Source organism: Pseudomonas sp. PDM25, assembly GCF_019219045.1.
Lineage (GTDB): Bacteria > Pseudomonadota > Gammaproteobacteria > Pseudomonadales > Pseudomonadaceae > Aquipseudomonas.
Genome location: NZ_JAHUWL010000007.1, coordinates 344,604 through 402,274, shown reverse-complemented (window position 1 = coordinate 402,274; position 57,671 = coordinate 344,604). Strand labels below are relative to the sequence as shown.

General features: G+C 59.5%; 50 protein-coding genes, 4 tRNA genes and 1 pseudogene (2 of these 55 cut by a window edge). 10 read left to right on the top strand and 45 right to left on the bottom strand.

Features of this window, described 5'->3' with window-relative positions:
- From KW848_RS16130 to KW848_RS16115, 4 genes are all read right to left on the bottom strand, one after another.
- A protein-coding gene (locus KW848_RS16130) for an ABC transporter permease (protein ID WP_218537439.1) crosses the window boundary here: on the bottom strand, window positions 1-561 show its 5' portion. It extends 417 nt beyond the left edge of the window; 561 of the gene's 978 nt are visible here — the first part of the coding sequence; it begins with the start codon at window positions 559-561; its stop codon lies beyond the left edge, outside the window.
- Window positions 558-2,111, bottom strand: coding sequence for a sugar ABC transporter ATP-binding protein (locus KW848_RS16125; RefSeq protein WP_218537438.1), 1,554 nt, complete (start codon window positions 2,109-2,111; stop codon window positions 558-560). The genes KW848_RS16130 and KW848_RS16125 overlap by 4 nt, the downstream gene beginning before the upstream one ends.
- A gap of 56 nt (window positions 2,112-2,167) precedes the next feature.
- The gene (locus KW848_RS16120; RefSeq protein ID WP_218537437.1) at window positions 2,168-3,124 is read right to left on the bottom strand and encodes a sugar ABC transporter substrate-binding protein; all 957 of its coding nucleotides are present in this window, start codon (window positions 3,122-3,124) and stop codon (window positions 2,168-2,170) included.
- Between the two features lie 195 nt (window positions 3,125-3,319).
- Window positions 3,320-3,781: a hypothetical protein gene (locus KW848_RS16115; protein WP_218537436.1), complete on the bottom strand. Its 462-nt coding sequence runs from the start codon at window positions 3,779-3,781 to the stop codon at window positions 3,320-3,322.
- Between the two features lie 350 nt (window positions 3,782-4,131).
- Here KW848_RS16115 and KW848_RS16110 point away from each other — a divergent pair, with 350 nt between their 5' ends.
- The 4 genes from KW848_RS16110 (at window position 4,132) to KW848_RS16095 (ending at window position 7,296) form a co-directional block, all read left to right on the top strand.
- Entirely contained in the window at window positions 4,132-5,220 is a 1,089-nt protein-coding gene (locus tag KW848_RS16110) for an asparaginase (RefSeq protein ID WP_008145640.1), read from the top strand.
- Between the two features lie 169 nt (window positions 5,221-5,389).
- Complete coding sequence (locus KW848_RS16105) at window positions 5,390-5,680, top strand: DUF1654 domain-containing protein (protein ID WP_123365550.1); 291 nt, start codon at window positions 5,390-5,392, stop codon at window positions 5,678-5,680.
- A gap of 4 nt (window positions 5,681-5,684) precedes the next feature.
- Window positions 5,685-6,374 (top strand): endonuclease, encoded by a 690-nt coding sequence (locus KW848_RS16100; RefSeq protein WP_218537435.1) that lies wholly within the window; start codon window positions 5,685-5,687, stop codon window positions 6,372-6,374.
- Window positions 6,375-6,606: 232 nt separating this feature from the next.
- Complete coding sequence (locus tag KW848_RS16095; protein ID WP_218537434.1) at window positions 6,607-7,296, top strand: flavodoxin family protein; 690 nt, start codon at window positions 6,607-6,609, stop codon at window positions 7,294-7,296.
- A gap of 169 nt (window positions 7,297-7,465) precedes the next feature.
- On the opposite strand, the pseudogene KW848_RS31850 reads toward KW848_RS16095, so the two are convergent.
- Window positions 7,466-7,732, bottom strand: a pseudogene (locus tag KW848_RS31850) (siderophore-interacting protein); the annotation flags it as partial.
- On the bottom strand, window positions 7,699-8,064 hold the full coding sequence (locus KW848_RS16085) for an SPOR domain-containing protein (RefSeq protein WP_218537433.1): 366 nt from the start codon (window positions 8,062-8,064) through the stop codon (window positions 7,699-7,701). The pseudogene KW848_RS31850 and the gene KW848_RS16085, both read right to left, overlap by 34 nt.
- 250 nt (window positions 8,065-8,314) lie before the next feature.
- On the opposite strand from KW848_RS16085, the gene csrA reads away from it, so the two are divergent.
- Window positions 8,315-8,509, top strand: coding sequence for a carbon storage regulator CsrA (gene csrA / locus KW848_RS16080; protein WP_007938114.1), 195 nt, complete (start codon window positions 8,315-8,317; stop codon window positions 8,507-8,509).
- A 178-nt stretch (window positions 8,510-8,687) separates the two neighbouring features.
- Here the strand turns inward: csrA and KW848_RS16075 are convergent, their stop codons facing one another.
- The gene (locus KW848_RS16075) at window positions 8,688-9,143 is read right to left on the bottom strand and encodes a DUF2214 family protein (protein ID WP_218537432.1); all 456 of its coding nucleotides are present in this window, start codon (window positions 9,141-9,143) and stop codon (window positions 8,688-8,690) included.
- Window positions 9,144-9,315: 172 nt separating this feature from the next.
- Between KW848_RS16075 and KW848_RS16070 the strand changes: the two genes are divergently transcribed.
- Both KW848_RS16070 and KW848_RS16065 read left to right on the top strand, forming a co-directional pair.
- Complete coding sequence (locus KW848_RS16070; protein WP_111452633.1) at window positions 9,316-9,528, top strand: hypothetical protein; 213 nt, start codon at window positions 9,316-9,318, stop codon at window positions 9,526-9,528.
- Window positions 9,529-10,384: 856 nt separating this feature from the next.
- Entirely contained in the window at window positions 10,385-11,137 is a 753-nt protein-coding gene (locus KW848_RS16065) for a carbonic anhydrase (RefSeq protein ID WP_218537431.1), read from the top strand.
- Between the two features lie 66 nt (window positions 11,138-11,203).
- Here the strand turns inward: KW848_RS16065 and KW848_RS16060 are convergent, their stop codons facing one another.
- The 3 genes from KW848_RS16060 to KW848_RS16050 all read right to left on the bottom strand — a co-directional run bounded on the left by KW848_RS16060 (window position 11,204) and on the right by KW848_RS16050 (window position 12,202).
- Window positions 11,204-11,398 carry a hypothetical protein gene (locus KW848_RS16060; RefSeq protein WP_218537430.1) on the bottom strand — a complete coding sequence of 65 codons (195 nt, stop codon included), beginning with the start codon at window positions 11,396-11,398 and terminating at the stop codon, window positions 11,204-11,206.
- A gap of 152 nt (window positions 11,399-11,550) precedes the next feature.
- On the bottom strand, window positions 11,551-11,799 hold the full coding sequence (locus KW848_RS32455) for a hypothetical protein (RefSeq protein ID WP_375154719.1): 249 nt from the start codon (window positions 11,797-11,799) through the stop codon (window positions 11,551-11,553).
- A gap of 326 nt (window positions 11,800-12,125) precedes the next feature.
- Window positions 12,126-12,202 (bottom strand) — tRNA-Val (locus KW848_RS16050).
- Window positions 12,203-12,385: 183 nt separating this feature from the next.
- On the opposite strand from KW848_RS16050, the gene KW848_RS16045 reads away from it, so the two are divergent.
- Window positions 12,386-13,669 carry an FAD-binding oxidoreductase gene (locus tag KW848_RS16045; RefSeq protein WP_192407360.1) on the top strand — a complete coding sequence of 428 codons (1,284 nt, stop codon included), beginning with the start codon at window positions 12,386-12,388 and terminating at the stop codon, window positions 13,667-13,669.
- Between the two features lie 60 nt (window positions 13,670-13,729).
- On the opposite strand, the gene KW848_RS16040 is transcribed toward KW848_RS16045, so the two are convergent.
- The 35 genes from KW848_RS16040 to leuC form a co-directional block, all read right to left on the bottom strand.
- Window positions 13,730-14,362 carry an RraA family protein gene (locus KW848_RS16040; protein WP_218537428.1) on the bottom strand — a complete coding sequence of 211 codons (633 nt, stop codon included), beginning with the start codon at window positions 14,360-14,362 and terminating at the stop codon, window positions 13,730-13,732.
- Window positions 14,353-15,135, bottom strand: a complete 783-nt coding sequence (locus KW848_RS16035) for an IucA/IucC family C-terminal-domain containing protein (protein WP_218537427.1) — start codon at window positions 15,133-15,135, stop codon at window positions 14,353-14,355. The genes KW848_RS16040 and KW848_RS16035 overlap by 10 nt, the downstream gene beginning before the upstream one ends.
- Window positions 15,132-15,923 carry an ABC transporter ATP-binding protein gene (locus KW848_RS16030; RefSeq protein WP_218537426.1) on the bottom strand — a complete coding sequence of 264 codons (792 nt, stop codon included), beginning with the start codon at window positions 15,921-15,923 and terminating at the stop codon, window positions 15,132-15,134. Before KW848_RS16030 ends, KW848_RS16035 begins: the two co-directional genes overlap by 4 nt.
- Before the next feature lie 12 nt (window positions 15,924-15,935).
- A complete protein-coding gene (locus KW848_RS16025) occupies window positions 15,936-16,967 on the bottom strand; it encodes an iron chelate uptake ABC transporter family permease subunit (protein WP_218537425.1) in 1,032 nt (343 codons plus the stop codon).
- Window positions 16,960-17,949 carry an iron ABC transporter permease gene (locus KW848_RS16020; RefSeq protein WP_218537424.1) on the bottom strand — a complete coding sequence of 330 codons (990 nt, stop codon included), beginning with the start codon at window positions 17,947-17,949 and terminating at the stop codon, window positions 16,960-16,962. Before KW848_RS16020 ends, KW848_RS16025 begins: the two co-directional genes overlap by 8 nt.
- Window positions 17,946-18,866, bottom strand: coding sequence for an ABC transporter substrate-binding protein (locus KW848_RS16015; RefSeq protein ID WP_218537423.1), 921 nt, complete (start codon window positions 18,864-18,866; stop codon window positions 17,946-17,948). The genes KW848_RS16020 and KW848_RS16015 overlap by 4 nt, the downstream gene beginning before the upstream one ends.
- A complete protein-coding gene (locus KW848_RS16010) occupies window positions 18,859-20,706 on the bottom strand; it encodes an IucA/IucC family siderophore biosynthesis protein (protein WP_218537422.1) in 1,848 nt (615 codons plus the stop codon). Before KW848_RS16010 ends, KW848_RS16015 begins: the two co-directional genes overlap by 8 nt.
- Before the next feature lie 4 nt (window positions 20,707-20,710).
- Window positions 20,711-21,484, bottom strand: coding sequence for an HpcH/HpaI aldolase/citrate lyase family protein (locus KW848_RS16005; RefSeq protein WP_218537421.1), 774 nt, complete (start codon window positions 21,482-21,484; stop codon window positions 20,711-20,713).
- The gene (locus KW848_RS16000) at window positions 21,478-23,343 is read right to left on the bottom strand and encodes an IucA/IucC family protein (RefSeq protein ID WP_375154718.1); all 1,866 of its coding nucleotides are present in this window, start codon (window positions 23,341-23,343) and stop codon (window positions 21,478-21,480) included. Before KW848_RS16000 ends, KW848_RS16005 begins: the two co-directional genes overlap by 7 nt.
- A gap of 25 nt (window positions 23,344-23,368) precedes the next feature.
- Entirely contained in the window at window positions 23,369-24,796 is a 1,428-nt protein-coding gene (locus KW848_RS15995) for a DHA2 family efflux MFS transporter permease subunit (RefSeq protein ID WP_218537470.1), read from the bottom strand.
- Entirely contained in the window at window positions 24,793-26,004 is a 1,212-nt protein-coding gene (locus KW848_RS15990; protein ID WP_218537419.1) for a type III PLP-dependent enzyme, read from the bottom strand. Before KW848_RS15990 ends, KW848_RS15995 begins: the two co-directional genes overlap by 4 nt.
- Complete coding sequence (locus tag KW848_RS15985; protein WP_111450524.1) at window positions 25,997-27,781, bottom strand: IucA/IucC family siderophore biosynthesis protein; 1,785 nt, start codon at window positions 27,779-27,781, stop codon at window positions 25,997-25,999. Before KW848_RS15985 ends, KW848_RS15990 begins: the two co-directional genes overlap by 8 nt.
- 212 nt (window positions 27,782-27,993) lie before the next feature.
- Window positions 27,994-29,370, bottom strand: a complete 1,377-nt coding sequence (locus KW848_RS15980; RefSeq protein WP_218537469.1) for a diaminobutyrate--2-oxoglutarate transaminase — start codon at window positions 29,368-29,370, stop codon at window positions 27,994-27,996.
- A gap of 355 nt (window positions 29,371-29,725) precedes the next feature.
- The gene (locus tag KW848_RS15975) at window positions 29,726-32,149 is read right to left on the bottom strand and encodes a TonB-dependent receptor (protein WP_218537418.1); all 2,424 of its coding nucleotides are present in this window, start codon (window positions 32,147-32,149) and stop codon (window positions 29,726-29,728) included.
- Between the two features lie 67 nt (window positions 32,150-32,216).
- Window positions 32,217-33,167: a FecR domain-containing protein gene (locus tag KW848_RS15970; protein WP_218537417.1), complete on the bottom strand. Its 951-nt coding sequence runs from the start codon at window positions 33,165-33,167 to the stop codon at window positions 32,217-32,219.
- Window positions 33,164-33,673 carry a sigma-70 family RNA polymerase sigma factor gene (locus KW848_RS15965; protein WP_218537416.1) on the bottom strand — a complete coding sequence of 170 codons (510 nt, stop codon included), beginning with the start codon at window positions 33,671-33,673 and terminating at the stop codon, window positions 33,164-33,166. The genes KW848_RS15970 and KW848_RS15965 overlap by 4 nt, the downstream gene beginning before the upstream one ends.
- 392 nt (window positions 33,674-34,065) lie before the next feature.
- Window positions 34,066-34,142, bottom strand: a tRNA-Asp gene (locus KW848_RS15960).
- 93 nt (window positions 34,143-34,235) lie between these two features.
- Window positions 34,236-34,312, bottom strand: a tRNA-Asp gene (locus KW848_RS15955).
- Between the two features lie 55 nt (window positions 34,313-34,367).
- Window positions 34,368-34,443, bottom strand: a tRNA-Val gene (locus tag KW848_RS15950).
- A 159-nt stretch (window positions 34,444-34,602) separates the two neighbouring features.
- Entirely contained in the window at window positions 34,603-35,379 is a 777-nt protein-coding gene (locus tag KW848_RS15945; RefSeq protein WP_008145603.1) for an SDR family oxidoreductase, read from the bottom strand.
- On the bottom strand, window positions 35,376-36,587 hold the full coding sequence (locus tag KW848_RS15940; protein ID WP_046047729.1) for an O-succinylhomoserine sulfhydrylase: 1,212 nt from the start codon (window positions 36,585-36,587) through the stop codon (window positions 35,376-35,378). Before KW848_RS15940 ends, KW848_RS15945 begins: the two co-directional genes overlap by 4 nt.
- 132 nt (window positions 36,588-36,719) lie before the next feature.
- The gene (gene purF, locus KW848_RS15935; protein ID WP_008145601.1) at window positions 36,720-38,225 is read right to left on the bottom strand and encodes an amidophosphoribosyltransferase; all 1,506 of its coding nucleotides are present in this window, start codon (window positions 38,223-38,225) and stop codon (window positions 36,720-36,722) included.
- 41 nt (window positions 38,226-38,266) lie between these two features.
- Window positions 38,267-38,827, bottom strand: coding sequence for a CvpA family protein (locus tag KW848_RS15930; protein ID WP_008145596.1), 561 nt, complete (start codon window positions 38,825-38,827; stop codon window positions 38,267-38,269).
- 98 nt (window positions 38,828-38,925) lie between these two features.
- Window positions 38,926-39,585, bottom strand: coding sequence for an SPOR domain-containing protein (locus tag KW848_RS15925; RefSeq protein ID WP_218537415.1), 660 nt, complete (start codon window positions 39,583-39,585; stop codon window positions 38,926-38,928).
- Entirely contained in the window at window positions 39,569-40,876 is a 1,308-nt protein-coding gene (gene folC / locus KW848_RS15920; protein WP_218537414.1) for a bifunctional tetrahydrofolate synthase/dihydrofolate synthase, read from the bottom strand. The genes KW848_RS15925 and folC overlap by 17 nt, the downstream gene beginning before the upstream one ends.
- Entirely contained in the window at window positions 40,873-41,793 is a 921-nt protein-coding gene (gene accD / locus KW848_RS15915; RefSeq protein ID WP_218537413.1) for an acetyl-CoA carboxylase, carboxyltransferase subunit beta, read from the bottom strand. The genes folC and accD overlap by 4 nt, the downstream gene beginning before the upstream one ends.
- A 182-nt stretch (window positions 41,794-41,975) precedes the next feature.
- The gene (locus tag KW848_RS15910; protein ID WP_123365495.1) at window positions 41,976-42,596 is read right to left on the bottom strand and encodes a phosphoribosylanthranilate isomerase; all 621 of its coding nucleotides are present in this window, start codon (window positions 42,594-42,596) and stop codon (window positions 41,976-41,978) included.
- 63 nt (window positions 42,597-42,659) lie between these two features.
- Window positions 42,660-43,514 carry a tRNA pseudouridine(38-40) synthase TruA gene (truA, locus tag KW848_RS15905; RefSeq protein WP_111450533.1) on the bottom strand — a complete coding sequence of 285 codons (855 nt, stop codon included), beginning with the start codon at window positions 43,512-43,514 and terminating at the stop codon, window positions 42,660-42,662.
- A 278-nt stretch (window positions 43,515-43,792) separates the two neighbouring features.
- Complete coding sequence (locus tag KW848_RS15900; protein WP_218537412.1) at window positions 43,793-46,672, bottom strand: FimV/HubP family polar landmark protein; 2,880 nt, start codon at window positions 46,670-46,672, stop codon at window positions 43,793-43,795.
- A 207-nt stretch (window positions 46,673-46,879) separates the two neighbouring features.
- Window positions 46,880-47,890, bottom strand: coding sequence for an aspartate-semialdehyde dehydrogenase (locus KW848_RS15895; protein WP_134101396.1), 1,011 nt, complete (start codon window positions 47,888-47,890; stop codon window positions 46,880-46,882).
- 149 nt (window positions 47,891-48,039) lie between these two features.
- Complete coding sequence (asd, locus tag KW848_RS15890; RefSeq protein WP_218537411.1) at window positions 48,040-49,152, bottom strand: aspartate-semialdehyde dehydrogenase; 1,113 nt, start codon at window positions 49,150-49,152, stop codon at window positions 48,040-48,042.
- Between the two features lie 69 nt (window positions 49,153-49,221).
- Window positions 49,222-50,304 (bottom strand): 3-isopropylmalate dehydrogenase, encoded by a 1,083-nt coding sequence (leuB, locus tag KW848_RS15885; protein WP_218537410.1) that lies wholly within the window; start codon window positions 50,302-50,304, stop codon window positions 49,222-49,224.
- Window positions 50,305-50,366: 62 nt separating this feature from the next.
- Window positions 50,367-51,134, bottom strand: coding sequence for a class I SAM-dependent methyltransferase (locus KW848_RS15880; protein ID WP_111450538.1), 768 nt, complete (start codon window positions 51,132-51,134; stop codon window positions 50,367-50,369).
- A 138-nt stretch (window positions 51,135-51,272) separates the two neighbouring features.
- Entirely contained in the window at window positions 51,273-51,917 is a 645-nt protein-coding gene (gene leuD, locus KW848_RS15875) for a 3-isopropylmalate dehydratase small subunit (RefSeq protein WP_024164598.1), read from the bottom strand.
- A 10-nt stretch (window positions 51,918-51,927) separates the two neighbouring features.
- Window positions 51,928-53,346, bottom strand: a complete 1,419-nt coding sequence (gene leuC, locus KW848_RS15870) for a 3-isopropylmalate dehydratase large subunit (protein WP_008151269.1) — start codon at window positions 53,344-53,346, stop codon at window positions 51,928-51,930.
- Between the two features lie 146 nt (window positions 53,347-53,492).
- Between leuC and KW848_RS15865 the strand changes: the two genes are divergently transcribed.
- Entirely contained in the window at window positions 53,493-54,383 is an 891-nt protein-coding gene (locus tag KW848_RS15865) for a LysR family transcriptional regulator (protein ID WP_111450539.1), read from the top strand.
- 64 nt (window positions 54,384-54,447) lie between these two features.
- Window positions 54,448-57,671: the 5' portion of an EAL domain-containing protein gene (locus tag KW848_RS15860; protein WP_218537409.1), read on the top strand. Its footprint extends 55 nt past the window's final position; the window shows 3,224 of its 3,279 coding nt (coding positions 1-3,224); its start codon is at window positions 54,448-54,450; its stop codon lies beyond the right edge, outside the window.

The window sequence follows — 57,671 nt, the reverse complement described above, 5'->3', positions numbered from 1 at the left end:
CAGTACTGCCTGGGCAATAAAGATGATGAGCAAGGCAATGATGAACGACGGCGAGATGCCGAAGGCGATCGGGTTGGACAACCAGGCGAAGGCGTCGCCGATGTAGGCCGTGCGCGATCCGGTCATTTGATAGGCCAAACCGCGGGCCATTTCCAGCACACCGAGGGACACGATGAACGACGGGATCCGCCACGCCACAGTAATCGAACCGGTGATGGTCCCGGCCAGTGCTGCCGCCGCCATTCCGAGCAGCGCCGCAGGCAGCACGCTCCAGCCCCAGCCGAGAATCGCCACGCTGACCGTTGACGCCGCGAGCGCAAGCACCGAGCCCACCGACAGGTCGATACCGCCGATGATCAACACGAACGTCATGCCGACCGCCAGCACCATCAAGTCCGGAATCTGGTTGGCCAGGGTGCTGAAGGTGTCATAGGACAGGAAATGGCTGCTCAGAACTGAGAACAGCGCAACCATTGCCAGCAAGGCACCGGCCAGTCCCAGGTAGGTTCCGAGGCCGTAAAAGTTGCCACTACGTTTGCCGGCAGTCACTGCAGTATTCATGCGAGATCCCTAGGCGCTGCTTCGTTGAGCAACGCATCACGTTTTTGGTAGCCGGCGAACGCGGCGGCAAGCAAATCATCCTGGGTCCAGCTGTCACGCTCGAAGGTATCGATCAGACGTCCCGCCGAGAGCACACCGATGCGGTCGCAGATCAACATCAACTCACGCAGGTCGCTGGACACAACCACGAGCGCTTTGCCTTGACGGGTCAACTCACCGAGCAAGGCATAAATGTCAAACTTGGCGCCGACGTCGATGCCACGCGTTGGCTCGTCGAACAGCATCACCGAGCAATCACGCTCAAGCCACCGGCCGATCACGACTTTCTGCTGGTTACCACCGGACAGTTCCGACACCAGTTGCGTCGGGCTGGAACTGCGGATGCGCATGGCGTCGATCTGACGCTGGGCCAGCGCCATCTCGTCACCCTTGTTGACGAAGCCACTGCTGGAAATCACCGGCATATTGCCCAAGGCAATATTCGCGCTGATCGATTGGGTCAGCAGCAGGCCTTCGCCCTTGCGGTCTTCGGTGATCAGGGCGATGCCATGACCGACCGCGTCAGCCGGTGACCGGATACTGACAACCTGTGCTGGCGAACCGAGTGCAACCGTGCCGCTGTCCGCTGCATCAGCACCGAAGATCAAGCGCAGCAACTCAGTGCGCCCTGCCCCGATCAAGCCGGAAATCCCGTAGATCTCGCCGGCGCGCACTTCGAAGGACACATCGCGAACCTTGTCGGAGCGGGTCAGCCCTTTGACCGTCAAGGCTGGAGCGCCGATCTTGCGCGGGCCCATGTCGATGTGTTCGCCGAGTTCGCGACCGACCATCAGCGTCACCAGTTGCTCGCTGTTGTAATTGGCCATCGGCTCGACGCAAACCAGGTTGCCATCGCGCAGTACCGCAATACGCTGGGCGACCCGCGCCAGCTCTTCGAGACGGTGCGAGATATAGATGATCGACACGCCGCGAGCTTGCAGACGAGTGATCTGCTCGAACAGCATCTCGACTTCACGGTTCGTCAACATTGCCGTCGGTTCGTCGAGGATCAGCACGTGGCAATCGCCGATCAGGTTGCGGGCGATCTCCACCATTTGCTGGTGACCGATGCCCAATTCGCCCACCAGCGTGTCCGGGTCTATCGCGTCGAGGCCGACCTGGGCCATGGCTTCGATCGCCGCCTTGCGCAATTGCCTGCGACTGATCCAGCCGCCCTTGCTGGGCAGGTTGTCGAGAAACAGGTTTTCCGCCACCGACAGGGTCGGCAACAGATTGAGTTCCTGCATCACCATGCGGATGCCGAGGTCTTCGGCCTGAGTGCGGCTTGCGGGGCGGTAATCCTGCCCTTGGAATTGCATGTGACCGGTGGTCGGTGTGACCAGCCCGCCGATGATCTTCGACAGCGTGCTTTTTCCCGCGCCGTTTTCGCCGGTCAGCGCCAGCACTTCACCGCGCATCAGCGTCAGGTCGATGCCGGTCAGGACCGGTTGGGCGTAGGTCTTGCCGATACCGCTGACCGAGAGGACAGCGTTCGGGGCGGAAACTGACATAAAAACTCTCCATGCGCTCGCCCCGACGGGCGAGCACCGTTGTGTCGCCAGAAGGACTACTTGGTAACCAGCTCTACCGGAGTTTCGATCACGCCATTGGTGCCGCTGTCGACTTTTTCACCCTTGATGATCTTTAGCGCAGTCTCGATGCCGAACACGGCTTGCTTGGCCGCAAACTGGTCAGCGGTAGCCAGAACGCGGCCATCCTTGAGCATTGGCTTGATGGCGTTGATGTTGTCGTATCCGACCACTTGCACCTTGCCGGCCTTGCCCGCTGCGCGCACGGCGGATACTGCGCCGACGGCCATGCTGTCGTTGCCGGCCAGCAGGGCTTTGACTTGCGGGTATTCGCTGAGGATCGAGGCAGCCACCTTGTTGCCTTTGTCGATTTCCCAGTCACCGGATTGCAAAGAGACGACCTTGATCTGCGCCGCTTCCATCGCATCCTTGAAGCCTGCGGTTCTTTGCTGTGCGTTGGTGGTGGTTGAAACGCCTTCGATGATGCCGACTTCGTCTCCGGCCTTCAGTTGCTTGGCCAGGTACTCGCCCACCAGACGCGCGCCTTTGCGGTTATCCGGGCCTACGAACGGTACGGTGAGGTTTTTGCTTTTGACCACAGCCGGGTCCAGCTGGTTGTCGATGTTGATCACGGTGATACCGGCATCGATGGCTTTCTTGATCACAGGAACCATGGCCTTGGAGTCGGCCGGCGCGATGACCAGCGCATTGACCTTGGCCAGAATCATTTGCTCGACGATGCGTGTCTGGCCAGCCGTGTCGGTTTCGTCTTTGATGCCGTTGGAGATTAGCTCGAAATCGCCGGAGTGGTCTTTCTGATAGGACTTGGCGCCGTCTTCCATGGTCAGGAAGAATTCATTGGCCAGGGATTTCATGACCAGCGCGACTTTGGGTTTTTCAGGCGTCTCGGCGAAGGCCGAAGAGACAGGTAACGCGACGGATGCGGCAGCCAGCATAGCGACAGCGAGAAGACGTCCAGCGAATGGCAGCTTCATGGGTTCACTCCGATCTTATGATTATTGTGAGCAACGTTTGCGCGGCGTAGGTTTCATTGCGCTAACGGATGGATAACCACCGGGAGCACCGCGCAAACGTTTGCGGAGACCGAACTATGCGAACCCTGCCGACATTTGTCAACGAGCAGAAAAGACCATTTATTTGAGCTGGCTGACAAAAGCCGGGCATTCAAGTCATGCCGTGGTGTTGACCACCGCTCCGGTGCTGGAACCCTTGGCCAGTTCCTTGACGAGGGCTGCGGACACTTCCAGCAACGCACCATTGGTTTCGGCAATCTGTCCTTGAAATGCCATGACCACAGTGGTCTTGGCTTCCGGTGTCGGATAAGACGCCGCCTGAGCTGCGGCTAATTGTTGCTGTTGCTCGCGCAGTTGCTGTTGTAGCTCTTGCATGCGTTTGAGCAGGACTTTCACCGCCACACTCTGGTTGCTCTCATCTGGGGTTTCGGTCTGCGCGCCCGCACTTTTATCCAATCCCAAAGGGCCAGTCTTGACTTGATTGCCGTCGCCTTCTTTCGTGCCCAGCGCCTTATCGGCAGCCTCTGCGGTGGCGTCGTTCAACGCTTGGATCGTAGCGGCAGACTTGCCGCCGATGGTGACGCCTGCGGCGTTTGGGAAACCAATGGATAACGACATGTGAACTCCTGAGTAGAAAGATCCTTCTAAAGGAGCATCGACCGAAGCGCGGGTTTCTTTAGCACTGATTCACAATCTCGCAAGGCGATTTGCTCGACAGTGGTCGTAGTACTTTTCGGAGAGCCGAACACAAACGCTCAACGCGTTCGGAAACCCGGACAACAGGTTGTGTAAACATTCTGGCCACTCAAATAAATACTGATACAAATCATCAAGTTAAAAGTTTTCCTCATTCGAAGTGCGACTGGTATAGATCCTGCTCATCTCATTCACCCCAAGCGTTCAGATCCGCGTGGGGCGCATCTAGATGAACCTGCATCAGCACCGTCTCACTACTAGAGAGAAAAATAATGACATCTGCTTTCAAGACCTTCGTTCCGGGCGCTTTGGCCCTCTTGCTGCTCCTGCCTACTGCCCTTCAGGCAAAAGAAGTCGAAACCCAACAGAAACTGGCGAACGTGGTGATCCTGGCCACCGGCGGCACCATTGCCGGCGCGGGCGCCAGCGCCGCCAATAGCGCGACCTATCAAGCGGCAAAAGTCGGCATCGAACAATTGATCGCCGGGGTTCCGGAACTCAGCCAGCTGGCTAACGTTCGTGGCGAACAGGTCATGCAGATCGCGTCCGAAAGCATCACCAACGACAACCTGCTGCAACTGGGTCGTCGCGTGGCTGAACTGGCCGACAGCAAAGACGTCGACGGCATCGTTATCACCCACGGCACCGACACCCTGGAAGAAACCGCCTACTTCCTGAACCTGGTGGAAAAAACCGACAAGCCAATCATCGTTGTCGGCTCCATGCGCCCAGGCACCGCCATGTCGGCCGATGGCATGCTGAACCTGTACAACGCAGTGGCCGTGGCCAGCAGCAAAGACGCACGCGGCAAAGGCGTACTGGTGACCATGAACGATGAAATCCAGTCGGGTCGCGACGTCAGCAAAATGATCAACATCAAGACCGAGGCGTTCAAAAGTGCCTGGGGCCCACTCGGCATGGTGGTCGAGGGCAAATCCTACTGGTTCCGTCTGCCGGCCAAGCGTCACACCATGGACTCGGAATTCGACATCAAAACCATCAAGAGCCTGCCTGACGTCGAAATCGCCTATTCCTACGGCAACGTCAGTGATACCGCCTACAAGGCGTTGGCTCAGTCTGGCGCCAAAGCCATCATTCACGCCGGTACCGGCAATGGCTCTGTCTCGTCCCGGGTAGTCCCATCACTGCAAGCCTTGCGCAAGGACGGCGTGCAAATCATTCGTTCGTCCCACGTCAACGCTGGCGGTTTCGTACTGCGGAATGCTGAACAGCCAGACGACAAGTACGACTGGGTTGTGGCGCATGACCTGAACCCGCAAAAGGCTCGCATCCTGGCCATGGTCGCACTGACCAAGACCAATGACAGCAAAGAGCTGCAACGGATGTTCTGGGAATACTGATTCGCCCTCGCCCGACCGGTTCCGGTCGGGCACTGGTTTCACCACTCGCCACCCCAGGCGAGTGGCTCACACCCCTTCCGACATTTCGATAAAAATCTTCCCTTCGTCCTACATCAAACGGAAAAAATTGCTGTCAGAGGATTTTCTTGAATTTTAAGCAGTTGCGAAAATGCCTACAGTTAAATACTGTATGCACGTACAGCTTAATAAGGATAATTCCGTGGCCAACACCTCTGCCTCTCCTGACTCCTATGAACGCATGGGCATGCGCGTTCAAAAAATCATCAATTCCCCCACCGCCCAAAAAGCCAAAGCAGCCTTGATCTTCCGTCTACCGGACGAACCCGTGGATGAGTGGGAACAATTGCTCGAAGAAATCGACGAGAACGACAACGTCACCCTCGCCTATCGCGACGATGGCGGTGTGCAGATTTTTTGGGTTGTGCCAAAGGAAGATTGAGTCAATGAGTGTCCGCTGGCTTGCTTTGCTGTTTTTGTTCATCACCGTCAGTGCCCAGGCTGGCGCCCCACGCACCTTCAACGAAGCCAAGAAAGTTGCCTGGAAGCTCTACGCACCGCAATCCACAGAGTTCTATTGCGGGTGCAAATACACCGGCAACAAGGTCAACCTCGCAGCCTGCGGTTATGTACCGCGTAAAAATGCCAAGCGCGCTTCCCGCATCGAATGGGAGCACATTGTTCCGGCCTGGCAGATCGGCCGTCAGCGTCAGTGCTGGCAAGAAGGTGGGCGCAAGAACTGCACGCGTTACGATTCGGCTTACCAGAAGGCTGAAGCCGACCTGCACAACCTGGTACCGAGCATTGGTGAGGTGAATGGCGATCGCAGCAACTTCAGTTTCGGCTGGTTGCCGGTGCAGTCGGGCCAATATGGCTCGTGTCTGACCCAGGTCGACTTCAAAGCGAAGAAGGTCATGCCCCGCCCGTCCATCCGCGGCATGATCGCTCGAACGTATTTCTATATGAGCAAACAGTACGGTTTGAGCTTGTCGAAACAGGATCGACAACTGTACGAAGCCTGGAGCAAAACCTATCCGGTAGAGGCCTGGGAACGACAGCGCAACCAACGCGTGGCGTGCGTCATGGGACGCGGCAACGAGTTTGTCGGCCCGGTCGACATGAAAGCCTGCGGTTGAGCGCTCGCTGAAAACACAAAGGCCTCGGGTTTAATGCGGGCAGTCCACTTGAGTACCTGATTGCATCGGTACTGATCACTCGTTTGAATTGCCACCGCGAATAGCAACCCGTTTTCTTGATCTCAAAGGAAATGACTCGCCCTTGCATCAAACGCAGTTCCCACTCATCCTCGCTGGATCGCTCCAGACAAGGGCGGATTTGTCGCGTCGCAATTCTAATCAGGAGATATCAATGACTTTCGTCGCAATTGTGTATTCATCCGGAGGAGGTCACACCGAGACTGTTGCGGAGCATGTCAAGCGAGGCGCAGAAGAGGTTGCGGGAACATGCGCCGAACTCATCAAGATCGTGCCCGCTCAGATCGGTAGTGATGGCAGATGGCGTGACGACGCTGTCATGAGCCGGCTAGCGGCGGCTGACGCCATCGTTTTTGGTGCGCCCACCTATATGGGATCGGCCCATGGATTGTTCAAGCTGTTCCTCGAGGCTGGCATCGTGCCTTGGCGCAGCCAGGAGTGGAAGGACAAGATCGCAGCCGGCTTCACAAACTCTGGAGCGCGCTCCGGCGACAAGCTCGTAACGCTGCAGCAGATGTCGATCTTCGCGGCGCAAATGGGAATGATGTGGGTAAGCGCCGGGGATTTGCCTGGTGGCAACTATACCGATGGCGGTTTCACCGACGTGAACGTCAACGGATCATGGCTAGGCCTGATGACTCAAAGCCTGAATGATCTCTTAGTGGAGAACGCTCCGCACCCAGGCGATAGGCTTAGCGCGGAGCGCTTTGGACGCAGGGTGGCGCGAGCGACGGCACGTTGGACGGTCGGTGCGGACCAGCACCCTTCCTGGCGGATCGACATACAAGAGAACCGGCGACGGAATCTCGCCGGGATCGAAGAATGGCGCAAATTTGACGACTGATCTCATCCTCAACGGTGGGATCAGATATCAGATAAATGGCGCATATCGAGAAAGTCCGCTTTGCCGCGGGTAAGGCCGTGGCATCGGCGACCAGTAGCAGATGTTTGAGCTGCTGAGGCGGCTTCCATTCGAAACCACCCGCGTCTTGCGCCGAAAACTGGCGATCAGGTGCGACGATCTGGATCGGCTCACCCGCAGCGGCATGAATTGCCCAGCGGGATGCAGGGCCGGTTTCGCCGTGAAACTCGAAGTTGATACCCACTTTGCCTGCTCGGCACGCAATGGTGTAAGTGCGCATTGCCGCGCGCTGGGCAACCGGCATCGAGCGGTAAAGTGCGCACCATCCATCGCCATGAGCGAGCCTGGTAGGCGTTCCATCAAAAGCAGCCTGAAAAAGGACTGCTACTGGGCCACTGGATGGTCGAGAACCAACAATTCGATGTTCTGTTTCTTCGCCCGGGTGAGCGCCGCGCGCACTTCTGTCTGTTTGGCCTCAGCCTCGGCTTTCGAACTGAATGGCCCGAGCAGAATCCGGGTCTTTCCGTTTTCCTTGACGATATTGGAAACGAAACTGTGCTCAATCAGCCAGCCGCTCAAATCGCTGACCGCCTGAGGTGTTTCGCCTCGTACTTCGAGATCCCATTGCGGCCCGGACACCACCGAAGGTGCAGTCGCAGCAGCCGGTTGCGGCTTTTGCGCGTCAATACTCTTGCCTTCACCGCATCCCGCCAGCGCCAATACCGCGATTACCAAGACCATTTTGCGCACAACGCTTCCCTCAGAATGCTTAAAGCGGCGATTTTAGCATCCATGAATACTTCCCGAGTGCCGCAAAATGGGCTTAAAACAACGAGAATGATGGTTGCGGCCTCTGTATAGTTACGCCTTGGGAATTAATGCAGCATCTGTGCGTCAGAAAGAGGCACCCAAACCGTGAGACTTCGCACTAATCTATACATACCACCGACCTCTGCACTGTCCGAATCAGGTGCCCCACAAAGCAATCAAGGAGAAGACCATGCTGATACTCACCCGCAAAGTCGGTGAAAGCATAAATATTGGTGATGACATTACGATCACCATTCTGGGCGTTAGCGGCCAGCAAGTCAGAATTGGCATCAATGCCCCGAAAGACGTTGCGGTTCATCGCGAAGAAATCTATCAGCGCATTCAGGCTGGCCTCACCGCTCCAGACAAACCGCAGACTCCCTGAATCCTGCTGCAGTCAGTAGCCAGCCCGTTCGTTACAGCGCAATGGCTGGCTAAAGATTCATGCTCGGCATTTTTGCTGAGCCCTCGCCTCCCCCCCATTCGTGAAGCCGATGCTACCGGCTTCGGCCACGCCGTGACTGTCAGATTATTCGCTTTAACCCCGACGAATCACGCCGTTATTAGCCGAAGGTCACACCGCGCGCCATGCCGGTGGCCGCAATCACCATCAACATCAACAACAGCGCTTCGATATGGCTGATGCGTGCAAACAGCCTGGCTCGGCCCTGGTCAATCGAAGCGCCCCTGCCCACGGCGATCCGCCACTTGATCAAGGTGATCATGGGTGCCACTTCAAGCAGCAGAATGATCACGAACAGCGCCATCTTCAGATGGAACAATGGCTGATGAAGGTAATAATCGGTGCCTTTTTCGTACCCACCGAAGGCCCGCAGCAAACCTGTGATCAGCAAAATACCCGCACAGATGCCCCATACGTTATCGGCAACCAGCACATTGCGAACCTGCGCCGTACCGACGGCCAGGCGGCTTAACGCCGTCCCTCGGGTGAGTACCGCCCAGAGGCCCAAGGCAACAGCCAGGAGATGGATCGCCGCAAGAAACCAGTGAAACAGCATAGAGATGCTCCTGACAGGGATAAGGAAATGGGCTTGTCAGTAGTAGTCCAGAATCTGAAAATCTGCCTGCAGGCCGTGACATGACTGGCGAACAGCCACCTACCCCCCTATCATGCCGCCCACTGGCCCTTGCGTAAGGAGCCAGAGGATAAACATTCAAAAGGGAATAGACGTGAAAGAGTTCGTAATTGGCGTAAACAACGTAGTTCTGTACGTCGCACTGGCCGTTATCTGGATCGCCGCAGTGGTCATGATCTTCGTACAGGGCTTCTGGTCCGGGGCAGGCGTTTTCATTACCGGTACCCTGACGTGGTGCATCATCTCCGGCTTCTGGTTTGTACAGTCGGCGACTTATGAAGAACTGAAGAAGCTGAACGCCAAGTAAGATTGGTTTTAGTGGGTTGGACTTACCACGCAGGTCCGACGTTGTTGAGATGAACCACCCCAGTAGTGATTCATGCTCTTCACGCAACATTTGTAACGAGGGGGCAATCCCCTCGTTACAGTGCCTGGCGACGACCCAGGCTTGTGGTTATCCAGTACGCGATTGATCGACGGCAGAATGGCCGCCCACCAAGGACGGAGACATGAATCGATCAACTCCCACACTGGTTCTACTACCTGGAATGGACGGAACAGGTGATTCGCACGCAATCCAAGACCCCTATTAAGTCACTTGAGTTTTTTGCTAGGCGCACTGCCGTTCAGCCTTGCGCCTGTCGGATGGATCAGCAAAGTATTACTCGGCCGGTTTTCCACGAGCGCGTTGCGCGCAGCGCTACGTCAGGCCATCACTCGAGTGAAACCTTCGGTAATGCGTTCACGACTACGATCGGTTCTTGCCGTTGACGTATCCGCCAAGCTGGCCCAAGTCAGCGTACCGACTATTTACCTTCGCGCTAAGCATGATTCGGTGGTTCCCGGGACAGCGTCTGCGCTGGTTTCTTCAATGAACCGCGATACACGAATCATTGAAATCGAAGCACCGCACTGCCTGCTTCAGGTTGTACCCGAAGAGGCGGCCGGACACATCCGGGAGTTTTTGAAAACGCTTGAAGGCATTTGAGGTTCTCGGCACTGAAAGCGACCGAACCCACGCCCCTGCATTGCCTGAAAGCAAGCCACGAGCAACATAATGTTACATCCCGTCTAGACTCCAACCACAAGTGCCAAAGGTCCCTGGAAGCACTTGCCCCCCAACAGCAAGTCATTCCCATCAACCGACCTGAGTACACACGATCATGTGTAAATCATGTGATTCAAACCCTGTTCAAAACGCGAGTGGTCGTCGTAGATTTCTTCAGTTTGCCGGACTAGGAGCAGGCGCTCTGCTACTTGCCGGCGCACTGCCCGACAAGTTCGTTCTGGCTGCCGAGAAAACCGCTGCTGCGCCAAAACCACAAAACTCCATCAGTCCTGACATGGCACTTCAAAGGCTTATGGAGGGAAATGAACGGTATGTTTCCGGCAACTCCAAGACACATGACTTCAAGTCAGAGCGGGAAGCCTTGGTCTCAGGCCAGAACCCGTTCGTGTCGGTACTAAGTTGCTCTGACTCCCGTATCGCCCCTGAGTATGCTTTTGACACTGCTCGAGGCGATCTTTTCGCCATACGCGTCGCGGGCAATTTCGTAACCGATGAGGGTTTGGCAAGTCTTGAATACGCTGTTGCGGTGCTCGGTGCACCACTGATCCTCGTACTGGGGCATGAGAGCTGCGGCGCCATCAGTGCAGGAATAAAGGCAGTAAAAGATCACACTGTTTTCCCTGGTCACATCCCGAAATTGACTGACGCACTTAAACCTTCCATCGAGAAAGTGCTCAACAACCCCGGAAACCTTATCGACAACGCTACAGCGCAGAATGTCAAAGACTCGGTTAGCCGCCTTAAAAATGCCTCACCACTGCTGACTGATGCGCTCAGCAAGGGCACGTTGAAGATAGTGGGAGGCGTCTATCGCCTTGCTAGCGGCAAAGTAGACTTGATTGCCTGATTCAGTAGCGCTGCACCGCTGCCGAGATCCAGATGTGAAGAGCCCAGCGCGATGGCTGGGCTCTGGTTATTTTCTGTTTTCCATCATCTTGTCGGCGAGAGCTTTGGCCCTTTCAATCAACAGGTTCTGCCTGTCTTCATGAGTGGCGCCTCCTACAACCGGTGCGGTCAAATTGCTTTCCGCAATCAACGCAGCGCAGAAGTATTGATCCCAAACAGCTCCGTCCTCAGATACTGGCTTGTTCATTTGGTTGGCGATCATATGCTGCTCCTTTTGATGAGGTAGCACCGCTATCTTACGCCTGAATCACCGGCAATCCGTGCCGCTAAAGCTAAGCGGCAAACCAGGTGATCATTGACCGGCCCGAGGAGACACTGTCACCCCCGCCTCCCGCTTGCCGATGGCCAGCGCATTCAGTCGTCTCTATCGTCACGATCACGATCACGACGGTGATTGCGATCATACCCCTGATCATTGTCGCGACGATCGTATCGGCGGTCATACCCTCGATCATCGTCATACCCGCGGTCGTATCCACGACGGTAATCATGATCTCGATCACGATCTCGCCCGTACCTTTCTCCGTCGTCCCAGTGAGGCCCACAGCCTCCCAGCAGGAGAGAGCCTGAAATGGCCATGAACATTAATACTGCACGCTTCATTTGAACGTCCTGAATACAAAGGTCAGCGATATGACCATGAGGCCGCTCAATGATTCACAGGTCAGGTACAGCAAGCCAAATCCAAAGCCTGCATTAACAACATGCTGATCGGCAAGGACGGACTAGTAGGGGCGGTTCGCTTCGGCGAGAACGCCTATAACATCATCGAGCGGGTCACCGGCAAAGTGAGGACACGACAAGGTCGAGTATCTGGAGGTGGGGGCCCAGTTGGCGTTTTGAGTGGGGGCTCTGCAAATCGCAAGCAACAAAAAAGGGCCCACCTTTCGGTGAGCCCTTCTAGACCGCCCAGCAGAGCGGATTTTGTTTGGTAGGCGCGATTGGACTCGAACCAACGACCCCCACCATGTCAAGGTGGTGCTCTAACCAACTGAGCTACGTGCCTGCTGTGAGGCGGCATTCTACGGAATTCCGGAGGGGTGTCAACACCTTTTTTCGAGCTAACCCTATGAATATGCAAAATATTTAATTTTGCGGCTGCAAAGAAGATTTTGCGGTGGCTGGCGATCGATTTTTATCTCGGGTAGGATCGACGCACTCGTAAAATATATTAAACAGAGGCTGCAGGATGGCGAACACCCCCTACCCGGATTCCTATTACGCCGCATCGGCCAATCCGGCTCCGCCGCGCCCGGCCTTGCAGGATGACGTAGAGACTGATGTCTGTGTGATCGGTGCCGGTTACACCGGTCTGTCCTCTGCCCTGTTTCTGCTGGAAAACGGTTTCCGGGTCACGGTGCTTGAAGCGGCGAAGGTAGGTTTTGGTGCGTCGGGGCGTAACGGTGGCCAGATCGTTAACAGTTATAGCCGTGACATCGATGTGATCGAGCGCAGTGTCGGTCCCAAGCAGGCTCAGTTGCTGGGGCAGATGGCGTTCGAAGGTGGGCGGATCATTCGTGAGCGGGTTGCCAAATATAATATCCAGTGCGACTTGAAGGATGGTGGCGTATTCGCCGCCATTACCGCCAAGCAGATGGGCCATCTGGAATCCCAGAAGCGTCTGTGGGAGCGCTTCGGTCACACGCAGCTTGAATTGATGGATCAGCGTCGCATCCGTGAAGTGGTCGCGTGCGATCAATACATCGGCGGCATGCTCGACATGAGCGGCGGGCACATTCATCCGCTGAACCTGGTGTTGGGTGAAGCGGCAGCCGTCGAGTCGCTGGGCGGCACCATTTATGAGCAATCGCCGGCGGTGCGCATCGAGCGCGGCGCGAATCCGGTGGTGCATACGCCTCAAGGCAAGGTCAGGGCCAAGTTCATCATCGTTGCGGGCAATGCGTATCTCGGTAATCTGGTGCCGGAACTGGCCGCCAAATCGATGCCCTGCGGGACTCAGGTGATCACCACTGAACCCTTGGGCGAAGCATTGGCCAAGAGCCTGTTGCCACAGGATTACTGCGTCGAAGACTGCAATTACCTGCTCGACTACTACCGTTTGACCGCAGACAAGCGCCTGGTCTTCGGCGGTGGCGTGGTGTATGGCGCACGGGATCCGGCGAACATCGAAGCAATAATTCGGCCGAAGATGCTCAAGGCTTTCCCGCAGCTCAAGGACGTGAAGATCGATTACGCCTGGACCGGCAATTTCCTGCTGACCTTGTCACGACTTCCTCAGGTCGGACGCCTGGGCGACAACATCTACTATTCCCAAGGTTGCAGTGGCCATGGCGTGACGTATACGCACCTGGCGGGCAAGGTGTTGGCCGAAGCGTTGCGTGGTCAGGCCGAGCGTTTCGACGCGTTTGCCGACCTGCCCCACTACCCGTTCCCCGGCGGACAACTGCTGCGTACACCATTCGCTGCGTTGGGCGCCTGGTATTACGGACTGCGCGACAAACTCGGCTTCTGACTGACCGACGCAAAAAAGGGGCAACTGCACAGTTGCCCCTTTTCATTTCCGCTCGGGAAGTCAGCCCCTTCGCTGATCGAGCCTCTGCAAGAATTCCGCCCTGCGCTGCTGGTCCATTTCCTCTTTGGCCAAGAGCTCGGGAAGCAGCTCGGCCGCACGCCGGGCATCGAGGATGAAGACGCCGTCATCATCACCAATGGCCAGATCCCCCGGCTGTACCTGAACGCCGCCCACACTGATCGACTGATTGACTTCCCCTCGGGCGCCAATGCTGCGAGTCGTGTACGCACTGACGTCCCGGCAAAAGACCGGCAACCCATGGCGACGCAATGCACTGACATCCGTGACCGCACCCGACACCACCACCCCGGCCAACCCTTTGATCAGACCGGCCAGGGTGCGCAGCTCCCCCCAACAGCCACACTCTTCGTCGCCCACACATTCGATCACCAGTACGTCGCCCGGCTCACTCAGCAACAAGGCCTCACGCAGAATGCTGCCATCCGGCGGAAAGACTTTGACGGTGACGACATGGCCGACCATGCGGATGTTGTTGAACAGCGGCTTGATCCCCCGCAGGAAGCCCCGATCGGAAAAGTGGCCGATGGTTGACGAAGGGATCGACCGGTAGGCGTTGAGCAACTCCGAGGTGACGAGTTGCTGGCGAGGCTTGATCTGATAACTCATCGGCATTTCCCCGGACGCAGCAGTGGGCAGGTCGAACAATATTCAGCAGGCTCAGTAGCCAGGTAATAGAAGCAGCAGGTTCGTCGAAAGCGAATGCTGCGCTGCCCCTCGTCGAGCAGTGTCGGCGGTCGGCGGAAATGGCTGAGCGGGTTGTAATCGAGACCGAACAGCGCAGGTTGTGCCTGGGTCAGCAACCACCTGAAGTCGGCTTCATAGCGCTCGCGTACCGACGGTTCGTCGATTTTCGTCATGCGTTTTTCATACAACGAATACACGCGCACGGCGGTGTTTTCCCACAAGATGCGCCGCGAAACACCACTCACACGGTTGAAGGTTTGCCACAGCGGCTTCAACAGCCCGGCAAACAGCGCCTGCACCAGGGTTTCCCGCCAGGCCTCGCGCTCACCGGCCCCGTACGCCAGCGGCAGGGAATGAGCCAGCGGCATCGAAGACGTCCACAGCCCGTCATCATGGCCGTACTCGATCACCGTGTTGTCCAGCGACAGCAGCAGTCCTTTGTCGTACACCGACATGGCGTACAAACACGCGCCGGTGGCCAGGAACGACAGGCGCTTACCCAGCAGCGAGGCGGTGATCGCCCGCGACGGTGAGCCAATGACCGGGCTCAATGCGTCCAGCAAACGCTCGCACACCTCGTCCTGCAACAGGTCACGCGCCATCAGCGAGCGTAAGGGGTCACGTTCGGCGCAGTCCTTCAACCGCAACCCACCGCCCAGCACGTTCCATTCTTGCGCGGTGAAGTGGTGAGCCAGACTCATTGCGGCAATTCCCGGCCAAACGGAATGCACATCGGCGTACCAAAGAACGGATCAGGAATAATCCTGCAGTTGAGGTCGAACACGGTTTTGACCAGCGCTTGAGTCAAGACGTCTTCAGGCCGGCCCTGGGCAAATGCCGTACGCTCATGCACCGCCACCATATGATCGGCATAACGACAGGCCAGGTTGAGGTCGTGAAGCACCATGATGATGGTTTTGTTTTCGAGCCGGTTGAGGTCGCGCAGCAGGTCCAGCACTTCAATCTGGTGAGCCAGGTCGAGGAAGGTCGTCGGCTCGTCCAGCAGCACGATGCCGGTGTCCTGGGCCAGGGTCATGGCAATCCACGCACGCTGGCGCTGCCCACCGGACAAGGCATCCACCGGCCGATCCGCCAGCGCTTGCAGACTGGTCTGCGTCAGCGCGCGATTGACCATGGTTTCATCCTCGGCCGACCACTGTTGCATCCAGCTTTGATAAGGGTATCGGCCCAGAGCCACGAGCTGGCGAACAGTAATGCCCTCGGGCGCCGTCGGTGTCTGGGGCAGGATGGCCAACTCACGCGCCACCGCCGCCGTGGATTTTTTCTGGATATCCACGCCGTTGAGAATCACCGAGCCTTGCTGCGGTTTCAGCAGTCGTGCGAAGGATTTGAGCAAGGTACTTTTGCCGCAGCCGTTACTGCCAATCAGCACCGAGATCTTGCCCTGGGGCAGTTGCATGTCCAGCGCGTCAATAATCACCTGGCGCTGATAACTCAGGGTCAGGCCGCGACTTGCAATCGACGTCATACGTTGAATTCCTTAATGACGCTGTTTAATCAATAAATAGAGAAAAAAGGGTGTGCCCAGCACCGCGACAAAGATCCCGGCCGGTAGATCCAGGGGCAGGAACAGCGTGCGCCCGACCAGGTCCGCCAGCATCACCAGGTTTGCGCCAATCAGGGCGGCCATCACAGCCTGCCCAGCGAAACCAGGGGCCACCAGGCGTTTGGCAATATGTGGCGCGATCAGCCCGACAAACGCGATCGCCCCACCCCAGGCAATGGCCGCACCGGCCAACGCCACACTCACCAACAACAAACCGGCCCGCAGCCATTGCACGCGCACGCCGATGCCCTGGGCCAAGTTGTCATCCAACTGCTGCACCATCACCTGACGGGCCAGCAGCACCAGCAGCGGACAAATGCCCAACAACCAGCTCGCAAGCGCCAGCGGTTCGGGCCAACTGGCGCCGTATACGCTGCCGGTCAGCCAAACGTAGGCAGACAGGGTGGTGGTCAGCGGACTGAACACCAGAATGAAGGTCGTCGCGGCGGTCAACATCGCTGAGACGCCCACACCGATCAGCACCAGTCGCAGCGGTGAGGTCCCCTGCTTCCAGGCCAGCAGATAAATGGCCAGTGTCGCCAGCGCCGCACCGAGCATTGCGGCCAGGGGCAAAAATTGTTGCCCCAGCGTCGCCGACAAGAACGACAGATAAAGCACAGCAGCGGCGCTGGCACCGCTGGTGATGCCCAGCAGGTCCGGCGATGCCAGCGGGTTGCGGATGATGCTTTGCAGGATCAGCCCGGACACCGACAACGCAGCCCCCACCAATGCCGCCAGCACAATGCGTGGAAAACGCAGTTGCTCGACGATCAACGTCAGGCTGGCGTCCTGACTGGAAAACAGGATTCGTATCACCTCGAGGGGCGAGAGGATGACTTTCCCCAGCGATAACGAGCCGAGCATCACCAGCACCGTCAGCACCAGCGCCGCCGCCAATCGCAACCACGTGGAGAGGTTGACCCGCCGGGAATACCCGCCCCGGCGCCAGGTCACCACCTTATCCATAACGACCTCCACGCCGGGCCAATAGGATGAAAAACGGTGCGCCGAACAGCGCCGTCATCACCCCCACCGGCACCTCCTGAGGCAGGATCAAAACCCGCGACAGCGTATCCGCCAACAACAGCAGAATGGCGCCGAGCAGCGCGCAACCGGGCAGCAACCATCGATGGTCGATGGACAATCCCTTGCGCACCATGTGCGGTACCAGAAGACCAATGAAACCAATGCTGCCGGCCAACGCCACCGCGCTGCCCGCGAGACAGATCACCAGCACACTCATCAGCAGACGGATCAGACCGGTTCGCTGCCCCAACCCCGTGGCGATCTCTTCCCCGGCGTTCAGCACATTGAGCTGCCCGGCCAGCAACAGCGCCCCCGCCAACCCGAACACAGCGCACAGCAACAACGGCGCAGCGGTCGACAGGCTGCGTTCGGTCAGTGAACCAGCCATCCAGAACAGCACCGTGTCCAGGCCATCCTGATTCACCACCAGCAGCGCCTGACTGAAAGCGGAGAACAACGCGGCGATCGCCGCGCCCGCCAGCACGATGCGCAGCGGACTGAGACTGCCTTGCCCCATGTTGCCGATCAGCCACACCAGGCAACCCGCCACGCCAGCGCCAATGAACGCCGACCATAGCCAGGCATCCGGGGATGACAGCGAGAAGATCGAGGAAAACAGGATGATAAAAAAAGTCGCACCGGCATTGATCCCGAACAACCCGGGTGATGCCAATGGATTGCGCGTCAGTGCCTGCATCAGCGCGCCCGCGACCGCCAGGCTGGCGCCAACGGAAATCGCCATCAGGGTGCGCGACAGGCGCGTGGTGGTCACCAGCACATGATTGATACTCAACGGGTCGGGATGGACAAACGCCGCGGCAATCTGTGGCAGTGGAATCCAGGTAGCACCGACCGCCAGGCTCAACACGCAGCACAACAGCAACACGACGCCCGCGCTGCACAGCTTGACTCCCGGGCTCATGAGGCCACCTGCGCGGCGGCCACGCGGGCCACGTCGTCGAGCATCAGGTTAGCCCCCAACATCCCGCCCGACAGACTCCACGCGACGCCATCGACCTGCCACACCTGTCCTTGCTGCGGGGCACGCATCTGCTTCCACAGCGGGTGTTGCACCAGGCTCTCGTAGTTGCGCTGCACCGCCGCGTTCTGCGCGCGCAGAAAGACAAAAAAGATGTCGGCATTCACCACCGCAAGGCTTTCCTTGCTGGTGAGTTTGATCGATACCCCGCTCGCCTCCCGGCTGTTGTCACTCCAGTTGAATCCCAGTTCGGTGAGCACCGAGCCCGGAAAACTCGCCGGCAGGTAACTGCGGATGTGGTCTTCGCGGATGTCCAGTATCGACACCGTGGGAGGCCAGCGCCCGGCAAATGTCTGCCGCAGTTGCTCACTCAGCTGTACCAAGCGTTGCTGCCATCGGTTCAGAATCTCATCGGCCCTCTGTTGCTGGTGTAATGCAGCGCCCATCAGCGCCAGGGTCTTCTTGAACTCGAACACTTCCTCCAGCATCAGCACCGGGGCGATCTGCTTGAGTAATGGGAAGATGCGCTCATGGCGAAAATGTGAGGCAACGATCAAGTCCGGTTTGAGCAGTGCGATGTCTTCAAGGCTGGGCTGAGTTTCCAATCCGACATGGGGCACCTGCTCCAGAGCTGCGCGCAAATAGCGATAGGTCGGTTTTTCGCTCCAGGAATCGACTACGCCACACGGGGTCACGCCCAACATCACAGCGCAGTCGGTGGCCCCCTGAAACAGGGTGATCACCCGCAACGGTGCAGCGCCAGCCTCGGCCCACGCCGGCGCGGAAAACCTGAGGGCGAGCGCCCCCAGGGACAGGCGCAACAGCGTGCGCCTGGAGGGTTCACGTCGCGGTTCAGGCATTACGATCGAGCCGGTGAAACGGGTTGACCACCTGCCCTTTGCCAAACGGCATGCTGCCAGGGCCGCCCGCGCGCTCGATCATCGGGGTGAGCAGCAATTTCTGCGGCCAGTGCGGCGATTCGAATAGCTGATGCTTGATCATGATCCGCGCCTCGGCGTCAAACTCGATGGTGTCGATCAACTCGTTGAGCACTTCGCCCATCGCCGTCCACAACCCGGTCGCCGGCAATGCGTAGACCTCAGCCAGCGTATCGATAATGGCGCGGAGGTTGACCTGAATACCCAGGGTCTGCAACCAGAACAGCAGGTCTTCAGGGCGATCGTGGTACAGCGTGTTGGCGTGCCCCTTCTTCAACCGGTAAGCCGGGTCGGCCAAGCCGTTGCGTTCCAGCCATGGCACGAAGATGCGCAACGAATCATGATCGCGCAACAGCAAGCCCTGGGCGTAACCGGCCTTCCACACCAGCACCGCGTTCTGCCCGTGAATTTCCCCGAGCATGCCGATGCGGAACATCCGCAGGTTGATATCGAAGAAGCTGTGGCACAACTCGCGGAACAGGGTCATCACCGACGCGGCACTGGCCGGCAATTGGCGGTAGGCCATCCAGTCATCGAAGAAGTGCTGATTGCTACCCGGCAGCGGTGTGCCCAATGCCGCCATGGGCACCAGTCGGGTGTCCAGGTCTTCGAGCAGCGCGGGCGGATAGCCGCGCACCATCGCCGACAAGTGACGCGGCGCTTCGTCGAACAGCGTCGCGTCCGGCGGCATGAACGCCCACCATTTGGTTTCGTCGCACAGGTGCAGCGACTGTTGCAGGGTTTGATCTTTGCCGAGTGCCTGGCGCAGCAGCGCCTCGCTCAAGCCGCCGTTGATCATTTTCACCGCGGGGAGATAACGCGAAGCGCCCAGAGAATAGATCGCCATCGGCAACTTGAGGTAATCGGCACTGTTGAAGCACGGCGTCATCGAGCGCAATGACGAGGTGGCGAAGAAATCACCGTCGGTGAAGTCCAGTCGATGGCAGTCTCCCTTGGCGAACGTGTCGCCGAGTTGCGCTTCCAGCACGTGCTCGAACTGCCACGGGTGCACCGGCAGCGCGATATGACTATCGGCAATGCCCCGTTGTTGCAACTCGTGTTGCAGGCCGACCTGTAACGCGAATGGCAACAAGTACTGGGCGGGATAACTCTGCGCCAGGTCCGTCACACCGTCACCGCATTGCAGCAACGTGCGGTCGACCGCGACCCAATTGAGCGCCACCGGACGGGCAAATTCCGCCTGATACTGCCGATATTCCGCGTCGTCCAAACCCTGCTTGGCTTTGGCCAGCGGGTGGTAGGGACGATCGCGCAGCGAAGCCCACTGTTCCATCGCCAGGAAAAAGTCCGCGTTGCTCTTTTCCAGCAAGCGTTCGCTGTTAACCCGATGGGCCAGGGACAACTCGGTTTGCCGCACGCTGGTGCGCAGCACATCCAGAAACAGGGCGAAGCCTTTTTCATTGTCCGGGTAGCGATCGGTCATCCCGGCCAGCACCTGGGTCGTGAAAGCCTCGGGTGACAGCGCGGTCAGTTGGTCATTCTGTCGCGCCCAAACCGGCGTGCCCGGTACTTTTTCCCATTGCTGGGTAATGCCGGGACGCAAGGCAATGACGATGCAACCTTGGGGATCGATGGGCCATTCCCAGATCCGTTGTTCGGCGCTCAATCCGGTAAACGGCTGATCGGCCGATGACGATGGCGCCACCAGGTTCAGCGGCTCGGCCCCGAAAAAATGTTCGGCCAGCAAACAATCGACCAGATCCTGCATCACCTTGTCGGCGGCCATTGTGGGGAAGTTCATCCGACTATTTTCCTTCTGCTGAAGTGGCGGCCAATTTGGCCTGGAGGGCACGAAAAGCGATGCCACGCTCGTCACCCAAAACAAAACTTTTTACGCCCCGGCTCAACCACCGTTCGTGGTCGCCCGACTGACGTGGAATCGCGCAATACGGCACGCCCTCAGCGTTGGCTGCCTGCCAACTGGCGAGCAGCGCTTGCTGCACCTCGGGTCGATCGATCTGCCAGGGCATGCCCATCGATTGCGATAAGTCGGCGGCCCCTTCGAGGATCATGTCGAGGCCGGGCACGGCGGCAATCTCTGCCGCCCGCCGCACACCTTCGGCACTTTCGATCATCGCCACGACCATGATTTGCTCGTTGGCCAGCGCGACGTACTCCGCCAGGCTGTGTTTGCCAAAGGCACCGGGGCGCCCGGCATTCAGGCTGCGGGTACCCTGCGGGTGGTATTTGCAGGCACGAATGCTTTCGGCCAAAGGCTCGGGGCCTTCGATCATCGGCAAGACAATGCCCTGGGCGCCGCCATCAAGCAGGCGCAGCAGGGTTTTCGGGTTGAGATCCGCCACCCGCACCAACGGGGTCAGCGCGTAACTTTCGGCGGTGCGGATCATGTTCTCCACGGTCTCGGGATTGATCAGCACGTGTTCCATATCGATGATCACAAAATCAAAACCCGCCTCGGCAATCAGTTCGATGGCCGCTGGTGACGGAATCGAACTGATCAGGCCGTAGACCGGCTCACCTGTTCTGAGCTTCTGCTTGAGCAGATTGGTCCTCAGCATGATTGCGGCCGGAACGCGTGCAGCGGATTCGGCACCGATTTGAAACGACGTTCGCCGTCGCCCAACAGGCGGCGCTTGGTCAATTCCTCCACTTCATAGAACGGCGCGAACACATCAAACGCTGCATAACGTGGACGGTGTTGCGGATGTTCAGCCTGGTAGCTGGTGATCACCTCGGCGGTCATTTTCCAGAACAGGGCCTCCTCCAGCTGGTAGTGCTGATGCAGGAAGATCGCCATCTCGGCCAGGGCGATGAAAAAGAACGAGTCACAGGAAAAATCCCGGACCGCATCCAGATCGTCGGTGAGGATGAACGAGTTGCGATTGAGCTTGGCGTGGCTGGCGGGCAGCGGCACCAGGGTCGGGCACAGCTCGGGGCGCCCCAGGTGTTGCGGCGAATAGCGCACGCCGTCATGGAAGTCTTTCAGGGCGATACGTTGCGGCCAGCCCTGCTTCACGATCAAGACGATGTTCTGCCCATGGGACTCCATGCCGATGCCTTCGGCGTAGAGCATGTGAATGATCGGCGACACCGCCACCTGCAGCAGTTGGCGGGTCCAGGCATGCAGGCCGTATTGCTTGATCCAGGCATCGATAAACGGCTTCTGTTCACCGCTGCCGTAGCGATTGTCCACGGAGCTCAAGCCATTGAACGGCACCGCTTGTTCGTCGTCTTGCAGGTACTGGTGAATGCTCTCGCGCCACAGGCTGCCCATCGTGCCGTAGGCCTGGGACATCCGCGTGGCGGGCAGGTGATCGTAGTCAAAGCTGACGCCGACCACTTCGCCGAGAATCACAAAACCAAGGTCGCGGGCGGTGCTGTCGCTGCCGATCAACTGCTGCAACCAGTCGGTGATGATCGGGCCGTTCATCACCGTGTGCCGGGCCAGAATTCGGGTGCTGGAGGTGTTGGTCATGCTCAGCGCGAGTTTGACGTAAGGCCGCTTTTTCTCAGTGACGTTGGCCAACGTGCGGATCGACTGTTGCGCCTGATAGCGATCATCCGTGGTGCCCAGATGGATCACTTCACCGCTGACCAGTTCTGGGTAGAACACGGGAACAATGATGTTTTCCCACTGCCACGGGTGCACCGGCATCAACCAGTAATCGCCCATCGACTTGCCTTGGTCGGTGAGGCTCTCAGCCAGTTGCTGCCAGCGCTGAAGTCCGAATTCCTGCTGGATAAAATCGTCGTAATTCAGGTGCCGGGAAATGTTCATCGCACCGCAGGTTTTCGCCACTGCCAGCCAGACAATCGCGATGGGCGCGGCAAATTCCGGCCCGTAATTGGCGTTGTCCTTGAGCGAAAAACCGATGCGCGATTTGTAGCAAGGGTGATAGCTGTGGGCGTCCATGAAGTGCTGTTCCAGCGCATCGACATCCAGTTGATGGGTTGGCTGGGTCGCTTGATAACCCTGACTGCGCGATTGCAGATCCTTGAGCAGCGTTTGTTCAAGCTCATGGGTGAAGCGAGGTAGATGCGGGCTGTCCTGAAGTTCGCTCAACAGCTCCGCCAATGCTTGATGAAGGTGCGGCCGACGGCGTGCGCCCAACGCGTCAACGCGTTCGAGACTGGCATAGTCGAGGCGGATCAGCTCGAAGCTTTCGCTGAGCAATCCGCTGCAGTGGTACTCCACCGGTTGTTGCTGCGTGTCGATGCCGCTGACGACAAAACGGTACTGGCCGCCATCGAGAGGCGAGTGGCGATACGGCAGGACGTTTTCATACAGCAGCGTTTGCAGCAGCTGGCCCACCACGCGCTGTTCCACTTGCTGATAGTGGCGCGGATCGGCCGTCGCCAGCCAGACGCCTGGCGCTGAATCAGCAGCCTGATGTGTTGCCTGTGAAGAAGTCGCCATAGTCATAACCTTGTCCATGAAAGAATTAACGGTGTTCGAGGGCTGAGGGCAATGCCTCGGCCGGCTCGTCGGATGCGTGAACGGGAAAACGCCAGGCACAGGGCAATGCCAGGAGGATGAGGATGCCGGTGGCCATGAAGACCTCGCTGATCGCCCCCGAGCTGGCCATCGAAACCACCCCACTCCCGGTCTCGGCAGTCAGGCGCAGTTCCAGCCACAGGGAGGCAACCACGATGGCCAGCGACGAGACGAGACGACGGGAAATGTTGTTCATCGCCGCGCCTTGCGTGACCATCGGTTCAGGCAGCGCATCGAGCCCGGCGGTGGTGATGGGGATATAGGAAAGGCCCAGCCCGGCGCCGCGGACCATCATCAGAAAAAACACCACACCGATTGAAGCGCCAGCCCCCAGCATGCCCAATCCCAGCGTGGCGCCCCCGGTCAGCAGCAGCCCCCAGAGCACCACGCCGCGCGGGCCGTGTCGGTCCAGCCACTTGCCGCCGAGATGCCCGAACAGGCTGGCGAACATCGCCGTGCACAGCAGCGACAGACCGGTCCAGATAGCGCTGTAGCCCATCACCACTTGTACCAACAGTGGCAGCAGGACCAGGCATTCGAACATGCCGACCGACTGCACCACCGCGATGATCACGCTCAAGCGATAACCGCGCAGGGCAAAGATACGCAGGTTAAGCAGCGGCGAAGTCCGGTTCAGTTCCAGTCGAACAAACGCGACCAGACACAGAATCGCCGCCAACAGCATGCCAAGGTTGAGCGGATCAGTGAGGGCTTCGGCATGGCGCAGACGGCCAACGGCAATCATCAGCAGACCGATGCCCGCCGCGATCAACAGGTAACCCGCCAGGTCGAAAGGTTTGCGTTCCGATGCTTCAGAAGCCGGCAGCACGCCGACGCCAAGGATCAGCGCCAACAGGCCAATCGGCACATTCATCAGGAACAGCGAGCGCCAACTGAACCACTCCAGCATCAGGCTCCCGCACAAGGGCCCCAATGCCGGCGCCAGCATGACCGCCGCGCCCCATAGGCCGGTGACCCTGCCCCGCTCGCCCTTCGCGTACACCGAAAAAATGATCGCCAGGGACAGCGGAATCATCAGCCCACTGGCGATGCCTTGCACCACGCGTGCGGCAATCACCAGCGCGATGGAATTGGCCAGCGCCCCCAGCAGCGAACCGCAGACAAACAACGCCACACCCCACAAATAGAGGGATTTGCGCCCCATCCGCTGGCTGAGAAAACTGGTGAGCGGCATGGTCATGCCCATGCTCACCATGAACGCCGCGACAATCCAGGTGGCCAACAGCGGGCCAATCTCAAAGGCCTCCATGAACGCCGGCAACGCCGGATTCAATGAGCTGTTGTTCAGGCTGACCGTCAGCGTGCCCAACAGCACATTGACCACCACCAACCAGCGCGGCACGGCGAACGTCAATCCCACGGTGCGACTCCGGCCTGTTGTACAAACACCTGCGGCGGTCGCGGATGACAGAGGAAATCGGCGTGGGAAATGTTGTAGCCATAGGCACCCGCCAGCGGCAGCACCAGCATGTCGCCGATCTCCACGTCCGTGAGCGGGCAATCGCGGCTCAGCACATCCTTGGGCGTACAGAGCTGCCCAACGACAGTCCACTCCTGTTGTGGCGCCGTTGAAGTGACGCGATGCCGGGGCAGATGAATGACCGGGTGATCATGGCCCTGGGCAACCGGCAAACGGAACTGATGCGTGCCGCCACGACAGACCAGGAAGTGCTTGCCGTGACTGGTTTTCCTGTCCAGCACTTCAATGGCGTAATAACCGCAGAAGGCGCTGATGAAACGACCGGGCTCAAAGCGCACGATGGGCGCATCGGCACAGGCTGCAAGGCTCTGCCCCAAATGCGTACACAAGCGCTGCCAATCGAATTGCTGCGGCCCGAGGTAATTGACCCCGATGCCACCGCCCACATTGAGGTGAGTGATCGCCGCGGGATCGACCGACAGCGCTTTCCATTGCGGCCAGCGCTGCAGGTACAGATCGAGCAATTGTTCATGGCGTTCCACCAGCGACTGATGGGACATCGCATGCACATGAAAGCCCTTGAGCCGCAGGTGACTGGCGTTATCGACCCAGCTGACCGCCTGAGCCAGTTCCGCTTCATCGATCCCGAACGGTGTGGCCGTGCCGGCCATCGCCAGTTTGCTGGAGAGCGGCGACGGCAGTTCAGGATTGATCCGCAGCAAGACGTCTTGCACGCGCCCTGCTTCCAATGCCAGCCGTTGCAGGCGGACGATTTCATTCAGGCTTTCGATGTGAATCGCTTCGACCTGGTGTTGCAGCGCCGAACGCAGATCGGAGTCCAGTTTGCCAGGGCCGGAGAAGATGAATGGTTTGCGCGTCGGGCAGGCCTGAAGACGATGGATCTCACCGCCGGAGGAAATCTCGAAGCCGTGCACCAACGGTGCCAAAGCGGCGAGGATTTGCGGCTCGCTGTTGGCCTTGATCGCGTAGTAAAGCTCTACGCCTTCAGGCAGCGCCGCCATCACCTGCGTCACGTGCTGCTTCAACGCGTCCAGGTCATAGACGAACAGCGCCAGTGGATCTTCGTGCTGCGTGCGGGCTTCGTCGATGGCGGCCAATACCGCTTCGGGCAGCTTATCCATGCTTGGCCTCCTTGCCCCACGGGGACACCAGACTGACGTAGCTGGCCTGGCGATCGGCCTTGGCCGCTAGGCGCACTTTCAGGTTGGTTTTGCAGGCAATCGGCTGACCGGCAATCAGTGCGTCCAACTCTGGCGCAGCGCGGGCCAATTCGACGCGGATGCTGATCAATTGCTGCTCCACCCGTTGCCACATCAGCGGCGCCAGGTGCGGACGCTCCCAACTCAGGGCCAACACAGCCTCGGACAAGTTGTTGACGAACAGGCAATAGACGATGCGGTTCCAGCCTTGCTGGCGGGAATAGAGCAGCGACTCGCGCACCCGTGGATGAACGTCTGCGTCGATCCGCGAGGCCCCCAGTTCGTCGGTCAGTTTGACCCCTTCGAAATCCCGCAGCAGCAAGCGTTGTGGACGACCGTTGTCATGCACCAGCACGCTGTTCTGCAAATGCGGTTCCATGACGATGCCGTGGTTGAAGAACAACGCCAGCACTGGCCGTAGCAACAGCGCCTGATAGTCGTCGAACCAGCTCAACAGCTGTTGATCGTCGATGTCATTGCCGTTGAACCGGCTCAGGAACTCATGCACCAACGGTGGTAAATGCAGGCCGCGAGCGAACAATGTACCGGCCATGATGCTGCAGTCGGTGCCGGTGTCGAGGCAGAAGTTCTCCCGCAGGATCGCCCCGGTCTGTTCGCGGAACCAGTGGTTATCGGCTTCGCTGGCCTGTTGCGGCGCCCAGCTCAGGTTGCCCGGCTCGGCGACCACCGAGAGCCCGCCAAGGGTTTCGGGCTGGGTCAATTGGAGGTTACGAAAGACTCGGTCGATCATCAGTGCGCTTTCCAGTTCGTACCAGGCGTTTTTCCTGACGCAGTTGGTGATGCGCACGTTCAGCGAGCCCTTGATGAAAAACTCATGGCCCTCGATGTACCAGGTACGGATGGACGCCGTGGGGTTGGCCATCAGCCCTGTGGCGCCAAGATCGACGATGGCCGCGGATTTCAACAAACGCTGAACCCGACCGTCCTGCATGAACAGCTGGGCCTGAACCGGGTGCATGCAGATAACCGCGTGTCCTGGCCGCGCCTGCGCCTGATCGGCAAAACCGGCCAGCACTTGGGCTTTGCTCAGGCCGTTGGCCCCGACGTTCAATCCTTCCAGCGGCACCTCGAACAGGTGCAACGGCGTGCGGGCCTGGAATTCCGGAGCATAGGTTTCCTGGGCCAGATGAGCTGGCCACAGGCGCGCCTTGGGTGCCGGGTGGTTCGGATGACCAAACCACAAGCCCTGCTCACTGGCGAGGTAACCGCTGAGCGGTGCCGGGTGCTGCCCGTCCATGTTGTGGCCGACGATGGACGCGGTCAGCAACTGGCTTTGCAACACCTGATCCAGCAACTCGTCGTTGCTGGCGCGGGTCATGTGTTCGCACGCCGCGAGCAACTGCTCGACGAACTCGGTGAACCTCAGGCACGACCAGTCGCCCTCGCCACGCCGGGCATAAACGTCCGACAGGTAACGGTGACTGCCCAGACCATCACGGCGGTCCACCATCACAAAGAACTGTTGCTGGTTGGGCAGGCTGATGGTCAGGGGAATGCCCTTCCATTCCAAACCCTCGAGGTAACTGCCTGGGGCGATACCTTGCATCTGCGTCGGCCAACTGTAACTGAGGCAGTTTTCCGGCAAGGCGAACTCTTTGATCAAACAATTAAGCAACGCGCGCGTCGTCGCCAACTCACTGACCATATTCGATAAAACACTGCGATCTGGATGATTCATGGGTGCTCCACAATAGCCCACGAGGCCACTGGACACGTTATATGGCGAAAAAATTAGTTGCTGATCGACCTGTTTAACAGCCGACGAAACCCCACGTAACGACATCACTTCACTGAACTTTTTTAAACAATCAGACGACCATCAAAGTTACTTGTAGCGCTGTCATCAAACTGCAATTCAGCGGACTGCCAGCACAACTTCGATTAACTCATTCAAGGGCGCAACTGCAATAACGCTGCCGCCATCGCATTATCAAAACGCTGGATGACTTGCTGGCATTGTTCATTGTCGATAATCAAGGGTGGCAACAAGCGAATGACATTGCCCTTACGCCCGCCGCGTTCCAGCAACAGGCCTTGTTTGAAGCACTGTTGCTGGATGGCCACGGCCAGCGCCGGGTCCGTCGGGAAATGCCCGTGGCGATCAGCCGGCTGGCGCTCATCGACGATCTCGATGCCCAGCATCAGGCCGCGACCGCGCACCTGGCCGAGGGCCGGATAATGCGCCTGCAACTCGACCAGTCGGTCCTTGAGCCACTGACCCTGGCGATCGGCCTGGGCGGCAAGGTTTTGCTGTTGCAACACCTGCAACGTGGCCAGCCCGGCGGCCATGGCCATCTGGTTGCCGCGGAAAGTGCCGGCATGATTGCCTGGTTCCCAGGCGTCGAATTCACGACGGATGCCCAGCACCGCCATGGGCAAACCGCCACCGACCGCTTTGGACATGACGATCAGGTCCGGCTCGATGTCGGCGTGTTCGAAGGCAAACATCTTGCCGGTGCGGCCGAAACCGGTCTGCACTTCGTCGAGGATCAGCAGGATGCCGTGCTTGCGCGTCACTTCACGGATCGCCCGCAGCCAGCTCACCGGGGCACAGTTGACCCCGCCCTCACCCTGCACCGCTTCAAGGATCACCGCCGCCGGCAGTGACACGCCGCTTTCGACGTCTTCGATGAACTGGGTGAAATAGTGGGTCAAGGCCTCGACCCCGGTTTCACCGCCAATGCCCAGCGGGCAACGGTATTCGTGGGGGTACGGCATGAACTGCACCCCGGGCATCAGGCTGGCGATGGCATTTTTCGGCGCAGTGTTGCCGGTCAGGGCCAGAGCGCCGTGGGTCATGCCATGGTAAGCCCCGGAGAAACTGATGATGTTGTTGCGCCCGGTGTAGGTCTTGGCCAGTTTCAGCGCGGCCTCCACTGCATCCGCCCCGGACGGCCCGCAAAATTGCAGGCAATAATCACGGCCCTGGTTCGGCAACAGGCTGAGCAAGGTTTCGCTGAAAGCGTCCTTGACCGCAGTGGTCAGGTCCAGGGTGTGCATCGGCAGGCCTGAGGCGAGGAAGCTGTCGAGGCTGGCCATGACGGCCGGATGATTGTGCCCCAGGGCCAAAGTGCCGGCGCCGGCCAGACAGTCGAGGTAAGTATTGCCCTCGACATCCGTCACCCAGAGCCCGTGCGCCTTGGCGATCGCCAGTGGTAACTTGCGTGGATAACTGCGTACATTAGATTCGAACTTGCTTTGTCGAGCCAAATAGTCGGCATTGGTCTTTTGCAAAGGATTAGAGTGCAATACGCCATCATTCAACATCGCTTCACCCTCGTTAAATTCGATATGCAACTTATTCTCATTTGGAAGTTGTTGCAACTAATTCTTACTACCAATTTGGAAATTTACATATAGCGATTTGAACTACTTTAAAAATAATCAGGCACGCAAAAAACCAAGTTAATAAACCTGGTATGAACTCCGGAAGCGCCATGATCTGGCCATATTTTTGTAATGCAGCTGACAACTTATATATAGGCTACCGACAGATAGCGACTGATACGCAAGTGTCTCGATTGTTCATTAACTGAGGGTTTGCATATGTCCTTCCTCTATACGAATCAGGTCAAGGTCCAACGAATACGCCCCGGTCCCTGGGGCGCATGACAGGGGCAAATCAGAAGTCGACGGTCGCCGAAAGGAGGTAGGTGCGCGGGGTCGACAGTGTCAAGCCAGGCTCACTGTCATCCGAGGCTCCGGCCGAACTCCAGTAGCGCTTGTCCGCCACGTTCTCGACATTGGCACGCAGGGTGATGTTCTTTTCCTCGACCTTGAACGCGTAGCGTGCGCCCACGTCGAAACGCTCCCAGGAGTCGATTTCCTTAACGTTGGACTGGTCCAGATACTGCGAGCTCGAATAGATGCCACGGCTGGTCAGGGTCAGGCCCTGTACAGTCGGCACGTCCCACTCGGCGCCCAGGTTCACGTTGTATTTCGGCGTGGCCGGTGCCCGGTTGCCGTCGAAGGTGCCATTGGTGGTGTCCTTCAACTCGCTGTCGATGTACATGACACCGCCGAGCAGACGGAAACCATCGAGCGGTTCACCGAACACACTCAATTCCACACCGGTGTTCTCACGCTTGCCGTTCGGGCCGAAGACGCGCGTGATGGCATTGGTCTCGTAAGCCGGCTGCTTGATCCGGAACACGGCGGCGGTGACGGCGAACGGACCGGCGTCATACTTGGCACCGACCTCGACCTGGCGGCTGATGAACGGCGGGAAGATCTCGTCCTCGTTCACCGAGGTAGACGGTGCGATCTTGCCCTGGCTCAGGCCTTCCATATAGTTGGCATACAGCGACAGCTTGTCGGTCGCCTTGAACAGGATGCCGCCTGACGGCGAAACCTTTTCCTCGTCGTAGCCGGTGTCGCCTCTGACGTTATCGGTCCAGTCGTCAACCTTCACGCGCTGCCAGCGGGCGCCGAGGGTCAGCAGCAGCCGGTCATCGAAGAAACCCAGGGTGTCGGACAACGCCACACCGGTGGAACGGTTTTCGGTATAGACCTCCGAATCCTGTCGCGTGGGTCTGCCAGGCGTTGGTGTTTCAACGGGGTGATAAATGTTGCTGTTGGCCGCAGCATAACGGGCACCGCCGTTTTCAAAGTCCATGTAGTAATAGCTGGCGGCCAGGTTGACTTCATGGCTGACCGGGCCGGTATGGAACCAGTTGCGCACACCCGCTGTGGCCGTCCGGACATTTTCGTCACGGGTGAAGTCACGCGGTTGAACGCTGAAATTGCCGGCGTCGTTGGTGACCGAAACGGCATGTCGGAGGAAGTCATGATTACTTTTGCGCGCGCCCACGCCGCCGTACAGCATGACGGAATCGTTGACATCGAATTCAGCGTTCACCATGCCGAACGTGTCGTTGGTACTCGCCTTGCTCCAGGGCTGCGCATAATTGCGGCGCACATCGCTGGCATGCGGAACCTGCGCGTTAGGGCCAACCTGTACGCGTTCCTGCGGGGCGTCGGTATCACGTTCGGTGCGCCCGATGTCCGTCGAGAGCCTCAGGCGTTCACCGCGAAAATCCAGGCCCAGCACGGCCATCTCGCGGTCGACATTCTGGTGATCCCATTCGGTGTCGCCAGACTGCTTCACGCCGTTGAAACGAAGACCGAACTTGTTGTCTTCACCAAAGCGCCGGCCGACATCCACGGCACCGCCGACCTGGCTGTCGGACGCGTAACTGCCGGTGAATGAAGTGATGGGCTTGTCGGTCGCGCGCTTGGGCACCACGTTGATCCCTCCACCCACGCTGCCCCGCGGCGAGATGCCGTTGATGAGCTGGCTCGGGCCTTTGAGGACGTCGACGCGGTCGGCCATCTCCATGTCGATCGTATAGGTCGGCAGGACGCCGTAGAGGCCGTTGTAGGAAACATCACTGTTGAACAGGCTCAACCCTCGAATGGTGAACTGCTCATAGCGCCCACCCGCCGGGTTGGTAACGCGAACCGAAGGATCGTTGGCGATCACGTCGCCCAAGGTACGCGCCTGCTGGTTTTTGACCACCTCACTGGTGTAGGTGGTCATGCTGAACGGCGTCTCCATAAAGTCTTTCGAGCCCAGCAGGCCCTGTGAACCGCGGCGCGCGACCTGACCGCCGACATACGGATCGCCGTGTTCCGAGTCAGTGGCACCGACAATCGAGGTGGCGCCCAGTTGCAGGCTGCCGCCTTCTGGCGCCGGGGTCAGGATGTACGCCTCTTCGCCTACCGGCTGCAGTTGCAGACCGGAACCCTGCAACAGTCGGGCAAAGCCCTCCTCGACCGCGTATTCGCCGGAAAGTCCAGGGCTGGTGCGACTGCCCACCAGTGCCGGGTCCACTGACAGATTGACCCCGGCCAACCCGGCAAAACGGGTCAACGCTGCACTGAGGCTTCCTGCCGGCACCTGGTAACTGCGTCGAGGCGCGTCTTCGGCCCAACCGGCAGTGATGAACAACGGACAGGCACTCAGACTCAGCATCAGACTCAAGTGCAACAACGGGCGCAGCCTGGAAGAACCCAGACGCGGACTGCAGGGCATCACTACGAGCATTGAGAATCTCTCTGATTTCGTTTCACTTGCCCTGAATGACAAGCGACGCGAAAAAAGGGGACACACCTCAAACACTATTTTTGCGCGGCAGCAACGTGACCCAGTAGCGGGTTCGCCTATGCACCTCCAGCGGCAAGCTGGCCGCCAGCAACGTCAGGATGCGATCGGTGTCTTCCAGACGGAAACTGCCGGTGACGCGCAGGGATTCCAGTTCCGGCTCCCAACGCAACAGTCCCGGACGATAGGTGCTGAGCTCGCGCAGAAAATCGCCCAGGGGCTGGTTCTGTGCCATCAACACGCCGTCGCGCCAGCCTGGGGCTAGCACATCGAAAGGTTCGGCGCGTCCGGCTCCCATCGCCTGAAGGCCGACTTGCTGGCCTGCGCGCAATGAAAAGACCGGTCCGCGCAAAGGCTGCAACTGCACCGAGCCTTTAAGCACTGACACCTTGCACCCCGCCTGCCCCTGACGAACGCACACTTCGCTCTGACTGACGACCACTTGCCCGAAGTGCGTCTGGACCGTCAGTGGCGATGTGCCGGGCACCTTCAGCGCTATTTCGCCTTCCACGAGTGTCAGTCGCCGATTCTTCAGGTCGATATCGACGGCACTCGCGGTATTCAATTGCAGCGAGCCGCCATCCGCCAACTGGACTTTTTTACCCTCCCCGGTCGCGGTTCGCAGGTCAGCACGCCAGACGTCCAGAGGTAGCTGCCGACTGATCAGCCAAGCGGTTGGCACCAGCGCCACCGCGCCGACGGCGCGCTTAAGCACCGTGCGCCGACTCGTCTGCGGCCGATCCAGGCTGGCCATGGCCAGTGCCGACGGCAGGTCGGCAAAGCGTTGGCGCAAGAGCTGGGCTTTCTGCCAGGCCTGTTCATGACTGGGATGGCTGTCACGCCAGTGCTGCAGATTGGCACGATCGCGCTCGTTGGCGGCACCTGACTCCATGAGTGCCAGCCATTGAGCGGCAGCCCGCACGACTTGCCGAGCTTCAGCCGAAGGGGTTGAACCGATCACATTTGCACCAGCAGGCAATGTTCATAGGCTTGCGCCATGTAGCGCTTGATCGTGCGCTCAGAGACTTGCAGGCGTTCAGCAATCTCGTGATAACCCAACCCCTCCAACTGGCTCCAGAGAAACGCTCTTCGCACCGCGGTCGGCAATCCATCGAGCAATTCATCCAGGGCTTGCAGGGTTTCCAGCAGTAGCCAGCGTTGCTCGGGAGACGGCACGCAGTCCTCAGGCAGCAGCGCCAGCGCACTGAGGTAGGCCTGTTCCAGGCTGCGGCGCTTATAAAAATTGGTGAGCAGTCGCTTACCGACCGTCGCCAGATAGGCGCGGGGTTCTTGCAGGTCAGCGATGTGCTGGGAGCTGGCGAGTAAACGCACGAACGTATCCTGGCTCAAGTCCGCCGCATCATGGCCATTGCTCATGCGTCGACTCAACCAGCTTTCGAGCCAGCCACGATGGTCGCGGTACAGGTCGTGGAAGGTTTGCGCCGCCGGCATCGCTGCATCACTCATCTAAAGGAACCCTGCGCGAAGAAATATTTTAAATGCGACTCATTCTAATTAGTGTTGATACGTCAAACCAAGCGCTTTATGCGTTTTGCCCCCAGGAAAAACTTGAATACGTGAATGAGAGACAGGTGTTTCTGCCACGCAGCCACCGGTAAGTCAGGGCTGAGCGTTATTGAGGGAAATTGTCGAGAAGAGTCAGAATTCGATACACGGCCGCATGTGGCTGGCAGATACGAATGCCCATGGTTGCGGGGACCAGGAGAAAAGCCAAATCGCAGACACAAAAAACCCCGGTCTTTCGACCAGGGTCTTTGCTATCGACTCGAAGTAGACACTGGCTTTACCAGCGGCTTTCTTCGTAGCGCCAAGGCGTTCAGTGGGCCTTGATGCAGATATGGCGCAGCGGACGGGACTCGAACCCGCGACCCCCGGCGTGACAGGCCGGTATTCTAACCGACTGAACTACCGCTGCGTATCGCTTTGGACTTGCGTCCAAGTAACTCGTCTGACTGAAAGCTTCGAGGCTTTCAATCTCGAACCAGAACAAACTCTGATTCGGAAAATATGGCGCAGCGGACGGGACTCGAACCCGCGACCCCCGGCGTGACAGGCCGGTATTCTAACCGACTGAACTACCGCTGCGCGTCGGTGGAGGCTTTTAAAAGCTTCCATCTTGCTTTCGCAAGACTCTCGGAAGTGGTGGGTGATGACGGGATCGAACCGCCGACATTCTGCTTGTAAGGCAGACGCTCTCCCAGCTGAGCTAATCACCCGTTTGCATCTCCGAGGCCGCGAAATTTACGCAGGTACCGAAGCTAAGTCAATACCCCGCTTGAAGTTTTTCTGAAAAAGACAAAATCATGTCATTTCCCGCAGCGCTGCCAATGGCCGCCTGCAACCTCAAGCCGCCGCTGTCGCGGCTCCTGCTCGAATTACTCGCTGTAAATCATCTTCTTGGTCATGCCGCCATCGACCACGAACTCCTGGCCTGTGACAAACCCGGCGTTCTTCGACAACAGCCAGGCGACCATCGCCGCCACATCCTCGACCGTCCCTACCCTGCCCGCCGGATGCTGAGCATGATCGGCATCGGTCAGAGGTTCGGCACGACGTGCGGAGGGATCCCGCGCATCGATCCAGCCCGGGCTGACCGCATTGACGCGGATTTCCGGCCCGAGGCTGATCGCCAAGGCATGAGTCAGGGCCAACAGACCGCCCTTGCTGGCCGCATAAGCCTCGGTGTCGGGTTCCGACTGCCCGGCGCGGGTCGAGGCCAGGTTGACGATCGCGCCGCTGTGAGCGCGCAGGTACGGCGCACAGTGCTTGGCCAACAGCATCGGCCCACTGAGATTCACCGCCAGCACCCGATTCCAGTACGCCAGATCCAGGCTTTCAAGGGTGATGTTGTGCGGATCGGCAACCGCCGCGTTGCACACCAGCGCATCCAGACGCCCGAACTGCCCCAGCACTTCGGCGACGCCCAATGCCACCTGCCCTTCGTTCGAGACGTCCATGGCGATGAACCAGGCGTTGTCGCCGAGCACCTTCGCCACTTTCGAACCGCGCACTCGATCAAGATCAGTCAGCACCACCTGCCAGCCTTCGCTGATCAGCCAGGCCGAGATCCCCAGACCAATGCCCCGCGCAGCACCCGTGACCAGTGCAACGCGGCCATTGGTGCCAGTGCCTGGCGTGGACAACTCGATCACAAGGCAGCCAACCCGCGCGCCAGATCGGCTTGCAGGTCTGCCACGTCTTCCAGGCCGACCGCGATGCGGATCAGGCTGTCACGAATGCCCGCCGCTTCACGCTCTTGCGGCGCCAGACGGCCGTGAGAGGTGGTGCTTGGGTGCGTAATGGTGGTTTTGCTGTCACCGAGGTTGGCGGTGATGGAAATCAGACGGGTCGCATCGATGAAACGCCAGGCGCCCTCTTTGCCGCCCTTGACCTCGAAACTCACGACCGCACCAAAGCCTTTCTGCTGACGCAGGGCCAGCTCATGCTGCGGATGGCTTTTGAGACCGGCGTAATGGACTTTCTCGATACCTTCCTGCTGCTCTAGCCATTCGGCCAGTTGCTGGGCATTGGCGCAGTGAGCCTTCATGCGCAGGCTCAGGGTTTCCAGGCCCTTGAGGAAGATCCAGGCGTTGAACGGGCTCAGGGTCGGCCCGGCAGTGCGCAGGAAACCGACGACTTCTTTCATCTGCTCGCTGCGACCGGCCACAACACCGCCCATGCAACGGCCCTGGCCGTCGATGAACTTGGTCGCCGAGTGCACGACGATGTCCGCGCCCATCTTCAGCGGCTGCTGCAACGCAGGGGTGCAGAAGCAGTTGTCGACCACCAGCATCGCGCCTTTGGCGTGAGCGATTTTCGACAGTTCGGCGATGTCTACCAGCTCTGCCAGCGGATTGGAGGGCGATTCGACGAACAGCAGTTTAGTGTTGGCCTTGATCGCCGCATCCCAGCCGGACAAGTCCGCCAGAGGCACGTAATCGACTTCAATGCCAAAGCGCTTGAAGTACTTCTCGAACAGACTGATGGTCGAACCGAACACGCTGCGCGATACCAGCACGTGATCGCCGGCACTGCACAGGCTCATCACCACCGCCATGATCGCAGCCATGCCGGTCGCCGTGGCCACGGCTTGTTCGGCGCTTTCCAGCGCGGCAATGCGCTCTTCGAACGCACGCACGGTCGGGTTGGTGTAGCGCGAGTAAACGTTACCCGGCACTTCACCGGCAAAGCGCGCGGCCGCGTCGGCGGCGGTACGGAATACGTAGCTGGAAGTGAAGAACATCGGATCGCCGTGTTCGCCTTCCGGCGTGCGGTGCTGACCGGCGCGTACGGCCAGGGTGTCGAACGCTACGCCTTCAAGGTCGCTGTCCAGCCGACCGGCATCCCAATCCTGACTCATGCTGTCACTCCTTGCCCTACTCGGTAATGGATACAAAACCGGCCTGTAGGAGCATGGCTTGCCCGCGAAGGGGCCTTTGGGAACGCCAAAAGCTTCGCGGGCAAGCCTCGCTCCTACAGGCCGTTCGTTTACTCAGTTGTTATACAGATCAATGATCGCGCTGACTGCCTGTGTCTTGACCTTGGAAGCATCGTTACGTGCCTGCTCGATCTTGTTCAGGTAAGCCTCGTCGACGTCGCCGGTGACGTACTGACCGTCGAACACCGCGCAATCGAACTTCTCGATCTTGATCTTGCCGCCACCGACCGCTTCGATCAAGTCAGGCAAGTCCTGATAGATCAACCAGTCAGCGCCGATCAGATCAGCCACGTCCTGGGTCGAACGGTTATGGGCGATCAACTCGTGAGCGCTCGGCATGTCGATGCCGTAGACGTTCGGGTAACGAACGGCCGGTGCTGCGGAGCAGAAGTAGACGTTCTTGGCGCCGGCTTCCCGGGCCATCTGGATGATCTGCTTGCAGGTGGTGCCGCGAACGATGGAGTCGTCCACCAGCATCACGTTCTTGCCGCGGAATTCCAGCTCGATGGCGTTGAGCTTCTGGCGTACGGATTTTTTCCGTGCAGCCTGGCCCGGCATAATGAAGGTCCGGCCGATGTAGCGGTTCTTCACGAAGCCTTCGCGGAACTTGACGCCCAAGTGGTTCGCCAACTCGAGGGCCGCGGTGCGGCTGGTATCCGGAATCGGGATGACCACGTCGATGTCGTGGTTCGGACGCTCGCGCAGAATCTTCTCGGCGAGTTTCTCGCCCATGCGCAGGCGTGCCTTATAGACCGACACGCCGTCGATGATCGAATCCGGACGCGCCAGATAGACGTGTTCGAAGATGCACGGGGTCAGGGACGGGTTGGTCGCACACTGACGGGTGTGCAGCTTGCCGTCTTCAGTGATGTAGACCGCTTCGCCCGGCGCCAGGTCGCGAATCAGGGTGAAACCGAGCACGTCCAGGGAAACGCTTTCGGAGGCGATCATGTACTCGACGCCTTCGTCGGTGTGACGCTGACCGAAGACGATCGGGCGGATGCCGTGCGGGTCGCGGAAACCGACGATGCCGTAACCGGTCACCATCGCCACAACCGCGTAACCACCGACGCAACGGTTGTGCACGTCAGTAACAGCCGCGAACACGTCTTCTTCGGTTGGCTGCAACTTGCCGCGCTGGGCCAGTTCGTGAGCGAACACGTTGAGCAGCACTTCCGAATCGGAGTTGGTGTTGACGTGGCGCAGGTCAGATTCGTAAATCTCCTTGGCCAGCTGTTCAACGTTGGTCAGGTTACCGTTGTGCGCCAGGGTGATGCCGTAAGGCGAGTTGACGTAAAACGGTTGGGCTTCGGCCGAAGTCGAACTGCCCGCGGTCGGGTAACGCACATGGCCAATACCCATGTGACCGACCAGGCGCTGCATGTGACGCTGATGGAACACGTCACGTACCAGGCCATTGTCCTTGCGCAGGAATAACCGGCCATCATGGCTGGTCACGATACCGGCAGCGTCCTGGCCGCGGTGCTGGAGGACGGTTAGCGCGTCATACAGCGCCTGATTGACGTTCGACTTACCGACGATACCGACGATGCCACACATGCGACGCAACCCCTACTTAATGGATCTGAACTGAACACAACTCACTGAGGCGTTTTGGCCATCGGCAAGAGGTGCTCCTTGAACGGTATCTCAGCGGGTACGCTGATACCGCTGGCAAGCCACTGACTGCTCCACCCCAGAATCAGGTTTTTGGACCAGTCTGCAACCAATAGAAATTTTGGCACGAGCTGTGACTCTTTCCACCACCCGTCCTGCTGTACCGGCCCTAGGCTCAACAGCCCGACCGCCACGACCACCAGCAACACGCCACGCGCGGCGCCAAAGGCCATGCCGAGGAATCGATCGGTCCCGGACAGCCCGGTGACGCGAACCAATTCGCCGATAAGATAATTGATCATCGCGCCTACGATTAATGTGGCGACAAACATGATGGCACAGCCCGTGATCACACGGGCCGACGGCGTTTGGATGTATCCGGCGAGGTACTCGGACAATGAACCACCGAACATCCAGGCGACGACTCCTGCGATGATCCAGGTCACCAGCGACAGTGCTTCTTTGACAAAGCCGCGGCTCAGACTGATCAATGCGGAGATGGCGACGATTGCAACGATCGCCCAGTCAACCCAGGTAAATGGCACAGTGCAGCCTACAGACGGATAAGGCGGCGCATTTTAGCAGAGCGCATGGCTGTCGGTAAGCTGCGATTGTCAGTGCATTTCAAATCAGGTCGATAGTTTTAGCCACGCTCAGGCTGGAAACGCACCACAAAACCCTTGAGGTTCTGCTGGCGGCTCAACAAGTCACGCAGACGATCAGCTTCTGCGCGCTCGATTAGCGGCCCGACAAACACCCGATTCTTGCCGTCGGCAGTACGAATGTAGGCGTTGTAGCCTTGGCTGCGCAGGGATTTCTGCAGGCTTTCTGCACTTGCACGGCTCGACAGGCTGGCCAGTTGCACCGACCAACTGACCGACAGGCCATTGGCATCGACGCGGCTTTGGGTCGTGTCCGGCTTGCCCGGTGCAGCCGTGATGGGCTGGCCAGGTGCAACCGTTGGTTTGTTGACCGGCGCAGGTGCTGGCGCGACCGGTTTGGCGGCAGGCGCAGGCGCCACCGGCACGCTCGGGGAAATCACTGTCGACGGTGCTTCTTGCTGAGCGATTTCATCATCACTCGGCACAGGTTCCTGAGGCAGCGCTTGCGGCTCAGGCACCACCACCGGCTCCACCTGAACTGGCGGCACCGCAGGCGCTTGCGGCGCAGCCGGGGCGTCAACCGTCACTTGACGCTGTTCATCCTGACGGGAAAACAGCATCGGCAGGAAAATCACCGCCAGCGCTACCAGAACCAGGGCACCGACCATGCGCTGTTTGTATGCCTTATCCAGCAATGCCATTTGCCGCTTCCTCCGTGGAGCGCCGGGCCAGCCATTCGAGGGCCTCGGCGACACAATAAAATGATCCGAACAACAGAATCTCGTCGTCGCTCGTCGCCAGCGCGCACTGCCCTTCCAGGGCGGCGGCCACGCTGTCATAGGATGTTACCGAGGCGCCAAGGTTGCGCAACGCCGCGTGCAAATCGGCAACCGGGCGTGCTCGCGGTGAATCCAGCGGCGCGACAGCCCAATGCTGGACACTAGCATTCAATTCACCGACAACACCATCCAGATCCTTGTCTGCCAACAGTCCAAACACGGCCAGACGCTTGCCAGCCGGTGGACGGCTGGCCAGACGGCGAGCCAGATACTCTGCCGCATGGGGGTTATGCCCCACGTCCAGTAACAGGTTCAGGCGCTTGCCCTGCCAGTCAAACTGACGGCGATCGAGGCGACCGACCACCCGTGTGGCTTTCAGCGCAGCAATAATGTGGGCATCCACCCAAGGCAACCCGAGCAACAGGTAAGCCTGCAACGCCAGCGCGGCGTTTTCCATCGGCAGATCGAGCAACGGCAGATCATGCAGCTCAACCACACGCCCTTGAGCGTCAAGACCGCGCCATTGCCAGTTGTGATCGGTGATGCCGAGGTCGAAATCGCGCCCACGCAGGAAAAACGGGCAATTGAGCTCGCGCGCTTTATCCAGCAGAGGCTGTGGAGGATTCAGGTCGCCACACAGCGCAGGCGCGCCCTGGCGGAAGATGCCGGCCTTTTCGAACGCTACGGATTCACGGGTATCACCCAGATAGTCCGCGTGATCGACACCGATGCTGGTGACCAGCGCCATGTCGGCATCGACCACATTGACCGTGTCCAGACGCCCGCCCAGCCCGACTTCCAGCACCACTGCATCGAGACTGGCGTGTTGAAACAGCCAGAACGCCGCGAGGGTGCCCATTTCGAAATACGTCAGGGATGTGTCGCCACGCCCCGCCTCGACCGCAGCAAAGGCTTTGCACAGCTCGGCGTCAGTGGCTTCGACGCCATTGACCTGCACCCGCTCGTTGTAACGCAGCAGGTGCGGAGAATTGTAGACACCGACGCTCAGGCCCTGCGCCCGCAGCAACGAAGCCACGAATGCGCAGGTAGAACCTTTGCCGTTGGTGCCGGTGACCGTAATCACCCGAGGCGCCGGCTTGCCCAGCCCCATGCGGGACGCTACCTGTTGCGAGCGCTCCAGGCCCATGTCGATGGCTGAAGGGTGCAACTGCTCAAGGTAGGCGAGCCACTCGCCAAGGGTACGTTCGATCATAGGTTGGCGGGTACCGGTGGAACCACGATTGGCTCGATTGGCGCGGCGACGAATTTCGGCGTCGGCAGGCCCATCATTTGTGCCAGCAGATTGCCCAGACGCGGACGCAGTTCCTGGCGGTGGATGATCATGTCGATCGCACCGTGTTCCAGCAGGAATTCGCTGCGCTGGAAGCCTTCCGGCAGTTTTTCACGCACGGTCTGCTCGATCACGCGCGGACCGGCGAAGCCGATCAGGGCTTTCGGCTCACCGACAATCACGTCGCCGAGCATCGCCAGACTGGCGGAAACACCACCGTAGACCGGGTCGGTCAGTACGGAGATGAACGGAATGCCTTCTTCACGCAGACGCGCCAGCACCGCAGAGGTCTTGGCCATTTGCATCAGAGAAATCAGGGCTTCCTGCATCCGCGCACCGCCGGAAGCGGCGAAGCAGATCATTGGGCAACGGTTTTCCAGCGCGTAGTTGGCAGCGCGAACAAAACGCTCACCAACGATGGCGCCCATCGAACCACCCATGAAGGAGAATTCGAAGGCTGCCACCACCACCGGCATACCCAGCAAGGTGCCGCTCATGGATATCAGGGCGTCTTTTTCGCCGGTCTGCTTCTGCGCAGCGCTCAGGCGATCCTTGTACTTCTTGCCGTCGCGGAACTTCAGACGGTCAACCGGCTCCAGGTCCGCGCCCAGTTCGGCACGGCCTTCAGCGTCAAGGAAGATATCAATGCGGGCGCGTGCGCCGATACGCATGTGGTGGTTGCACTTGGGGCAAACGTCCAGGGTCTTTTCCAGCTCCGGACGATACAGCACAGCCTCGCAAGACGGGCATTTGTGCCAAAGACCTTCAGGCACCGAGCTCTTCTTGACCTCGGAACGCATGATCGAAGGGATCAGTTTGTCTACTAACCAGTTGCTCATGCTTTCTTTCTCCAGTACCGGCGGCCCGAACACTCTGGTTCGCAGCCCCGCGTATGCCCTTGAGCTAAATTCATGTGTGTGGCGATGATCGATGGGTTGCCGGGTCAGTGAAGCGTGACCTGCGTACACCCCAAAAACCCTCAGCCATGCCTGTGGACGGCGGCAGTGTGCCAGCCGTCACATCAGCTTCCGCGTACGGCTTTGATGAATGCCTGAATCTTTGCGTGATCCTTGATGCCCTTGCTCGCCTCCACTCCGCCGCTGACGTCCACGGCATAAGGCTGAACCCTTGCAATCGCCTCGGCGACATTGTCCGGCGTCAAGCCACCCGCCAGGATGATCGGCTTGCTCAAGCCTTGCGGTATCAGAGACCAGTCAAACGCTTCACCGGTTCCGCCGGGTACGCCTTCAACGTAGGCGTCGAGCAGGATACCGCTGGCGCCTGGAAACGCATCGCATGCGGCCGCGATGTCGTCACCGGCCTTGACCCGTAGCGCCTTGATGTACGGACGGTGCCAGCCTTCGCACTCGGCCGCGGTTTCGTCGCCATGGAACTGCAACAGGTCCAGCGGCACGGCGTCGAGGATTTCCCCCAACTCGCAGCGGCTGGCATTGACGAACAACCCTACGGTGGTCACGAACGGCGGCAACGCCTCGATGATCGAGCGCGCCTGCTGAAACGTCACGGCCCGAGGGCTTTTGGCGTAGAACACAAATCCGATCGCATCAGCCCCGGCCTCAACCGCCGCCAACGCATCTTCTATGCGGGTAATCCCACAAATCTTGCTGCGAACGGCCGACATGTCGATAGAACCCCAAGTTAAATCCGAGAAAGTCCCGGATGGTAACAAAAGCGTTCGAAGGCGTCAGCCGTCAAGTTCCGAGAAACCGGTCAGGAAGTGCGGCCCGATGTAACGCTCGGGCAATTGGAACTCGTCGCGGTACTCGACCTGCACCAGGTACAGGCCGTACGGGTGCGCCGTCACCCCACCGGAACGGCGAATGCGGCTCTCCAGCACTTCTTTCATCCACTCCACCGGGCGCTCGCCGGCACCGATAGTCATCAGCACGCCAGCAATGTTGCGCACCATGTGGTGCAGGAAGGCGCTGGCGCGGATGTCCAGCACGATCATCTTGCCGTGGCGCGTGACACGCAGGTGATGCAGCTCCTTGATCGGCGATTTGGCCTGGCACTGGCCGGCACGGAAAGCGCTGAAATCGTGGGTGCCGACCAGGTACTGTGCCGCTTCAGCCATACGCTCGACGTCCAGCGGACGGTGATTCCAGGTGATTTCTTCGTTCAGGTGCGCCGGGCGGATCTGATCGTTGTAGATCACGTAGCGATAGCGCCGGGCAATGGCCTTGAACCGCGCATGAAAATGCGCCGGCATGACCTTGGCCCAGCTGACACTGACGTCGTGAGGCAAATTGATATTGGCGCCCATGACCCAGGCTTTCATCGAACGCTCGACCTGAGTATCGAAATGCACCACCTGGCCGCACGCATGCACGCCGGCATCCGTACGCCCGGCGCAGAGCAGTGACACCGGTGAGTCGGCGACTTTGGACAAGGCCTTTTCGAGCGTCTCCTGCACGGTGAGTACGCCGGAGGCCTGGCGCTGCCAGCCGCGATAGCGCGAGCCTTTGTATTCAACGCCTAAAGCGATCCGGAAAAAGCCCTCGGCCGCCAGTTCGGCGGCCGGATTATCTATATTTGCCAAGGAGTGACAGCCTGCTGATATACGCAAAGGCGGGCATTATAAGGCTGTCAGGCAGGGACGCCAGAGGCGTATGTTTTTTGTGGCCTTACGTGTCGGGGTTGATCGTTCCCACGCTCTGCGTGGGAATGCATCCCGTGACGCTCTGCGTCACATTCAGAAGCGGAACGCGGAGCGTCCCTGGCGGCATTCCCACGCAGAGCGTGGGAACGAGCTGTCGTGGACTGAAACAAAACGGCAGCCTCAATGGGCTGCCGTTTTGTTTACGCCTTACCGATCAATCAAGCCAGACGCGAAAGCATTTCCTTGGCTTCGGTCTTCTGACCTGAATCACCCTCGGTCACCACTTCATTGAGGATGTCCCGGGCGCCGTCGGCGTCGCCCATGTCGATGTAGGCCTGGGCCAGATCGAGTTTGGTCGCGACTTCGTCGGTGCCGGAAAGGAAATCGAATTCCGGCTCGTCAGCGGCGGAGGCCATCGCATCTTCCGCCGTGAAGCTCGGCTCGCCAAGGCTCTGGGACAGACGATCCAGTTCGGCGTTGACGTCTTCCAGTTCGGCGGCAAACGCGTCCGGAGCGTCTGGCGCGTCCATTTCGTCAGCCAGCGACAGGTCGAAATCGGCTGGCAGCTCCAGATCGTCCAGCGCAGCCGCAGGAACAGCCGGCGCTTCAGCGACAGGTATATCAAGGTCCTTGACGCCGTCATCCAGGCTCAACAGGAAGTCGTCTTCGGCCAGGGTCGCCGGCGAGGCATCCCCACCGAGATCCATATCCAGGTCGAAGTCCGACAGGTCATCGAGGTTTTCCTTGATGTCGGTCTGCTGCTGCAACACCGACTCGAAGCTCAGGTCGTCGTCCAGCGGGAACGCGTCCAGCTCAGCCACAGACACTGGCTCTGCTTTTGGTTCTGGTTCTGGTGCAACCACTGCCGGAGAGGCCGCGTCCAGATCATCCAGGCTCAAATCGAAGGCACTGTCGAGATCATCGAGCCCAGGTTCAGGTTCAGGTTCAGGTTTTTCTGATGCTGGTTCCGGTGCTGGCTCGGGTGCAACCACTGCCGGCGAGGCAGTTTCCAGATCATCCAGGCTCAAATCGAAAGCACTGTCGAGATCATCGAGTTCTGGTTCTGGCTCTGGCTCTGGTGCAACCCCTGCCGCCGAGGCAGTTTCCAGATCATCCAGGCTTAAATCGAACGCAGTGTCGAAGTCATCAGGCACAGCCGGTGCCGGCGCCTCAGGCTCGTCCAGCAGCAGATCCTTGACGTATTGCGCGTCCAGTTCGGCAGCGATTGCAGCGGCTGCGATACCTCCGGCTGCCGCAATGACCATGGCCGGGAAGCGGCTCTTGAGTTTTTCGACCTGAGCAAAGTTGTCCCCGTTGGCCACCAGCTGGCGTTCCTGGGCAACGAATGCATCGCGATCGCCTTGCTGACCGTAGACTTCCATCAGCTTGAGGCGCAAGTCACTGCGTTGCGGCTCTTGCTTGATCCCGTCCTCCAGCAAGGCAGCCGCCTGATTCAGACGACCGGCAGTGATGTGCGACTGCGCCTTGCTCAACACATCGTCATTGCGCTCGCCAGCAGGCGAAACCAATGGCGCAGCGATCGGCGGCGTTACCACAACCGGAGCAATCACCGGAGCCGGCGCGGGAGCCTTGGCTGGTGCAGGCGGTGGCGTTGGGGTTGGGGTTGGCGCGGTAGCGAGCTTCACGCTCGGCGGCGGCACTTCCAAATCATCGAAGATGCCTTTTGGCAGGTCGAGTTCAGCGGAGAACGCCTGCTCCTCGGCCAAATCACGGGCCATGCGCACATGCTTCTCGGCTTCTTGCTGGGCTTTGCGGCGACGTGCCAGCAACAACAGCAGGAACAACGCCACCACGGCACCGCCACCTGCCAAGCCCAGCAGCCACGGATTGGTCAGCAGTTCCTTGAATTGCTGATCGTCGGAGGCTGCCGGCGTCGGCTCGACAGGCTGCTCGGCCGGAGGCGCAGCGGCCTCGGGAGCAGCCGCTTCAGGCGCAGGTGCAGGCGTTGCATCAGAATTGGCCGCCAGTTCGGCTGACATTGCCGGAGCGGTCGCACCGGGTGCCGGCGCACCCGCAGCGCCTTCAGCCTGCAACTTGGCCAGTTGATTGTTTTTCAGTTCGATCAGGCGTTGCAGCTTGTCCAGCTGACTTTGCAGATCGGTCATGCGGCTTTTCAGTTCGGCGTTGTCACGACGGGTCGTGTCGAGGCTTTCCTGGGTCACGGCCAGCTTGTTGCTCAAATTCTTGGCATCGCCCGCTGCGCCTTTGCCACCGGCCTTGCCGGACTCGGCAGAGACCAGGCTCAGCTTGTCTGTCGCCGTTTGCGATGAAGGGCCTTCACCGCGAGCGCGCTTGGTGGCATCGAGCTGCTGCTGTCCGGTCCCGGACTTCGCCACGTAGCGACGACCCTGACGCCACGCGGTGTTCTGCGCGGAGACTTCGGCAATTGCCTTCGGTTGCGGCAGATTGGTGCTCTGCGCCTGATCCGGCAGACGCAGCACCTGACCGGCTTTCAACCGGTTGATGTTGCCGTCGATAAAGGCATCCGGATTCAACGCCTGGATGGCCAGCATGGTTTGCTGGACCGAGCCGCCATTGCGCGTCTTCTCGGCGATTTCCCACAGGGTATCGCGCGGCGCGGTGGTGTATTGGGTTGCTTTGGTGCCACCGGTCACCGGTGCGGTGACGGTTTGCGTCGGTGCAGGCTGCGCAGCCGCTTCAGCGGTTTGCGGCGAGAATTTGGACGGATCGAGCAGCACGCTGTAATCGCGCAGCAGGCGACCGTTGGGCCACATCACCTGCACCAGGAATTTCACCATGGGTTCGGAGAGTGGTTTGCTGGACGTCACACGCAGGATGCTTTTGCCGCTGGCGTTGAGCACCGGGGTAAAGGTCAGGTCATTGAGAAACGCCTGGCGGTCGACACCGGCCTTGGCGAAATCTTCAGGCGAAGCCAGGCTCGGCACCACTTCGGCAGCGGAGAGGTCCTTGACGTCGAGCAACTCGATTTCTGCCACCAGGGGCTGGTTCAGCGTCGACTTCAGGGTCAATTCCCCGAGCCCGAGGGCATGCGCCATACCGGAGGACAGCGCCGAGGCGGCCGCTATTGCTAACACCAGTTTGCGAACTTGAACCATAGCCTCATCCTTTGTTTGAACATTCCTCGGCCAGCGAGAAGGTATTGATAGTCGCTGCCGTAAGGCATTGCGTGCGGCGGCGAAGAGTCGTCGCGCGCGATCATTTCATTCATGCCACGCAAAGCCCCGGAGGGAGCCCGCCTTCAGCAGTCCGGCCAAGCATAGCGCCCGGCTGGATTCATACGACAAATTGTTGCCAAGTATCTTTTACAGCAGGTCTTTTATCAACAATTCAGCCACCTGCACAGCATTGAGCGCGGCGCCTTTGCGTACGTTATCTGACGTCAGCCACAAATTAAGTTCCGACAGGTCGTCGATCCCGTGGCGAACCCGACCAACGTAGACCACGTCCTGCCCTACCGCATCGCCTACCGGCGTCGGGTAATCGCCGGCTTCCACCAACTCGATACCGGGCGCGTCTTCCAGGGCGGCATTGACTTTTGCCAGGTCGATGTCGCTCGATGACTGCAAGGTCACGTTAAAGCTATCGCCAAAAAACACCGGGGCTTGAATGCAAGTCACGGAAATCTTTAATAAAGGCAGCGCCATGACCTGACGCAGCTCGCGCACCAGGCGTTTTTCCAGCAGCGTATGGCCCTGATCATCAGGCTTGCCCACTTGCGCCAGCAGGTTGAAGGCCATCTGCCGATCGAAGAAGGTCGGCTCCAGCGGACGCACATTGAGCAGCTCGGCCGTTTGCCGTGCCAGCTCGGTGACGGCTTCGCGGCCTTGGGCGGAGACGGCCAGGCTGGCGGTCAAATTGATGCGTTGCAGATCGAGCAAGCCGAGCAACGGTGCCAGCACAACCGCCAGTGTAGTGGCCGAAGGGCTTGGACTGCTGACCTGGAACGGCTTTTTCAAACCGGCCAGCACCTGCGCGTTGGCTTCAGGCACGACCTGTGGCGCCTGATCAGCCGGCAAGGCGCCGGACAGGTCGATCAGCGAGCAACCGGCGGCGGTGGCACGCGAAGCGAAACTCAGGGTTACCGCCGGGCCGGCAGCGAAGAACACCAGCTGGACTTTACTGAAGTCGAACTCATCGACTTCCCGCACCCGTACGTTCTTGCCGCGAAACGGCACTGAATGCCCGGCCGATTCGCTGCTGGCGAGCAGGTGCAGATTGCCGACCGGGAAGTCGCGCTCTTCGAGAATCTGCACGAGCGTTTCGCCGACAGTACCGGTGGCGCCGATCACGGCAATATCAAAGGACTGGCTCATGGTTCTACCTCTGGCGAAACGGGGGGAGCGGCACTTTACCGGGTGGTTGGCATGCAGGCAATTTCTGCCGGGGATTTGTGGTGCCTGCACCAAAAACTAAAAAACCCGCACCTCTTTCAAGGCACGGGTTCTTTTATGACTTCAACCGATCAACGCTCAAGCAGGATCCGCAGCATGCGACGCAGCGGTTCGGCCGCGCCCCACAGCAGTTGGTCGCCGACGGTGAACGCGCCGACATACTGCGTGCCCATGTTCAGCTTGCGCAGACGGCCAACCGGCACGTTCAGGGTACCGGTGACCTTTGTAGGGCTCAGCTCCTGCATGCTGATTTCGCGGCTGTTCGGCACCAGTTTGACCCAAGGGTTGTGCTGGCTGATCAGCCCTTCGATATCAGCGATCGGCACGTCTTTGTTCAGTTTGATGGTCAGCGCCTGACTGTGGCAGCGCATGGCGCCGATACGCACGCAGATACCATCGACCGGGATCGGGCTCTTGAAGCGACCCAGGATCTTGTTGGTCTCAGCCTGGGCCTTCCACTCTTCGCGGCTCTGTCCGTTTGGCAGTTCCTTGTCGATCCACGGGATCAGGCTGCCGGCCAGCGGTACGCCGAAGTTCTCGGTCGGGTACGCGTCGCTGCGCATGGCTTCGGCGACACGACGATCGATGTCGAGGATCGCGCTGGCCGGGTCGGCCAGTTGATCGGCGACAGCGGCGTGGGTCGCGCCCATTTGCTTGATCAGTTCGCGCATGTTCTGCGCGCCGGCACCGGAGGCCGCCTGATAGGTCATGGCGCTCATCCACTCCACCAGACCGGCTTCGAACAGACCGCCCAGGCCCATCAGCATCAGGCTGACGGTGCAGTTGCCGCCGATGTAGTTCTTGGTGCCCGCGTCGAGTTGCTGGTCGATGACCTTGCGGTTCACCGGGTCCAGCACGATGACCGCGTCATCCTGCATGCGCAGGCTGGAAGCGGCGTCGATCCAGTAACCCTGCCAGCCGGCTTCGCGCAGCTTCGGGAACACTTCGCTGGTGTAGTCGCCACCCTGGCAGGTCAGAATCACGTCGAGGGTTTTCAGCTCATCAATGCTGTAAGCGTCCTTGAGCGGAGCAATGTCCTTGCCCACGGACGGGCCTTGGCCACCGACATTGGAAGTGGTGAAAAACACCGGCTCAATAAGATCGAAATCCTGCTCTTCCAGCATCCGCTGCATGAGCACGGAACCGACCATACCGCGCCAACCGATCAGACCTACACGTTTCATCGCAACTACACCTTCTTTAAAAAGTGGGCCGCTGCTTTCAAGAGTGAAAGTTGCAGCGGGCCAGAGAGATTACAGATTCCGCAGCGCGGCGACTACTGCGTCGCCCATTTCCTGCGTACCGACTTTAGTGCAACCGGCCGACCAGATGTCGCCCGTACGCAGGCCTTGGTCCAATACCAGACTGACGGCCTTCTCGATCGCATCGGCCGCATCCTGCAGATTGAAGCTGTAACGCAGCATCATCGACACCGACAAAATGGTCGCCAACGGGTTGGCAATGCCTTTGCCAGCGATGTCCGGCGCCGAACCGTGGCACGGCTCGTACATGCCTTTGTTGTTGGTATCCAAGGACGCCGACGGCAGCATGCCGATGGAACCGGTGAGCATCGACGCCTGGTCGGAAAGAATGTCGCCGAACAGGTTGTCGGTGACGATCACGTCAAACTGCTTCGGTGCGCGCACCAACTGCATGGCGGCGTTGTCGACGTACATGTGGCTCAGTTCGACTTCTGGGTAATCCTTGGCCACTTCCTCGACGATTTCACGCCACAGTTGGCTGGAAGCCAGCACGTTGGCCTTGTCCACCGAGCACAGCTTCTTGCCGCGAACCATGGCCATGTCGAAACCGACACGGGCGATACGGCGGATTTCGCTTTCGCTGTACGGCAGGGTGTCGTAAGCCTGACGCTCGCCGTTTTCCAGGGTGCGAGTGCCACGTGGCGCGCCGAAGTAGATACCGCCGGTCAGTTCACGGACGATCAGGATGTCCAGGCCAGCCACGATTTCAGGCTTCAGGCTCGAAGCCTCGGCCAGTTGCGGGTACAGGATCGCCGGACGCAGGTTGCCGAACAGGCCCAGTTGCGCACGAATTTTCAGCAGGCCGCGCTCAGGGCGGATGTCACGCTCGATGGTGTCCCATTTCGGGCCACCCACGGCGCCCAGCAGTACAGCGTCGGCTGCGCGTGCACGATCCAGGGTTTCGTCAGCCAGCGGCACGCCGTGCTTGTCGATGGCAGCGCCACCGATCACGTCATGGCTCAGCTCGAAGCCCAGGCTGTACTTGTCGTTCGCCAGCGCCAGCACCTTGACCGCTTCGGCCATGATTTCCGGGCCAATACCGTCACCTGGGAGAATCAGAATCTGCTTGCTCATGCTTTCCTCATGTCATCAGTCGGTGTGCCCTTGGGGCACGCCCGGAAAAATTCGTTTGACGCTTATCTTTCAGCCATCAGCACCAGTACATCTGTACTGAACGAGCCATCGGCCTCAATCTCAAAATAGTCGCGCACTTCGTTGCCCATCGATTGCTGCAACTCCAGAATCGCGGCGCGCATCACTTCTGGTGTGCGCATGCGCTCGACCCAGGAGGTGTACTCCAGACGCAGCCGTTGACGGGTGGTGCTACGGGTATGCAACCCCGCTTCGCTGACCTGACGTAACCACTCGCCGGCGGAATAATCGCGCACATGGCTGGTGTCGCGCAGCACTTCGACGCTTTGCAGGTAAGTGTCGAACAACGGACTGCCCGGTGACAACACATCGATGAAGGCCGCCACGCCGCCCGGCTTCAGCACCCGGCGAACCTCACGCAGGGCCAGGCCGAGATCGCTCCAATGGTGCGCCGAATAACGGCTGAAGACGAAATCGAATTCGCCATCGGCGAATGGCAGGCGCTCGGCGGCGCCGTTGACCGTCGTGACATTGCTGTAACCACGATCAATCGCCGCTGCGGCGACCACGTCGAGCATTTGCTGGGACAGGTCGTAGGCCACCACTTCTTTCACCAACGACGCCACATGAAAACTCACGTGTCCGGCGCCGCAACCCAGGTCCAGCACCCGGGCATCGCCCTGCCCTGCCAGCTCTGCCTGTAGCAACGCAAATTCGGTGCCCTGAGCGTGTACGGCGCTGCTCAGATAGGCCGAGGCTTGTTCACCGAATTGCTTTTGTACGACTTGGCTGTGCTGGGCGGTGCTGGTCATCGTAATGTCCTGATATTTTGTGTTGTAGGGGCTGCCGTCATCGCGAGCAGGCTCGCTCCCACAGGGGTTTTGTGTACGCCGCAAATCCACTGTGGGAGCGAGCCTGCTCGCGATGAGGCCGGCACTACCTACCGAGAATCAAACGTCGCGAAACAACCACGGCTGGCTCGCACGGTGTTTGGCTTCAAACGCCGCAATCGCTTCGTGGTCCTGCAAGGTCAGGCCGATGTCGTCCAGGCCGTTGACCAGGCAATGCTTGCGGAACTCGTCAAGTTCAAAGCTGTAGACCTTGCCATCAGGCCGGGTGACGGTCTGGGCTTGCAGGTCGACCGTCAACTCGTAACCCGGATTCGCCTCGACTTGCTGGAACAACTCATCCACTTCAGCGTCGGTCAAGATGATCGGCAACAAGCCGTTCTTGAAGCTGTTGTTGTAGAAGATGTCGGCGTAGCTCGGCGCAATGATGCTGCGAAAACCGTACTCTTCCAGCGCCCATGGCGCGTGTTCACGGCTGGAGCCGCAACCGAAGTTCTCGCGGGCCAGCAGCACGCTGGCGCCCTGATAACGCTCGGCATTGAGCACGAAGTCCTTGTTCAGCGGACGCTTGGAGTTGTCCTGGTAGGCATAGCCCACGTCCAGGTAGCGCCATTCGTCAAACAGGTTCGGACCAAAACCGGTGCGCTTGATCGACTTCAAGAACTGCTTCGGAATGATCTGGTCGGTGTCGACGTTGGCACGGTCCAATGGCGCGACCAAACCGGTGTGTTGGGTAAAAGCTCTCATGTGCGGTTCCTCAGATCAGTTCGCGAACGTCGATGAAACGACCGTGGACGGCAGCCGCCGCGGCCATGGCCGGGCTGACCAGGTGCGTACGGCCACCGGCGCCCTGACGCCCTTCGAAGTTGCGGTTGGAGGTCGAGGCGCAATGCTCGCCCGACTCCAAACGGTCCGGGTTCATCGCCAGGCACATCGAGCAACCCGGTTCACGCCACTCGAAACCGGCTTCGAGGAAAATCTTGTCCAGGCCTTCGGCCTCGGCTTGCGCCTTCACCAGGCCCGAGCCCGGCACGACGATGGCTTGCTTGATGGTCGAAGCGACTTTACGGCCCTTGGCGATCACCGCTGCAGCGCGCAAGTCTTCGATCCGCGAGTTGGTGCAGGAACCAATGAACACGCGATCCAGTTGAATGTCAGTGATCGCCTGATTGGCGCTCAGACCCATGTATTTCAAGGCGCGCTCGATGGAGCCGCGCTTGACCAGGTCCATTTCCTTCGCCGGGTCCGGCACGTTCTGATCCACCGCCAGGACCATCTCGGGCGAGGTGCCCCAGCTGACTTGCGGCTTGATCTGAGTAGCGTCGAGCTCGACCACGGTGTCGAACACGGCGTCAGCGTCGGACACCAGGTCTTTCCAGGCTTCGACCGCCATGTCCCATTCCGCGCCTTTCGGGGCAAATGGACGGCCCTTGACGTAAGCCACGGTTTTTTCGTCGGCAGCCACCAGGCCAACACGAGCGCCGGCTTCGATGGACATGTTGCAGATGGTCATGCGGCCTTCGACGGACAAATCGCGAATGGCGCTGCCGGCGAACTCGATGGCGTGGCCGTTGCCGCCGGCGGTGCCGATCTTGCCGATCACCGCGAGCACGATGTCCTTGGCGGTCACGCCGAACGGCAATTTGCCTTCGACCGACACCAGCATGTTTTTCATTTTCTTGGCCACCAGGCATTGCGTGGCGAACACGTGCTCGACCTCGGAAGTCCCGATGCCGTGGGCCAATGCGCCAAACGCGCCGTGGGTCGAGGTGTGCGAGTCGCCGCAGACCACGGTCATGCCCGGCAAGGTGGCGCCCTGCTCAGGACCGATCACGTGAACGATGCCCTGACGCACGTCATTCATTTTGAATTCGGTGATGCCATATTCGTCGCAGTAGTCATCGAGGGTCTGAACCTGCAAACGCGAGACCTGATCGGTAATCGCTTCAATGCCGCCCTTGCGATCCGGAGTGGTCGGTACGTTGTGGTCCGGAGTCGCGATGATCGAGTCGACGCGCCAAGGCTTGCGCCCGGCCAGTCGCAGGCCTTCGAAAGCTTGGGGCGAAGTCACTTCATGGATGATGTGGCGGTCGATATAGATCAGCGACGACCCATCGTCGCGCCGTTTCACTTCATGGGAATCCCAAAGCTTGTCGTAAAGCGTTTTGCCGGCCATCAGACGGTCCTCATCAGCGTGTTTCTATGCCCTGGATCTTGAGAGATTCAATAACCCCTTGGCTTGTGAGGTCGATCCTAGGGGGTTACATTAAATAACTCAAATTCATATTTTTTATGCTTTGGATAACCAACTGGAATACTGCAATGGACCTCGCCAACCTCAATGCTTTTATCGCGATTGCCGAGACCGGTAGCTTCTCCGGCGCTGGCGAACGGCTGCACCTGACGCAACCGGCCATCAGCAAGCGAATTGCCGGGTTGGAACAGCAATTGAAGGTGCGCCTGTTCGATCGCCTGGGCCGTGAAGTCAGCCTGACCGAGGCTGGACGCGCCTTGCTGCCGCGGGCCTATCAGATTCTGAATGTGCTGGACGACACGCGCCGCGCCCTGACCAATCTGACCGGCGAAGTGTCCGGCCGCCTGACCCTGGCCACCAGCCACCACATCGGGCTGCACCGCTTGCCCCCCTTATTAAGGGAGTTCACCCGACGTTACCCGCAAGTTGCGCTGGATATTCAGTTCCTCGATTCGGAAGTGGCCTACGAAGAAATCCTCCATGGCCGCGCCGAACTGGCGGTCATCACCCTGGCGCCGGAGCCCCACGCATTGGTCAAGGCCACGCCGGTGTGGGACGACCCGCTGGACTTCGTGGTCGCCCCGGAGCACTCGCTGATCAGCCACGGCCCGGTCAGCCTGGCGGACATTGCCCTGCACCCGGCGGTTTTCCCCGGTGGCAACACCTTTACTCACCACATCGTCCGGCGCCTGTTCGAAGCTCAAGGCCTGACGCCAAACATCGCCATGAGCACGAATTATCTGGAAACCATCAAGATGATGGTCTCGATCGGCCTGGCCTGGAGCGTGTTGCCGCGCACTATGCTTGACGATCAAGTGGCCCGAATACCTTTACCGGGCATACAACTCACTCGCCAGCTAGGCTATATCCTGCACACAGAAAGGACACTATCGAATGCGGCGCGAGCCTTCATGGCCTTGCTGGATGCACAAATCGATCTGCCAGGAACTCTCGGCTAAGCTGTGCTACGTCTATAGGGCCTCGAGTCACTGACCTGACACCTCACTCAGCCAAGGCTTGCCAATGCCGAAATCTGTTGACCGTATTCCGCCGATGCCGCGTATACAGGCGCTTGACCCAAAACGGTCCGAGCAGAGCTGGGAAAGCGCCCCACAATTGCTGGCAGCCCTCAACGGTGCACATCTGGGCGCTTGGTATTGGGACATCGAGCGCGGGCAGATCAGTTGGTCGCGGGGTACCCAGGCGCTGTTCGGCTTCGATCCCCGGCAACCGCTGCCGGCGGATCTGGAATACCTCGACTTGCTGCCGCCAGAGGATCGGGCGAAAACCATTCGCGCCTTCGACGCGGTGATCGCCGGCGCCCCGCTGGAACAGGCGATGCATCACCGCATCCGCTGGCCCGACGGCAGCCTGCACTGGCTGGAAATCAACGGCAGCCTGCTGCCGGACAAACACGGCCGGCCACGGATGATCGGCGTCATCCGCGAAATCACCCACCAGCGCCAGCGCGAACAGGCGTTGAGCAGCTCGGAAAAACGCTTCGCCACGCTGTTCCACCTGTGTCCGAACATGGTCCTGCTGACTCGCCAGGAAGACGGCCTGATCAGCGAAGCCAACCAGTATTTCGAAAGCCTGTTTGGCTGGCCAGTACAGAACGCTATTGGTCGCACCACCCTGGAACTGGGCCTCTGGGTGCATCCGGAGCAACGGGCGCAACTGGTCAAAGCCACCAAGGCCAAGGGCGAACTGATCAACATGGAGGTGCAATTTCGTGCCAGCAACGGCCAGATCCACGACGGCATCCTCAGCGCACAAAAAGTTGAACTCGAAGGCCAGCCGTACCTGCTGAGCACATTTCTGGACACCACCGAACGCAAAGCCGCCGAGCTTGCCCTGAAAGACAGCCAGGAGCGGCTCGACCTTGCTCTGGATTCGGCGCAACTGGGTACCTGGGACTGGCACATCCCCAGCGGCATGCTGTACGGCTCGGCACGCGCCGCCCAGCTACATGGGCTGGAAGCCATACCCTTCCATGAATCCTTCGACGAGTTTTTTGAAGGTGTGCCCGACGAAGAACGTGGCTCCATGCGTGATGCCTATCGCAGCCTGCGAGAAGGCCCGGCCGGCAATTATCAACTGACCTACCGCGTGCAATTGCCGGATGGCAGCTCGCGCTACCTGGAAAGCCGCGCCCGACTCTATCGCGATGAAAACGGTGCTCCGCTGCGCATGGCCGGCACCCTGCTCGACATCACCGATCAGGTGGAGCGCGAACAGCTGCTGGTGGCGTCCGAAGAGAAGTTCGCCACCCTGTTCCAGGTCAGCCCGGACCCGATTTGCGTGACCCGTCAGGACACCGGCCAATTTATCGAGATCAACTCCAGCTTCACCCAGACCTTCGGCTGGAGCGCCGCCGATGTGATTGGCCGCGTCGCCGACGAAATCGGACTATGGGACGCTTCGGCGCAAAGCCTGCGACGGATCGAGCAGGTCATCCGCGAACAGGGTCTGAACAACGTGGCGATCCTCGTTCAGCACAAAGACGGGCAAGCCCTGACCTGCGTGATTTCCAGCCGCCAGATCAGCGTCGGCGATCAGCCGTGCATCGTCACCACCCTGCGCGATATCACTCAGCAGCAACGCTCGGAAGCCGCGCTCAAGGCCAGTGAAGAGAAGTTCGCCAAGGCTTTCCACTCCAGCCCCGACGCAATCACCATCACCGAGCGCGACACCGGGCGTTATCTGGAGGTTAACGACGGTTTCTGCCGCCTGACCGGCTACCGCGCCGATGAAGTGGTTGGGCGCACGGTGTATCAGGTCGGCATCTGGGCCGAGGAAAAACAACGTTCGGCGCTGCTCGCCGAACTGCAGATCAAGGGCCGGGTGCATCACCAGGAAATGCTCGGGCGCAATAAACGCGGCGAGTTGCTGACCGTCGAAGTCTCGGTAGAACCGATCACCCTCAACGAAACCGCCTGCCTGCTGCTGACCGCGCGGGACGTCAGCCTGTTGAAAAATGCCGAAGCGCAGATCCGCCACCTGGCCTACCACGACCCGTTGACCAACCTGCCCAACCGCGCCCTGCTGATGGATCGCCTGAGTCAGCAGATTGCCCTGCTCAAGCGCCACAACCTGCGCGGCGCCCTGATGTTTCTCGACCTTGATCACTTCAAGCACATCAATGATTCGCTCGGTCATCCGGTGGGCGATACCGTGCTGAAAATCATCACCGCGCGCCTCGAAGCCAGCGTGCGCATGGAAGACACCGTCGCGCGTCTGGGCGGTGACGAATTCGTGGTGCTGCTCAGCGGACTCGAAGGCTCGCGCAACGAGGTCAGCGAGCAAGTCCTGCAACTGGCAGACACCTTGCGTGAATTGCTGTCGGAGCCGATGTTTCTCGACGGACAACGCCTGCAAGTCACCCCGAGCATTGGCATCGCGCTGATTCCCGATCACGGTTCGACCCCGACCGACCTGCTCAAGCGCGCCGACATCGCCCTCTACCGGGCCAAGGATTCGGGCCGCAACACCGCGCAGATGTACCACAACACCATGCAGAAGGCGGCGAGCGAACGCTTGCGCATGGAAACCGACCTGCGCCTGGCCCTTTCCCGGGGTGAGTTCCGCGTGCATTACCAGCCTCAGGTCGACGCCCGGAACGACCGCATCGTCGGCGCCGAAGCGCTGGTGCGCTGGAACCATCCAGAACTCGGCGCGCAATCCCCCACCGAATTCATCAAGGTGCTGGAGGACAGCGGGCTGATTCTGGAAGTGGGTACCTGGATCGTCGACGAAGCCTGCAGCGCCTTCAAACAACTAATCGCCAAAGGCCTGGTCAATCCGCTGGACTTCAGCCTGTGCGTCAACATCAGCCCACGGCAATTTCGTCAGAATGACTTTGTCGAACGCATCGAACACAGCCTCGAAAGCCACGGCCTGCCCTTCTCGCTGCTGAAACTGGAAATCACCGAAGGCATCGTGATCCAGAACCTGGAAGACACCATCAAAAAAATGCGCAGCCTGAAAAAACTCGGCGTGAGTTTCGCGATGGACGATTTCGGCACCGGTTACTCCTCGCTGACCTACCTCAAGCGTCTGCCGGTCGACACCCTGAAAATCGACCAATCGTTCATCCGCGACGCCACCACCGACCCCAACGACGCCGAGATCATCCGCGCCATCGTTGCCATGGCCCGCAGCCTGGAATTGAAAGTGATTGCCGAAGGGGTAGAGACGCCGGAGCAGCTGGAATTCTTGCAGGGGCTGGGCTGCCATTTCTATCAGGG

What these genes read in the sequence shown, in the direction of transcription:
- KW848_RS16115 (WP_218537436.1), bottom strand. Translation starts at nt 3,781, where the DNA reads ATGTCGTTATCCATTGGTTTCCCAAACGCCGCAGGCGTCACCATCGGC.
- purF (WP_008145601.1), bottom strand. Translation starts at nt 38,225, where the DNA reads ATGTGTGGCATCGTCGGTATCGTCGGTAAGTCGAACGTCAATCAGGCG.
- KW848_RS15990 (WP_218537419.1), bottom strand. Translation starts at nt 26,004, where the DNA reads ATGGATAAGCTGCCCGAAGCGGTATTGGCCGCCATCGACGAAGCCCGC.
- KW848_RS16045 (WP_192407360.1), top strand. Translation starts at nt 12,386, where the DNA reads ATGGCGAACACCCCCTACCCGGATTCCTATTACGCCGCATCGGCCAAT.
- KW848_RS16030 (WP_218537426.1), bottom strand. Translation starts at nt 15,923, where the DNA reads ATGACGTCGATTGCAAGTCGCGGCCTGACCCTGAGTTATCAGCGCCAG.
- KW848_RS16075 (WP_218537432.1), bottom strand. Translation starts at nt 9,143, where the DNA reads ATGCTGTTTCACTGGTTTCTTGCGGCGATCCATCTCCTGGCTGTTGCC.
- KW848_RS16110 (WP_008145640.1), top strand. Translation starts at nt 4,132, where the DNA reads ATGACATCTGCTTTCAAGACCTTCGTTCCGGGCGCTTTGGCCCTCTTG.
- KW848_RS15895 (WP_134101396.1), bottom strand. Translation starts at nt 47,890, where the DNA reads ATGAGCCAGTCCTTTGATATTGCCGTGATCGGCGCCACCGGTACTGTC.
- KW848_RS16035 (WP_218537427.1), bottom strand. Translation starts at nt 15,135, where the DNA reads ATGAGTCTGGCTCACCACTTCACCGCGCAAGAATGGAACGTGCTGGGC.
- KW848_RS15975 (WP_218537418.1), bottom strand. Translation starts at nt 32,149, where the DNA reads ATGCTCGTAGTGATGCCCTGCAGTCCGCGTCTGGGTTCTTCCAGGCTG.
- csrA (WP_007938114.1), top strand. Translation starts at nt 8,315, where the DNA reads ATGCTGATACTCACCCGCAAAGTCGGTGAAAGCATAAATATTGGTGAT.
- KW848_RS16010 (WP_218537422.1), bottom strand. Translation starts at nt 20,706, where the DNA reads ATGAACTTCCCCACAATGGCCGCCGACAAGGTGATGCAGGATCTGGTC.
- KW848_RS15965 (WP_218537416.1), bottom strand. Translation starts at nt 33,673, where the DNA reads ATGAGTGATGCAGCGATGCCGGCGGCGCAAACCTTCCACGACCTGTAC.
- KW848_RS15900 (WP_218537412.1), bottom strand. Translation starts at nt 46,672, where the DNA reads ATGGTTCAAGTTCGCAAACTGGTGTTAGCAATAGCGGCCGCCTCGGCG.
- folC (WP_218537414.1), bottom strand. Translation starts at nt 40,876, where the DNA reads ATGATCGAACGTACCCTTGGCGAGTGGCTCGCCTACCTTGAGCAGTTG.
- KW848_RS32455 (WP_375154719.1), bottom strand. Translation starts at nt 11,799, where the DNA reads ATGAAGCGTGCAGTATTAATGTTCATGGCCATTTCAGGCTCTCTCCTG.
- KW848_RS15940 (WP_046047729.1), bottom strand. Translation starts at nt 36,587, where the DNA reads ATGAGTCAGGATTGGGATGCCGGTCGGCTGGACAGCGACCTTGAAGGC.
- KW848_RS15910 (WP_123365495.1), bottom strand. Translation starts at nt 42,596, where the DNA reads ATGTCGGCCGTTCGCAGCAAGATTTGTGGGATTACCCGCATAGAAGAT.
- KW848_RS15985 (WP_111450524.1), bottom strand. Translation starts at nt 27,781, where the DNA reads ATGAATCATCCAGATCGCAGTGTTTTATCGAATATGGTCAGTGAGTTG.
- leuC (WP_008151269.1), bottom strand. Translation starts at nt 53,346, where the DNA reads ATGGCCGGCAAAACGCTTTACGACAAGCTTTGGGATTCCCATGAAGTG.
- KW848_RS16020 (WP_218537424.1), bottom strand. Translation starts at nt 17,949, where the DNA reads ATGAGCCCGGGAGTCAAGCTGTGCAGCGCGGGCGTCGTGTTGCTGTTG.
- KW848_RS16040 (WP_218537428.1), bottom strand. Translation starts at nt 14,362, where the DNA reads ATGCCGATGAGTTATCAGATCAAGCCTCGCCAGCAACTCGTCACCTCG.
- asd (WP_218537411.1), bottom strand. Translation starts at nt 49,152, where the DNA reads ATGAAACGTGTAGGTCTGATCGGTTGGCGCGGTATGGTCGGTTCCGTG.
- KW848_RS16015 (WP_218537423.1), bottom strand. Translation starts at nt 18,866, where the DNA reads ATGCCTGAACCGCGACGTGAACCCTCCAGGCGCACGCTGTTGCGCCTG.
- KW848_RS16105 (WP_123365550.1), top strand. Translation starts at nt 5,390, where the DNA reads ATGCCTACAGTTAAATACTGTATGCACGTACAGCTTAATAAGGATAAT.
- KW848_RS15980 (WP_218537469.1), bottom strand. Translation starts at nt 29,370, where the DNA reads ATGTTGAATGATGGCGTATTGCACTCTAATCCTTTGCAAAAGACCAAT.
- leuB (WP_218537410.1), bottom strand. Translation starts at nt 50,304, where the DNA reads ATGAGCAAGCAGATTCTGATTCTCCCAGGTGACGGTATTGGCCCGGAA.
- KW848_RS16060 (WP_218537430.1), bottom strand. Translation starts at nt 11,398, where the DNA reads ATGATCGCCAACCAAATGAACAAGCCAGTATCTGAGGACGGAGCTGTT.
- leuD (WP_024164598.1), bottom strand. Translation starts at nt 51,917, where the DNA reads ATGAGAGCTTTTACCCAACACACCGGTTTGGTCGCGCCATTGGACCGT.
- KW848_RS16065 (WP_218537431.1), top strand. Translation starts at nt 10,385, where the DNA reads ATGTGTAAATCATGTGATTCAAACCCTGTTCAAAACGCGAGTGGTCGT.
- KW848_RS16100 (WP_218537435.1), top strand. Translation starts at nt 5,685, where the DNA reads ATGAGTGTCCGCTGGCTTGCTTTGCTGTTTTTGTTCATCACCGTCAGT.
- KW848_RS16095 (WP_218537434.1), top strand. Translation starts at nt 6,607, where the DNA reads ATGACTTTCGTCGCAATTGTGTATTCATCCGGAGGAGGTCACACCGAG.
- KW848_RS16005 (WP_218537421.1), bottom strand. Translation starts at nt 21,484, where the DNA reads ATGCTGAGGACCAATCTGCTCAAGCAGAAGCTCAGAACAGGTGAGCCG.
- KW848_RS16125 (WP_218537438.1), bottom strand. Translation starts at nt 2,111, where the DNA reads ATGTCAGTTTCCGCCCCGAACGCTGTCCTCTCGGTCAGCGGTATCGGC.
- KW848_RS15865 (WP_111450539.1), top strand. Translation starts at nt 53,493, where the DNA reads ATGGACCTCGCCAACCTCAATGCTTTTATCGCGATTGCCGAGACCGGT.
- accD (WP_218537413.1), bottom strand. Translation starts at nt 41,793, where the DNA reads ATGAGCAACTGGTTAGTAGACAAACTGATCCCTTCGATCATGCGTTCC.
- KW848_RS15880 (WP_111450538.1), bottom strand. Translation starts at nt 51,134, where the DNA reads ATGACCAGCACCGCCCAGCACAGCCAAGTCGTACAAAAGCAATTCGGT.
- KW848_RS16000 (WP_375154718.1), bottom strand. Translation starts at nt 23,343, where the DNA reads ATGGCGACTTCTTCACAGGCAACACATCAGGCTGCTGATTCAGCGCCA.
- KW848_RS16025 (WP_218537425.1), bottom strand. Translation starts at nt 16,967, where the DNA reads ATGGATAAGGTGGTGACCTGGCGCCGGGGCGGGTATTCCCGGCGGGTC.
- KW848_RS16120 (WP_218537437.1), bottom strand. Translation starts at nt 3,124, where the DNA reads ATGAAGCTGCCATTCGCTGGACGTCTTCTCGCTGTCGCTATGCTGGCT.
- KW848_RS15925 (WP_218537415.1), bottom strand. Translation starts at nt 39,585, where the DNA reads ATGGCATTGCTGGATAAGGCATACAAACAGCGCATGGTCGGTGCCCTG.